This is a genomic window from Streptomyces sp. NBC_01012, from assembly GCF_045162755.1.
GTDB lineage: Bacteria > Actinomycetota > Actinomycetes > Streptomycetales > Streptomycetaceae > Streptomyces.
Genome location: NZ_CP108688.1, coordinates 6,970,141 through 7,025,833 on the forward strand (window position 1 = coordinate 6,970,141; position 55,693 = coordinate 7,025,833).

Annotated in this window: 57 protein-coding genes, 1 pseudogene and 1 riboswitch (3 of these 59 only partly in view); of the genes and pseudogenes, 25 read left to right on the plus strand and 33 right to left on the minus strand. The window is 71.1% G+C overall.

Going from position 1 to position 55,693, the window contains the following annotated elements:
• A protein-coding gene (locus OG623_RS31175) for an 8-amino-7-oxononanoate synthase (protein WP_406150930.1) crosses the window boundary here: on the plus strand, positions 1-279 show its 3' portion. 870 nt of this gene lie to the left of the window's left edge; 279 of the gene's 1,149 nt are visible here — the last part of the coding sequence; its start codon lies off the left edge, out of view; it ends in the stop codon at positions 277-279.
• Here the strand turns inward: OG623_RS31175 and OG623_RS31180 are convergent.
• Together OG623_RS31180 and OG623_RS31185 are read right to left on the minus strand one after the other, a co-directional pair.
• Positions 272-478: a DUF397 domain-containing protein gene (locus tag OG623_RS31180; protein WP_406150931.1), complete on the minus strand. Its 207-nt coding sequence runs from the start codon at positions 476-478 to the stop codon at positions 272-274. The genes OG623_RS31175 and OG623_RS31180 overlap by 8 nt on opposite strands.
• Before the next feature lie 31 nt (positions 479-509).
• Positions 510-1,367, minus strand: coding sequence for a helix-turn-helix domain-containing protein (locus tag OG623_RS31185; protein WP_406150932.1), 858 nt, complete (start codon positions 1,365-1,367; stop codon positions 510-512).
• A gap of 229 nt (positions 1,368-1,596) precedes the next feature.
• On the opposite strand from OG623_RS31185, the gene OG623_RS31190 reads away from it, so the two are divergent.
• Complete coding sequence (locus OG623_RS31190) at positions 1,597-2,028, plus strand: ATP-binding protein (RefSeq protein WP_406150933.1); 432 nt, start codon at positions 1,597-1,599, stop codon at positions 2,026-2,028.
• Positions 2,029-2,043: 15 nt separating this feature from the next.
• On the opposite strand, the gene OG623_RS31195 is transcribed toward OG623_RS31190, so the two are convergent.
• Positions 2,044-2,958, minus strand: a complete 915-nt coding sequence (locus OG623_RS31195; protein WP_406150934.1) for a LysR family transcriptional regulator — start codon at positions 2,956-2,958, stop codon at positions 2,044-2,046.
• A gap of 72 nt (positions 2,959-3,030) precedes the next feature.
• Between OG623_RS31195 and OG623_RS31200 the strand changes: the two genes are divergently transcribed.
• On the plus strand, positions 3,031-3,687 hold the full coding sequence (locus tag OG623_RS31200; protein WP_406150935.1) for a LysE family translocator: 657 nt from the start codon (positions 3,031-3,033) through the stop codon (positions 3,685-3,687).
• Positions 3,688-3,705: 18 nt separating this feature from the next.
• On the opposite strand, the gene OG623_RS31205 is transcribed toward OG623_RS31200, so the two are convergent.
• The 3 genes from OG623_RS31205 to OG623_RS31215 form a co-directional block, all read right to left on the minus strand.
• Positions 3,706-4,176, minus strand: a complete 471-nt coding sequence (locus OG623_RS31205; protein ID WP_406150936.1) for a C40 family peptidase — start codon at positions 4,174-4,176, stop codon at positions 3,706-3,708.
• Positions 4,177-4,179: 3 nt separating this feature from the next.
• A riboswitch (cyclic di-AMP (ydaO/yuaA leader) is annotated at positions 4,180-4,352 on the minus strand.
• Between the two features lie 362 nt (positions 4,353-4,714).
• Positions 4,715-5,023: a hypothetical protein gene (locus tag OG623_RS31210; protein ID WP_406150937.1), complete on the minus strand. Its 309-nt coding sequence runs from the start codon at positions 5,021-5,023 to the stop codon at positions 4,715-4,717.
• A 7-nt stretch (positions 5,024-5,030) separates the two neighbouring features.
• The gene (locus OG623_RS31215) at positions 5,031-5,666 is read right to left on the minus strand and encodes an ATP-dependent Clp protease proteolytic subunit (protein ID WP_406150938.1); all 636 of its coding nucleotides are present in this window, start codon (positions 5,664-5,666) and stop codon (positions 5,031-5,033) included.
• An 88-nt stretch (positions 5,667-5,754) separates the two neighbouring features.
• On the opposite strand from OG623_RS31215, the pseudogene OG623_RS31220 reads away from it, so the two are divergent.
• Positions 5,755-6,045: pseudogene (locus tag OG623_RS31220) on the plus strand (type II toxin-antitoxin system Phd/YefM family antitoxin); the annotation flags it as partial.
• A 174-nt stretch (positions 6,046-6,219) separates the two neighbouring features.
• Here OG623_RS31220 and OG623_RS31225 read toward each other — a convergent pair.
• Positions 6,220-7,215 (minus strand): ABC transporter permease, encoded by a 996-nt coding sequence (locus tag OG623_RS31225; RefSeq protein WP_406150939.1) that lies wholly within the window; start codon positions 7,213-7,215, stop codon positions 6,220-6,222.
• A gap of 109 nt (positions 7,216-7,324) precedes the next feature.
• On the opposite strand from OG623_RS31225, the gene OG623_RS31230 reads away from it, so the two are divergent.
• The 8 genes from OG623_RS31230 to OG623_RS31265 all read left to right on the plus strand — a co-directional run bounded on the left by OG623_RS31230 (position 7,325) and on the right by OG623_RS31265 (position 14,376).
• Positions 7,325-7,945 (plus strand): TetR/AcrR family transcriptional regulator, encoded by a 621-nt coding sequence (locus tag OG623_RS31230; RefSeq protein ID WP_406150940.1) that lies wholly within the window; start codon positions 7,325-7,327, stop codon positions 7,943-7,945.
• Between the two features lie 138 nt (positions 7,946-8,083).
• Complete coding sequence (locus OG623_RS31235; protein WP_406150941.1) at positions 8,084-8,386, plus strand: urease subunit gamma; 303 nt, start codon at positions 8,084-8,086, stop codon at positions 8,384-8,386.
• 14 nt (positions 8,387-8,400) lie between these two features.
• Complete coding sequence (locus OG623_RS31240) at positions 8,401-8,712, plus strand: urease subunit beta (protein ID WP_406150942.1); 312 nt, start codon at positions 8,401-8,403, stop codon at positions 8,710-8,712.
• Positions 8,705-10,426: an urease subunit alpha gene (locus OG623_RS31245; RefSeq protein WP_406150943.1), complete on the plus strand. Its 1,722-nt coding sequence runs from the start codon at positions 8,705-8,707 to the stop codon at positions 10,424-10,426. Before OG623_RS31240 ends, OG623_RS31245 begins: the two co-directional genes overlap by 8 nt.
• A gap of 15 nt (positions 10,427-10,441) precedes the next feature.
• On the plus strand, positions 10,442-11,110 hold the full coding sequence (locus OG623_RS31250) for an urease accessory protein UreF (protein WP_406150944.1): 669 nt from the start codon (positions 10,442-10,444) through the stop codon (positions 11,108-11,110).
• 74 nt (positions 11,111-11,184) lie between these two features.
• Complete coding sequence (ureG, locus tag OG623_RS31255) at positions 11,185-11,862, plus strand: urease accessory protein UreG (RefSeq protein ID WP_406150945.1); 678 nt, start codon at positions 11,185-11,187, stop codon at positions 11,860-11,862.
• Positions 11,859-12,647, plus strand: a complete 789-nt coding sequence (locus OG623_RS31260) for an urease accessory protein UreD (protein WP_406150946.1) — start codon at positions 11,859-11,861, stop codon at positions 12,645-12,647. The genes ureG and OG623_RS31260 overlap by 4 nt, the downstream gene beginning before the upstream one ends.
• Before the next feature lie 151 nt (positions 12,648-12,798).
• On the plus strand, positions 12,799-14,376 hold the full coding sequence (locus OG623_RS31265) for an alpha/beta hydrolase (protein ID WP_406150947.1): 1,578 nt from the start codon (positions 12,799-12,801) through the stop codon (positions 14,374-14,376).
• 84 nt (positions 14,377-14,460) lie between these two features.
• On the opposite strand, the gene OG623_RS31270 is transcribed toward OG623_RS31265, so the two are convergent.
• Positions 14,461-15,510, minus strand: coding sequence for an NAD-dependent epimerase/dehydratase family protein (locus tag OG623_RS31270; protein ID WP_406150948.1), 1,050 nt, complete (start codon positions 15,508-15,510; stop codon positions 14,461-14,463).
• 222 nt (positions 15,511-15,732) lie between these two features.
• Here OG623_RS31270 and OG623_RS31275 point away from each other — a divergent pair, with 222 nt between their 5' ends.
• Entirely contained in the window at positions 15,733-16,791 is a 1,059-nt protein-coding gene (locus OG623_RS31275) for a sodium:calcium antiporter (protein WP_406150949.1), read from the plus strand.
• A gap of 20 nt (positions 16,792-16,811) precedes the next feature.
• Here OG623_RS31275 and OG623_RS31280 read toward each other — a convergent pair whose 3' ends face one another.
• The 3 genes from OG623_RS31280 to OG623_RS31290 all read right to left on the minus strand — a co-directional run bounded on the left by OG623_RS31280 (position 16,812) and on the right by OG623_RS31290 (position 18,600).
• Positions 16,812-17,522 carry a lysophospholipid acyltransferase family protein gene (locus OG623_RS31280; RefSeq protein WP_406150950.1) on the minus strand — a complete coding sequence of 237 codons (711 nt, stop codon included), beginning with the start codon at positions 17,520-17,522 and terminating at the stop codon, positions 16,812-16,814.
• Positions 17,523-17,695: 173 nt separating this feature from the next.
• Entirely contained in the window at positions 17,696-18,034 is a 339-nt protein-coding gene (locus OG623_RS31285; RefSeq protein WP_406150951.1) for a hypothetical protein, read from the minus strand.
• Positions 18,031-18,600 (minus strand): DUF6232 family protein, encoded by a 570-nt coding sequence (locus OG623_RS31290; protein ID WP_406150952.1) that lies wholly within the window; start codon positions 18,598-18,600, stop codon positions 18,031-18,033. Before OG623_RS31290 ends, OG623_RS31285 begins: the two co-directional genes overlap by 4 nt.
• Before the next feature lie 263 nt (positions 18,601-18,863).
• Here OG623_RS31290 and OG623_RS31295 point away from each other — a divergent pair, with 263 nt between their 5' ends.
• Positions 18,864-19,634 (plus strand): FadR/GntR family transcriptional regulator, encoded by a 771-nt coding sequence (locus OG623_RS31295; RefSeq protein ID WP_406150953.1) that lies wholly within the window; start codon positions 18,864-18,866, stop codon positions 19,632-19,634.
• Complete coding sequence (locus OG623_RS31300) at positions 19,631-20,599, plus strand: DUF4862 family protein (RefSeq protein WP_406150954.1); 969 nt, start codon at positions 19,631-19,633, stop codon at positions 20,597-20,599. Before OG623_RS31295 ends, OG623_RS31300 begins: the two co-directional genes overlap by 4 nt.
• Before the next feature lie 11 nt (positions 20,600-20,610).
• Here the strand turns inward: OG623_RS31300 and OG623_RS31305 are convergent, their stop codons facing one another.
• Positions 20,611-22,965: an exo-alpha-sialidase gene (locus OG623_RS31305; protein WP_406150955.1), complete on the minus strand. Its 2,355-nt coding sequence runs from the start codon at positions 22,963-22,965 to the stop codon at positions 20,611-20,613.
• Between the two features lie 223 nt (positions 22,966-23,188).
• Here OG623_RS31305 and OG623_RS31310 point away from each other — a divergent pair, with 223 nt between their 5' ends.
• Positions 23,189-23,830: an SMI1/KNR4 family protein gene (locus tag OG623_RS31310; protein WP_406150956.1), complete on the plus strand. Its 642-nt coding sequence runs from the start codon at positions 23,189-23,191 to the stop codon at positions 23,828-23,830.
• Between the two features lie 27 nt (positions 23,831-23,857).
• Here OG623_RS31310 and OG623_RS31315 read toward each other — a convergent pair whose 3' ends face one another.
• The gene (locus tag OG623_RS31315) at positions 23,858-24,064 is read right to left on the minus strand and encodes a DUF397 domain-containing protein (protein ID WP_406150957.1); all 207 of its coding nucleotides are present in this window, start codon (positions 24,062-24,064) and stop codon (positions 23,858-23,860) included.
• Positions 24,061-24,912 (minus strand): helix-turn-helix domain-containing protein, encoded by an 852-nt coding sequence (locus OG623_RS31320; RefSeq protein ID WP_406150958.1) that lies wholly within the window; start codon positions 24,910-24,912, stop codon positions 24,061-24,063. Before OG623_RS31320 ends, OG623_RS31315 begins: the two co-directional genes overlap by 4 nt.
• 275 nt (positions 24,913-25,187) lie before the next feature.
• On the opposite strand from OG623_RS31320, the gene OG623_RS31325 reads away from it, so the two are divergent.
• Positions 25,188-25,511, plus strand: a complete 324-nt coding sequence (locus OG623_RS31325; protein ID WP_406150959.1) for an ATP-binding protein — start codon at positions 25,188-25,190, stop codon at positions 25,509-25,511.
• Here the strand turns inward: OG623_RS31325 and OG623_RS31330 are convergent.
• On the minus strand, positions 25,501-26,430 hold the full coding sequence (locus OG623_RS31330) for an NADP-dependent oxidoreductase (RefSeq protein ID WP_406150960.1): 930 nt from the start codon (positions 26,428-26,430) through the stop codon (positions 25,501-25,503). The genes OG623_RS31325 and OG623_RS31330 overlap by 11 nt on opposite strands.
• 83 nt (positions 26,431-26,513) lie before the next feature.
• Between OG623_RS31330 and OG623_RS31335 the strand changes: the two genes are divergently transcribed.
• The gene (locus tag OG623_RS31335) at positions 26,514-27,098 is read left to right on the plus strand and encodes a helix-turn-helix domain-containing protein (protein ID WP_406150961.1); all 585 of its coding nucleotides are present in this window, start codon (positions 26,514-26,516) and stop codon (positions 27,096-27,098) included.
• Positions 27,099-27,165: 67 nt separating this feature from the next.
• Positions 27,166-28,617: an amidase gene (locus OG623_RS31340; protein WP_406150962.1), complete on the plus strand. Its 1,452-nt coding sequence runs from the start codon at positions 27,166-27,168 to the stop codon at positions 28,615-28,617.
• Positions 28,618-28,673: 56 nt separating this feature from the next.
• On the opposite strand, the gene OG623_RS31345 is transcribed toward OG623_RS31340, so the two are convergent.
• Together OG623_RS31345 and OG623_RS31350 are read right to left on the minus strand one after the other, a co-directional pair.
• The gene (locus tag OG623_RS31345; RefSeq protein ID WP_406150963.1) at positions 28,674-29,750 is read right to left on the minus strand and encodes a protein kinase family protein; all 1,077 of its coding nucleotides are present in this window, start codon (positions 29,748-29,750) and stop codon (positions 28,674-28,676) included.
• Positions 29,751-29,841: 91 nt separating this feature from the next.
• Positions 29,842-30,939, minus strand: coding sequence for a hypothetical protein (locus OG623_RS31350; protein WP_406150964.1), 1,098 nt, complete (start codon positions 30,937-30,939; stop codon positions 29,842-29,844).
• A 127-nt stretch (positions 30,940-31,066) separates the two neighbouring features.
• Between OG623_RS31350 and OG623_RS31355 the strand changes: the two genes are divergently transcribed.
• Positions 31,067-31,735, plus strand: a complete 669-nt coding sequence (locus tag OG623_RS31355) for a HEAT repeat domain-containing protein (protein WP_406150965.1) — start codon at positions 31,067-31,069, stop codon at positions 31,733-31,735.
• 10 nt (positions 31,736-31,745) lie between these two features.
• The gene (locus OG623_RS31360) at positions 31,746-32,747 is read left to right on the plus strand and encodes a MerR family transcriptional regulator (RefSeq protein WP_406152088.1); all 1,002 of its coding nucleotides are present in this window, start codon (positions 31,746-31,748) and stop codon (positions 32,745-32,747) included.
• A gap of 29 nt (positions 32,748-32,776) precedes the next feature.
• On the opposite strand, the gene OG623_RS31365 is transcribed toward OG623_RS31360, so the two are convergent.
• From OG623_RS31365 to OG623_RS31385, 5 genes are all read right to left on the minus strand, one after another.
• The gene (locus OG623_RS31365) at positions 32,777-32,935 is read right to left on the minus strand and encodes a hypothetical protein (protein WP_362891540.1); all 159 of its coding nucleotides are present in this window, start codon (positions 32,933-32,935) and stop codon (positions 32,777-32,779) included.
• A 67-nt stretch (positions 32,936-33,002) separates the two neighbouring features.
• Entirely contained in the window at positions 33,003-33,953 is a 951-nt protein-coding gene (locus OG623_RS31370; protein ID WP_406150966.1) for a cytochrome c oxidase assembly protein, read from the minus strand.
• 112 nt (positions 33,954-34,065) lie between these two features.
• Positions 34,066-35,091, minus strand: a complete 1,026-nt coding sequence (locus tag OG623_RS31375; protein WP_362891536.1) for a 6-phosphofructokinase — start codon at positions 35,089-35,091, stop codon at positions 34,066-34,068.
• A 186-nt stretch (positions 35,092-35,277) separates the two neighbouring features.
• Positions 35,278-36,006: a type 1 glutamine amidotransferase gene (locus tag OG623_RS31380; RefSeq protein WP_406150967.1), complete on the minus strand. Its 729-nt coding sequence runs from the start codon at positions 36,004-36,006 to the stop codon at positions 35,278-35,280.
• A gap of 34 nt (positions 36,007-36,040) precedes the next feature.
• Positions 36,041-37,279 (minus strand): MurT ligase domain-containing protein, encoded by a 1,239-nt coding sequence (locus OG623_RS31385; RefSeq protein ID WP_406150968.1) that lies wholly within the window; start codon positions 37,277-37,279, stop codon positions 36,041-36,043.
• Between the two features lie 114 nt (positions 37,280-37,393).
• Here OG623_RS31385 and def point away from each other — a divergent pair, with 114 nt between their 5' ends.
• Positions 37,394-37,951, plus strand: a complete 558-nt coding sequence (gene def / locus OG623_RS31390) for a peptide deformylase (RefSeq protein ID WP_406150969.1) — start codon at positions 37,394-37,396, stop codon at positions 37,949-37,951.
• Positions 37,952-37,993: 42 nt separating this feature from the next.
• Here def and OG623_RS31395 read toward each other — a convergent pair whose 3' ends face one another.
• Entirely contained in the window at positions 37,994-38,644 is a 651-nt protein-coding gene (locus tag OG623_RS31395) for a TetR family transcriptional regulator (protein ID WP_406150970.1), read from the minus strand.
• 176 nt (positions 38,645-38,820) lie between these two features.
• On the opposite strand from OG623_RS31395, the gene OG623_RS31400 reads away from it, so the two are divergent.
• Positions 38,821-40,047 (plus strand): acyl-CoA dehydrogenase family protein, encoded by a 1,227-nt coding sequence (locus OG623_RS31400; RefSeq protein WP_406150971.1) that lies wholly within the window; start codon positions 38,821-38,823, stop codon positions 40,045-40,047.
• Between the two features lie 59 nt (positions 40,048-40,106).
• Here OG623_RS31400 and OG623_RS31405 read toward each other — a convergent pair whose 3' ends face one another.
• From OG623_RS31405 to OG623_RS31425, 5 genes are all read right to left on the minus strand, one after another.
• Positions 40,107-40,595, minus strand: a complete 489-nt coding sequence (locus OG623_RS31405; RefSeq protein ID WP_406150972.1) for a glutathione peroxidase — start codon at positions 40,593-40,595, stop codon at positions 40,107-40,109.
• Between the two features lie 44 nt (positions 40,596-40,639).
• Positions 40,640-41,191 carry a GNAT family N-acetyltransferase gene (locus OG623_RS31410; RefSeq protein WP_406150973.1) on the minus strand — a complete coding sequence of 184 codons (552 nt, stop codon included), beginning with the start codon at positions 41,189-41,191 and terminating at the stop codon, positions 40,640-40,642.
• Positions 41,188-42,543, minus strand: a complete 1,356-nt coding sequence (locus tag OG623_RS31415) for a chloride channel protein (RefSeq protein WP_406152090.1) — start codon at positions 42,541-42,543, stop codon at positions 41,188-41,190. The genes OG623_RS31410 and OG623_RS31415 overlap by 4 nt, the downstream gene beginning before the upstream one ends.
• Positions 42,544-42,660: 117 nt before the next feature.
• Positions 42,661-43,539 (minus strand): acyl-CoA thioesterase, encoded by an 879-nt coding sequence (locus tag OG623_RS31420; RefSeq protein ID WP_406150974.1) that lies wholly within the window; start codon positions 43,537-43,539, stop codon positions 42,661-42,663.
• 31 nt (positions 43,540-43,570) lie between these two features.
• Entirely contained in the window at positions 43,571-46,084 is a 2,514-nt protein-coding gene (locus OG623_RS31425) for a DEAD/DEAH box helicase (protein WP_406150975.1), read from the minus strand.
• A gap of 158 nt (positions 46,085-46,242) precedes the next feature.
• On the opposite strand from OG623_RS31425, the gene OG623_RS31430 reads away from it, so the two are divergent.
• Both OG623_RS31430 and OG623_RS31435 read left to right on the plus strand, forming a co-directional pair.
• Entirely contained in the window at positions 46,243-47,034 is a 792-nt protein-coding gene (locus OG623_RS31430; protein WP_406150976.1) for a metal-dependent hydrolase, read from the plus strand.
• An 83-nt stretch (positions 47,035-47,117) separates the two neighbouring features.
• Positions 47,118-48,653, plus strand: coding sequence for an ATP-dependent DNA ligase (locus OG623_RS31435; protein WP_406150977.1), 1,536 nt, complete (start codon positions 47,118-47,120; stop codon positions 48,651-48,653).
• A gap of 96 nt (positions 48,654-48,749) precedes the next feature.
• On the opposite strand, the gene OG623_RS31440 is transcribed toward OG623_RS31435, so the two are convergent.
• On the minus strand, positions 48,750-50,111 hold the full coding sequence (locus tag OG623_RS31440; RefSeq protein WP_406150978.1) for an NAD(P)/FAD-dependent oxidoreductase: 1,362 nt from the start codon (positions 50,109-50,111) through the stop codon (positions 48,750-48,752).
• A gap of 156 nt (positions 50,112-50,267) precedes the next feature.
• Positions 50,268-52,043, minus strand: coding sequence for an ABC transporter ATP-binding protein (locus OG623_RS31445; protein WP_406150979.1), 1,776 nt, complete (start codon positions 52,041-52,043; stop codon positions 50,268-50,270).
• Entirely contained in the window at positions 52,040-53,830 is a 1,791-nt protein-coding gene (locus OG623_RS31450) for an ABC transporter transmembrane domain-containing protein (RefSeq protein WP_406150980.1), read from the minus strand. Before OG623_RS31450 ends, OG623_RS31445 begins: the two co-directional genes overlap by 4 nt.
• Before the next feature lie 84 nt (positions 53,831-53,914).
• Positions 53,915-55,693, minus strand: the 3' portion of a protein-coding gene (locus tag OG623_RS31455; protein WP_406150981.1) for an ABC transporter ATP-binding protein. The gene runs 3 nt beyond the window's last position; the window shows 1,779 of its 1,782 coding nt (coding positions 4-1,782); its start codon lies beyond the right edge, outside the window; its stop codon occupies positions 53,915-53,917.
• Position 55,693, minus strand: partial view of an ABC transporter transmembrane domain-containing protein gene (locus OG623_RS31460; protein ID WP_406150982.1) — a 1-nt sliver only. 1,886 nt of this gene lie beyond the right edge of the window; only 1 of the gene's 1,887 nt is visible here; its start codon lies beyond the right edge, outside the window; its stop codon straddles the right edge of the window (only 1 of its three bases is visible, at position 55,693). Before OG623_RS31460 ends, OG623_RS31455 begins: the two co-directional genes overlap by 4 nt.

Genomic DNA, 55,693 nt, shown 5'->3' on the forward strand with positions numbered 1-55,693 from the left:
GTCGCCACCGAGCTGTACGGCCGGCTGACCGCTGCCGGGCTGAGGGCCGTACGCCCCGACGCCGCCGTGGTGTCGGTCCGCGCGCCCTCGCCGGATTCGGCCGTGCGCTGGGCCGCCGACTGCCGTACGGCGGGTCTCTCGGTGGGATGCTTCCGGCCGCCGTCGGTGCCGGACGGGATCTCGCGGCTGAGGCTGACGGCTCGGGCCGACCTCACTCCGGATCAGATCGGCAGGGCGGTGAACACGGTCGTGGCGACAGCGCCGGAGGCGGTCAGCTGACCGGCCGGCCGTGCAGCCCGGAGACGAAGGATGTCCACGCCCTCGCGGAGAAGCGTAGGGGTGGCAGGCCGACGTCCTTGGAGTCCCGTACGGCGAGCTGATCCTGACCCAGCGGCGCGGTTTCCACGCAGTTGTTCATCCCAGTGCTGCGGCTGCTGCGCCGCCACCGGTGCGCGGGGAGTAAGAGACGGTCGGACATCGTGCCCCCCTCGGGCAGTCTGAAGGTTCCGTCAACCACCGCGTCCTGCCGCGGCGATGAGGTCGAGCGAACGCGCGGGCGACAGCGCGTGAGCCTGCATCGTGCGGAAGGCCGAGCTGTACGCCTCGAGGTCTTCTCCCCGCTCCAGATAGAGGCTACTCGTCAAATGGTCAAGAACGACCACATCTAGATCAGAAGTGTTCGGAAAAGAGAGAATTACGAAAGGCCCTGTGAGGCCGATATAGCTCCCGGCCTCGAACGGGAGCAACTGCAGCGTCACATGCGGTAGTTCTGCCGCCCGAGCCAGATGGCGCAATTGTTCCCCCATCACCCGGGGGCCGCCGACCCCCCGCCGTAACACCGCCTCGTCCAGTACGGCGCTGAGCCGCAGCGGCCTGGGTGCGTGCAGGACGCTCTGCCGGGCGAGCCTGACCTCCACCAGGGAGTCGAGTTGTGCGGGCGGCAGGCCGTCCAGCGTGGACCGGGTCACGGCGCGCGCGTAGTCGGCGGTCTGCAGGAGGCCGGGGACCACCGAGGTCTCGAGTGTGCGGGCGGCGACGGCCTGGGACTCCAGGCTGATGAAGTCGCGGTACTGGGGCGGGATGAGGCCGCGATAGGCGTGCCACCAGCCGCTTCCGCCTCCACCGGCCGAGCCGGCGAGCGACTGGAGCAGCGAGCGCAACTGCCGGTCGTCCACGCCGTAGGCGTCGAGCAGCCGGGTCACATCACCGGGTGTCACCCCGGTCGCCCCCGTCTCGATCCGGCTCACCTTCGACTGGTGCCAGCCCAGCATCCCGGCTGCGTCCCGGCTCGTGAGTCCGGAGGTGTGGCGCAGACCGCGCAGTTCCTCCCCGAGCTTGCGACGGCGTACCGCTGGGCCGTTTCGCATGATGGCGTCCTCTCGTTGTACGAAGAGCCGCCCGCGCGGGTCCGGCTCGGAGAGGGGCCAGTGTTACGCCCGTAAAGGGCTCGGGGGGCATAGTTCACCGTAATGAGCGACAGATATATGCATATCTTCGTGGATCGCCGTCATGGAGGGCGGCACGGGTGGCAGTCTGACGCGAAGCACAACCCAGGCCGGCCACGGGGCGGTCGGGTCGGGAAGGGACGGCGTCGCCATGGCAGACCATCAGGAAGCAACCGTCACTCTGCCGAGCGATCCGGCATCGGTCTCGGCGGCCCGCAGATACGTGGGCCGGGTGCTCGCCGAATGGGGCCTCGCCGAGGACGGCGACACCGCCGACACCATCCGGCTGATCGTCTCGGAGCTCGCGACCAACGCCGTTCAGCACACCTTCGGGCAGTCACCGACCTTCACGGTGGACCTCCGCCTCGACCGGGACGTGGAGTTCTATCTCGGAGTGACGGACAGCCACCCGCGCTGGCCCCAGCGGCTGCCCGCCGCGGTCCGGCAGGACAACGGCCGCGGCATGGTGATCATCCGGGCCCTGGCCAAGGAGCACGGCGGCAGGCTCGGCGTCTGTTCCACCCCGGACGGCGGCAAGACCGTGTCGATCGCCCTGCCCTGGCCGGTTCCCGCGCAGACCTGACACCTCGCGGGGCTCTCAGGGGGCGGTGGCCCGGCCGAAGCCACTGCGCAGCAGTGCCATCAGCGTCGTCGCCGCAGGGGTGTTCCGCTCGCCACGGTGAGCGATGGAGATCGTCCGCCGGAAAGCGGCCGGCTCCAGGCGCCGCACGGCGAGCGGCGCCGGGGATGTCGCGGCCACCATCTCGGGCACCACCGCCATGCCGATCCCGGCGCTGACCAGGGCGCACACCAGTGCGTAGCCGGGCGACTCGCACACCACGGCGGGGGTGGCCCCCGCCTCGGCCAGCGCACGCTCCACCCCGCGCCGTGGCGGATGCCCGGGCGCGCTGCTGATCAGCGGCCGGCCCGCGAGCTCGGCCACGGGCAACGGCCAGCTGTCCTCGGACAACATCTGGCCGGGCGCGGTGACCAGCACCAGCTCCTCGACGAGCAGCGGCTCGGCGAACACCCCCGCGGGCAGCGGCTCGGTGGCCGCGGGCTCGTACGCATGGGTCAGCGCCAGGTCCGCGTCGCCCGCCGCCACGGCGGCGACCCCCGCGGGCGGTTCGTGGTCCGTGACGGCCAGCTCCACATCGGGGTGGGCGCGCCGGAACGCGGTGAGTACCGGCGGCAGCAGATGGATCCCGGCCGTCACGAACGTGCCGACCCGCAGCCGGCCGCCCGAGAGGCCCGCCAGCCCGGCCAGCTCGTGCCGCGCCCGGTCCATCTCGTCCAGCACACGTCTGGCCCTGCCCGCCAGCAGCTCGCCGGCCGCCGTCAGCCGCGCCCCGCGGTGGTGGCGGACCAGGAGCGCGGCTCCGGCCTCCTTCTCCAGCTTGGCCAGCTGCTGCGAGAGTGCGGGCGCGGTGTAACCCAGCCGCGCGGCGGCGCGGGTGATCGAGCCGGCCTCGGACACCGCCACCAGCGCGGCCAGCCGTGTCGGGTCGTACATTAAGCGTTCCTTTTGGCAGACCCACAAGATTGCAAGTACATGCTAGGGGGCCTGGGCAGGCAGGGTGGGCGCATGGACGCACAGCTGCTCGCCTTTGTCGCCGTGGCCGCCGGGATGGTGGCGCTTCCGGGCGCCGACTTCACCGTGGTCGTACGCAACGCGCTGGCGTCCCGAAGGGCCGGGCTCGCCACCGCGCTGGGAGTCGTCGGCGGACTCGTGGTGCATACCGCGCTGGCCGCAGCCGGCCTCGCCGCCGTACTCGTGACGGTGCCCGTCCTGTTCCGCTCCCTCCAACTGCTCGGTGGGACGTACGTCCTCTACCTCGGGATCAGCGGCCTGTGCGCCATGCGGCGACGGGCACGACGGGCGACCGCCGGAGCCGGCACCGAGGCCGAGGACGAGGCCGAGGACAGGACGCAGCCGGGGCTCGGACGTGCGCTGCGCCAGGGCTTCCTGACCAACGCCCTCAATCCGAAGGCGCCGGTGCTCTTCCTCAGCCTGCTGCCCCAGTTCGTCCCCGACGGGGAGCCGCCCCTGCCCAGGACCGTGCTGCTGGCCTCGGTGGTCGTCCTGCTCGGACTCCTCTGGTTCCCGGCCGTGGCCCTGCTGGTGGACCGGCTGGGCCGGTGGCTGCGCCGGCCGCGTACCACCCGTGCGATCGAGGGTGGCAGCGGCACGGCGCTCACCGCGCTGGGGCTTGTGCTGGTCACGGGGCCCCTGCTGCGCTGAACCGGACGAGGAGGGGCGTCAGGCGACCCTCCCGTACAGGACGCTGCTGGACCAGATCTTCTCCAGCCGCACCACGGCGCCGGTCTTCGGCGAGTGCCAGATCTTCCCGCCGCCGGCGTAGATGCCGACGTGGTACACACCGCTGCCGCCATGGAAAAAGACCAGGTCGCCGCGTTTCCGCTGCGACCTGGAGATATGGCGGGTCTTGTTGTACTGCTGCTGTGCGGTGCGGGGTAGTTGTTTGCCGGCCTTCTTGAACGCGTAGAGCGTGAGCCCGGAGCAGTCGAAACGGCTGGGGCCCGTGGCGCCCCATCTGTAGGGCGCGCCCTTCTTCGAAGCGGCGATCTTGAGTGCCTTCGTCGAATGGGCGGCGGCCTCGGCGTCGTTCACGAAACCGGGGGTCATCATGGTGGTGCCCACGGCGAGTGTCAGAACCGAGGCCGTACCCACCCGGGCGAACAGAGACGGGACATGAACCTGCGCAGTCATGCGCAACCCTTCGTCAGCCGCCTGTGAAGGATGACCTGTCGGGTTCGGGCTGGCGAAGTTGCCCGGCCGCGCGGTGCGGCTTCACCCCGAGGGCCGTCCGGATGACCGGGCGGCCCGATGTGCTCGGGTCCTCCACTCCTGCCGATCCACTTCTGTCGACCAGGCATCCGGACAGCGGCAGGACTCGGCGTCCGCCCGGACCGCCCCGCCGCGGTGGCGGGGGCTTGTCGTCCCAGGGATCTTTACGCATGAACTGTCAGATTTCCTCGCTGAACTGGCCATAAGTGAGAGTCGTCACGACTGATCCGATCGGGTGGACGCGGGCGTTCCCGATCCGTGACGGACATGCCTGACCAGCCGCGCACCAGCAGCGGAGCGACAGATTCCGCTCAGTGTCCGCACCAGTCGCGCAAGTTGGGCCGTCCCTCGGCCGGGGGAGCACCTACGCCGATCGAGCGAGGGAAACTCATCGGCCGACCGGGCGTGTCGAAAAGGCGCCGAAACGCGGGTCAGGTGGCCGATTCGGTCGGCGAAGCGCTCAACTCGACGGGGTGGGTGGCACGGCGACCCGCCCGGCGCGACGCTCGCCGTCCAGCGCCCGCAGCGCCCTTGCCAGCGTGTCCGCGTGGATCCGCGACTCACCCCGCTCATGCATCAACACGAGTGCCTCCCGCAGGGCGGTGGCCCGGGACGCGAGGGCCTGGGCCGCCCGGAGCGCCCCGTAGGTGTCGCTGCCTCGGGCCGGGTTGATGCGGCCGAGCTGGTCGAGCACCTCCAGATAGCAGTCGATGAACTCGGCCTCGGCACGGGTCAGCGCGGGGAGCGGCGGGAACTGGGGTGAGAGCATCGGGCGTTCACCTCGCGGGGTGCGGCGGCTGGGACAGTGTGCGGTTCTGCGTGATGTGATCCACCATTCCGAACGCCAGGGCGGCCGGGGCGTCGAGGATGGTGTCCCGTTCGATGGCTGCGCCGATCTCCTGTGCGGCACGCCCCGTGTGGTGCGCCAGCATCGTGACGAGCAGCTCCCGCTCCCGCTCCAACTCGCGTGCCTGGATGTCGAGATCGGACGGCTGGCCCTGCATCGGCTCGTCCAGGGCGGGTTGCTGGATGACTACCCGGGCGCCGGGCAGGGCATGTCGGCGTCCGGGCGCGCCTGCCGCGAGCAGCACCGCCGCACTTGAGCTCGCCTGGCCGAGGCAGAAGGTCTCCACGTCGCAGGTGAGGAAACGCATCGTGTCGTAGACCGCCGTCATCGCCCTGAAGGTGCCGCCCGGTGAGTTGATGTAGAGGGACAGGGGCCGGTCGGGCTCCGCGTGCTCCAGGTACATGAACTGCGCGATCAGGTCGCTCGCCGCGGTGTCGTCGACGGGTGTGCCGAGAAAGACGATCCGCTCGGACAGCAGCTTCGAATACGGATCCACGCTCCGGGACCCGTAGGCGGTGCGCTCGGTGAACTCGGGCAGGACGTAGCGGGCGGCGGGACGGAACATGGCGGTGCCTCTCCTCGGATCGCAGCGAATCGGCGTACGTACAAAATGTACAGGACGTACAGGACGTACAGGAGGTTAAGATGGGTCCATGGCTTACGAGATTCCGGTGACGCAGGCCCGGGCCGACCTCGCCGAACTGATCAACCGTGTCGTCTACGGGGGTGAACGTGTGGTGGTGACGCGGCACGGAAAGCCTTTGGTCGCCCTGGTATCCGCCGCTGACCTGCAACGACTTGAGGATGACGAGGCGGCGGCGCGGGAGGCGGCGGCCGAGGAGCAGGCGATCAGTTCGGTGTCCTCCTTCGGCTCCGTGTCGTCCGCTCCGGGCGAACGGCACCGCTTCGGGATCGCCGCCGAGCACCATGGCTCCGGGCACGGCGGCTCCGAGTACCGCGGCCCAGAGCACCACGTTTCCGGGCACGGCGGCCCCGAGCGCCGTCGCCCGGAGGACCGGGGGCGCTGACCCCGTCCGGGTGCGCGGCGGTGCGGGAGCGCGAGAAGCCGCACCCCGGCCAGTCCTGGCGGGGGCGCGGCTCGTCCGGGAGGTGTCCCGTCAGCGGGTGAGGGCCGGTTCGGGGCGGTCGGCCGTTTCCGCGGGGCCGGCCTCGGCAGCCCCGCGCGGGCGGCCGCCGAGCAGTACGGCGGCCAGGCCCACTGCGGCCCACACCGCCAGGGTCAGCACGGGCCCGCCGACGGCGGCGCCGTCGAAGAACGCGACCGACCTCAGCAGGGTGCCGCCCGCGCCCGGCGGGAGCCACTGACCGATCGCCCCGACCGGCTCGGGCAGCAGCTCGGGGGCGCTCGTGACACCCGAGAAGGAGTTGCCGAGCAGCACCATCAGCAGGGCGCCCACGCCGATGCCCTTCGGGCCGAGCAGTGCGGCGAGGCCCGCGACGCCCGAGGCGATGGCCAGCACGGTGAGGCCGATGGCGCCCGCTTCCGTCCACCAGTCACCCGTCACCACGCCCAGCCAGCTGTGGGCCACCGCCGTGGCGGCGACACCCACCAGGGCCCCCGCACCGACGAGTGCCACGACCGCCCGGGTGCCGCGCAGCCTCATGACGATCACCAGCGCCCCGGCGGCGACGCCCGCGAGGGCCAGCGGGAGGAGGCTCGCACCGAGCGCGGCGCCGCGCGGATCGGCCTCGGGTGCCGCGACGACATCGGTGACCGGTATGGAGGTCCCCTCGGGGGCGGCTCCCTCGGCCGCGGCGGTCAGCAGCTGGGTGACGACGGGGCTCGCCGCCGATGCGGTGAGCAGCCGCGGGCCCTTCTCGGTGATGACCAGGGCGCCGTATACGGTCCGGTCCTCGATCGCCCCGCGGGCCGTGGCCTCGTCGGCGTAACGGTGGACCTCGAAGGCGCCCTCGCGCTGCTCGAACTGCCGCTGGAGCTGGTCGGCCGCCGGTGCCGCACCCGCGACGCCCACCGGCAGATCGCGTGGGGCGATCCGGGCGGCGGGCCAGGCGAACGCCCAGAGACTGAGCGTCACGATCAGCGGGACGAGGAGGATGACCGCGAGCGCGCGGCGGTTCGGCGCAGCAGACATGGTGACTGCCTCAATTCAAAGAGAAGGATCGTTCGTTTTAGGGTTCCCGTCACTGTCCCCGCCGTTCCGGACCCTTGTCAAGAAGGAACGTTCGTTTTACATTGGTTCCATGGCACGCGTATCCCAGGAGCACCTCGACGCCCGCCGCCGGCAGATCCTCGCCGGTGCCGCGCGCTGCTTCGCCCGAAACGGCTTCCACGGCACCTCCATGCAGGACGTGCTGAAGGAGGTCGGGCTGTCGGCAGGTGCCGTCTACCGCTACTTCTCGGGCAAGGACGATCTGATCGCGGCCATCGCGGACGAGGCGTTCGGCAGTATCCGGCGCGCCTTCGAGGAGGCCGCCGAGCTCACCCCGCCGCCCACCCCGGACCGGCTGCTCGGCAGGGTGCTGCGCGGGGTGTTCGACCGGCAGGTGTACGGGATGGAGCGCCGGGTGTGTGCCGCGCTCGTCCTCCAGGTCTGGGCCGAGACCATGGGCAACGAGCGCCTCGCGAAGACGCTCGACGACGGTTACGCCGGCATGCGCGCCGCCTGGGGGAAGCTGGTGGACGCCTACCGGGCGGCCGGGCTGATGCGTGCGGATGTGCCGTCCGACGATGTCGCCCGCACCCTGATCGCCGCGGCCCAGGGGTTCATCGCGCAGGAGGCGCTCTTCGGCGGGGTCCGGCCGGAGGTCCTGGAGAACGGTCTGCGGGCGCTGATGTCCATGGATCCACCCAAGAGCAGTTAACGCGCCGGAAAAACTTCCGCCTTAACGTGCCCTACCTGGTCGCGGAATCCTCCTCCTGTTCAACAGAATGTTGAAGGAAGGGCAGGGTCCCGCCGCGCCCGGGGCAGGTACCGGGCGGAAGACGAAGAGGGTGGAAGCGTGCAACTGACTCCGCACGAACAGGAGCGCCTGCTCATCCATGTGGCCGCCGATGTCGCCGAGAAGCGCAGGGCACGCGGACTGCGGCTGAACCACCCCGAGGCGATCGCGCTGATCACCTCGCACCTTCTCGAAGGTGCCCGCGACGGACGGACCGTGGCCGAACTGATGGCCTCCGGCAGGAGGATCCTCACCCGCGACGACGTGATGGACGGCATCCCGGAGATGATCCACGACGTCCAGGTCGAGGCCACCTTCCCGGACGGCACCAAGCTGGTCACCGTCCACGAACCGATCGTCTGACGGGGGAGGGACCGATGATTCCCGGAGAGATCCTGTTCGCGGAGGATCGGGTCGCGCTCAACGTGGGGCGCCCCGTCACCCGTCTCACCGTACTCAACGCGGCGGACCGGCCCGTCCAGGTCGGCTCGCACTACCACTTCGCCGAGGCCAACCCCGGTCTGCACTTCGACCGTCGGGCGGCCCGCGGGCTGCGGCTGAACATCGCCGCCGGAACCGCCGTGCGCTTCGAGCCCGGCATCCCCGTCGACGTCGAACTCGTCCCGCTCGCAGGTCTGCGCACCGTCCCCGGACTGCGTGGCGACACCGGAGGTCCCCTCGATGCCTGAGCTCAGCCGCCCCGTGTACGCCGATCTGTTCGGGCCCACCACCGGCGACCGCATCCGGCTCGCCGACACCTGTCTCCTCGTCGAGATCGAGGAGGACCGCTCGGGCGGCCCCGGACACGCAGGGGACGAAGCCGTGTTCGGCGGCGGCAAGGTGATCCGTGAATCGATGGGCCAGGCGCGGACCACGCGCGCCGAAGGCGCCCCGGACACCGTCGTCACCGGCGCCGTCATCATCGACCACTGGGGTGTCGTCAAGGCCGACATCGGCATCCGTGACGGCCGGATCACCGGGATCGGCAAGGCCGGGAACCCGGACACCATGGACGGTGTCCACCCCGAGCTGGTCATCGGACCCGAGACCGAGATCATCGCGGGCAACGGCAAGTTCATCACCGCGGGGGCCATCGACGCACACGTCCACTTCATCTCGCCGACCCTCGTCGACCAGGCGCTCTCCTCCGGGATCACCACGCTGGTCGGCGGAGGCACGGGCCCGGCCGAGGGGACCAAGGCCACGACGATCACCCCGGGCCCCTGGCACCTTGCCCGGATGTTCGAGGCGCTCGACGGCAGTCCCGTCAACATCGGTCTGCTCGGCAAGGGCAACACGATGTCCCGGGACGCCATGCACTCCCAACTGCGGGCCGGAGCACTGGGGTTCAAGATTCATGAGGACTGGGGCGCCACCCCCGCCGTCATCGACGCCTGCCTGGGCGTGTGCGAGGAGACCGGGGCCCAGCTGGCCATCCACACGGACACGCTCAACGAGGCCGGGTTCGTCGCGGACACGCTGGCCGCCGTCGCGGGGCGCACCATCCACGCCTACCACACCGAAGGCGCGGGTGGTGGGCACGCTCCCGACATCATCAGTGTGGTCTCGGAGCCCCACGTCCTGCCCAGCTCGACCAATCCGACGCGGCCGCACACCGTCAACACCATCGAGGAACACCTCGACATGCTGATGGTGTGTCATCACCTCAACCCCACGGTGCCGGAGGACCTCGCCTTCGCCGAGTCCCGGATCCGGCCTTCGACCATCGCGGCCGAGGACATCCTCCATGACCTCGGAGCCATCTCGATCATCTCCTCGGACTCCCAGGCCATGGGCCGTATCGGCGAGGTGATCCTGCGTACCTGGCAGACCGCCCATGTGATGAAGCGACGGCGCGGTGCCCTCCCGGGCGACGGTCCCGCCGACAACCATCGCGCACGTCGCTATGTCGCCAAATACACCATCAACCCTGCCGTGGCCCAGGGTCTCGACCAGGAGATCGGCTCCGTCGAGACCGGCAAGCTCGCCGATCTCGTGCTGTGGGATCCGGCGTTCTTCGGCGTCAAGCCGCAGACCGTCATCAAGGGCGGCCAGATCGCCTACGCACAGATGGGCGACGCCAACGCCTCGATCCCCACGCCCCAACCGGTCATGCCCCGACCGATGTTCGGTGCCATGGGCCGGGCTCCCGCGGCCAACTCCCGTAACTTCGTGTCCTCGGCAGCCGTCGAGGACGGACTGGCGGAGCGGCTGGGGCTCGGCAAGGAGTTCGTGCCGATCACCAGCACGCGCGGCGTCACCAAGGCGGACATGCGGGAGAACGACGCCCTGCCCCGGGTCCAGGTCGACCCCGACAGCTTCGCCGTCACCATCGACGGTGACCCGGTCGAACCCGCTCCGGCCGCCGAACTCCCCATGGCCCAGCGTTACTTCCTCTTCTGAGGGCGGGACGGTTACGTGACGACCACGCGCGCGGCCCTGCTCGTCCTCGCCGACGGCCGGTTCCCCGCCGGCGGGCACGCCCACTCCGGTGGCGCCGAAGCGGCCGTCAAGGCGGGACACCTGCGGAACGCCCAGGACCTTGAGGCGTTCTGTCTGGGGCGGCTCCACACCACAGGACTGACCTCCGCGGCCCTGGCCGCCGCAGCGGCCCAGGGCATCGACCCGCTCGCCCTCGACGAGGCGGCCGACGCCCGGACACCGTCGCCCGCGCTCAGGAACGTCGCCCGGAGACTCGGCCGGCAGCTCATGAGGGCGGCGCGGGCCACCTGGCCGAGCCCCGCACTGGCCGCGCTCGCCGAGGCCAGGCCACGCGGCGCCCACCAGCCCGTCGTCCTCGGGCTCACGGCGCACGCCGCAGGCCTGGGAGCCGCCGACGCCGCACACTGCGTGGCCTACGAAACGGTCAGCGGGCCCGCCACGGCGGTGGTGCGCCTGCTGTCACTCGACCCCTTCGAGGCCACCGCGGTCCTCGCCCGGCTCGCGCCCGCCCTCGACCGGGTCGCCGAGCAGGCCGCCGAGGCCGCAGGCCAGGGCATCGAGGCACTGCCGGCCGCCTCCGCCCCGCTGCTCGACATCGCGGCCGAGGCCCACGCGGCCTGGCCCGTCCGCCTGTTCGCATCCTGAGGCCGCGAACCACCCCCGCCCCGAACCACCCCCGCCGCCCCGAACCACCCCGTCCTCACCAAGGAGTCGCACCCATGCATCTCGACCACGCGCACCAGGCCCCGGCCGCCGTCAGCGCCGACTCCACGCGCCCCGACGGCAGCCGTCGCGCGCTGCGGATCGGCCTGGGAGGGCCGGTCGGATCGGGCAAGACGGCGACCGTCGCCGCCCTCTGCCGCGCGCTGCGTGACCGGGTGTCCATCGCCGTCGTCACCAACGACATCTACACCCGAGAGGACGCCGCCTTCCTGCTCCGCAACGCGGTGCTGCCGCCCGAGCGCATCCAGGCCGTCGAGACCGGCGCCTGCCCGCACACCGCGATCCGGGACGACATCTCCGCCAACCTCGAAGCCGTCGAGGACCTGGAGGACGCCGTGGGGCCCCTCGATCTGATCCTCGTCGAATCGGGCGGCGACAACCTCACCGCGACCTTCTCCAAGGGGCTCGTCGACGCCCAGGTCTTCGTCATCGATGTCGCGGGTGGCGACGACATCCCGCGTAAGGGCGGTCCCGGTGTCACCACCGCCGACCTGCTCGTCGTCAACAAGACCGACCTCGCCCCCTACGTCGGCTCCGACCTGGACCGGATGGCCGACGACGCCGCGGCACAACGCGGAGACCTGCCGGTGGTGTTCACCTCCCTGACCGGGGCCGACGGCGTCGCACCCGTCGCCGACTGGGTGCGGGCGCGGCTCGCGGACTGGACCGCATGAGCGTCACGGCCACCGCCCGGATCACGGCCGCCGCCGACGGCCGTGGATCCACCGCGCTTCCCGTGCTGGAGAGCGAGGGACCGCTCGCCCTGCGCCGGACCAGGTCCCCGGATCCCGCGTACGCGCGCGTCACCGTGGTCGGCGCGATGAGTGCACCGCTCGGCGGCGACCGGCTCGCCGTCGATGCCCTGGCCGGTGACGGCGCGAGGGTGACGGTGGACTCCGCCGCCGCGACCGTGGCACTGCCCGGGGCAGGCCCGGACGCGGGCCGCCCCGCCTCGTACGACGTGCGGCTCGGCGTGGGGGAGGGGGCAGAACTCCACTGGCTCCCCGAACAGGTCGTCTCGGCGCAGGGCAGTGCGCTCGACATGACCACCCGGGCCGAACTCGCCGTTACCGCACGCCTGGTACTGCGCGAGGAACAGGTGCTGGGCCGGCACGGCGAACACACAGGGCGGCTCTCCACGCGCCTGACCGTCCGGAGAGCCGGGCGGGCCCTCCTCGACCAGCAGCTGGCGTACGGGCCGGGAGCGCCCGGCGGCTGGGACGGCGCCGCCGTCCTGGGCGGCCACCGAGCCGTCGGGCAACTGCTCGTCGTCGACCCCACGTTCGGCCACGCGCCGCCCACGCCGCGACTGCTCGGGCCCACTGCTGTGCTCACCCCGCTGGCCGGGCCCGCGGTCCTGGTGACAGCGCTCGCGGCCGACGCGCGGCTGCTGCGCGCGGTGCTGGACGAGGCGCTCGAAGGTCTGCTGAAGGAGACGAACGCGCGCCGAGGAGCGTGAGTTCGCTCAGCGGGACAGGGTGCACCGGTTATTGGTTCGGTAAAGAAACATGCGTACGCCCTGTTCCCGGTGGCCTCACAGACGAAAGGATCGGCCTGGACATGACCAACGCGCCGCCACCGGCGGCGCGGCACACAGGGGGAGGTTCCACGTGAGACGCACTGCGGTGCTCGGTTCGGCCGGCACACTGATCGCGGGCACGCTCATAGCGGGGGCGACAGTCGTGCCCGCCGCAGGCGCCGAGGGCCCGCACCACGGCGGCCAGGAGGCGCGCGGGGTCCAGATCGCCGCCGCGCGGGCCGCGAAGACGGGCATCGACTGGGCGGACTGCCCCGAGGACTGGGCGATATCCGCGCCCATCCAGTGCGGCTGGGTGAGTGTTCCGGTCGACTACACCAAGCCGCGCGGCAAGCAGATCAAGCTCGCGGTCGACCGCCACGTCAGCACGGGCACGAAGAAGGAACGCCAGGGCGCGCTCCTCTACAACCCCGGCGGCCCCGGCGGCTCGGGCATGGCGTTCCCGAACCGCGTCGTCACCGAGAACCCTCTCTGGAAGAAGACCGCGAAGGCGTACGACTTCGTCGGCTTCGACCCGCGCGGGGTCGGCCACTCCGCGCCGATCTCCTGCGTCGACCCCCAGGAGTTCGTGAAGGCCCCGAAGGCCGACCCGGTGCCCGGCAGCGAGGCCGACAAGCGGGCCCAGCGCAAGCTGGCGGCCGAGTATGCCGAGGGCTGCGCCGAGCGCAGCGGCGACATGCTGGCGCACATGACCACGCCCGACACCGCACGCGACCTGGACGTCATCCGCGCCGCGCTCGGTGAGAAGAAGCTCAACTTCCTGGGCGTGTCCTACGGCACCTACCTGGGCGCGGTCTACGGCACGCTCTTCCCGACGCACGTACGCCGCATGGTCGTCGACAGCGTGGTCAACCCCGCGAAGCAGAACATCTGGTACGAGGCCAACCTCAACCAGGACATCGCCTTCCAGACGCGCTGGAACGACTGGAAGGAGTGGGTGGTCGAGAACGACGCGGCCTACCACATCGGTGACACGCCCGAGAAGGTCGAGCAGGCGTGGCAGACCCTGCGCGCCGCGTCCGCGAAGAGCCCGATCGGCGGCGTACTCGGCCCCGCCGAACTCATCGGATTCTTCCAGAGCGCGCCGTACTACGACTCCGCCTGGGCACCCACCGCCCAGGTCTGGAGCGACTACCTGGGCGGCGACACCCAGGCGCTGATCGACGCCGCGGCACCCGACCTGTCGGACACCGCGGGCAACATCAGCGCGGAGAACGGCAACGCCGTGTACACGGCCGTCGAGTGCGCGGACGCCAAGTGGCCCACCAGCTGGAAGAAGTGGGACCGCGACAGCACCCGGCTGCACCAGGACAACCCGTTCATGACGTGGGCCAACACCTGGATGAACCTGCCGTGCGCGACCTGGCCGTCCGAGCAGCGGACCCCGCTGGACGTCCACACCGGCAAGGGCCTGCCCCCGGTGCTGCTCGTGCAGTCCACGCGCGACGCCGCCACCCCCTACGCCGGCGCCGTCGAGCTGCACAAGCGGTTCAAGGGCTCCCGCCTCATCACCGAGGAGGGCGCCGGTTCGCACGGTGTCACCGGCCTGGTCAACCCCTGTGTCAACGAGCGGGTGGACACCTACCTGCTCACGGGGAAGACCGACCGGCGCGATGTGACGTGCGCCCCGCACGCCACACCGACGCCGTGATCACCACCTGACGTGAGCGGGCGGCCGATGAAGTCCGGCGGCCGCCCGTTCACCCCCCCCCGGCGTCCGTGCGGCGCCGCTCGCTCACGCCCTCCTGTCGTACCGCTCGAGCCAGGCGTCCTCCGCCGCGTAGTCGAAGAGCCCCTCGCCGTAGCTGCTCAGCATCTTCGGGAACGCCTGCCGCCAGTCGCGCCCTTCGAGCTGTGCGACGAGCCATTCGACGGTCCGCGGCAGTGACTCGACATACCCCGTCACCGGGCGGTAGCCCAACTCCCGTGCGGCGGCCGACATGTCGTGGACGACGGGGTGGGCGACGCTCCACGGGGTGCCCCCGACGTCCCCTTCGGGCGGCGCGCCCGCCACCAGCACCGTCTCGGTCTCCCGGCCCAGCACACCGTCGACGGCCGCGCCGATCTCGGCGACGGTCGGGGCCTGGGGGTCCGCGGCGTTGAGCACCCGGGAGGCGGGGCGCAGCGCCGCGAGGCGGATCAGCTCGGCGATGTTGGACACATGGACCGGGTGAAAGCGGCTCTCCCCGCCGTACGCGAGGACCCTTCGTTCGCGCCCGTCCAGCAGCCGTTTGACGAAGTACAGCTCGCGCGGCGTCCGGCAGTGCGGTCCGTGTACCGCGCTCGCCCGGAGCAGCGTCACCGGCAGCGCGTCGCCCAGGGCCAGCAGCTCCTGCTCCAGCGCGGCCTTCCGCGTGCCGTAGGTCGCGTCCCCCGGCGCCACCGTGGGCTGGGACTCCCGGACTGGTACCGGATACTCCGGGAAGCCGTCGGGCTCCTCCTGTGTGTCGAAGCTGCGGCCCTTGTCGTCCTCGTAGACCGCGCCGCTGGACAGGACGACGGCGGAACCCGCACGGCCGGCGAGCCCGGCGAGCTGTGCGGCGTGGCCCTGGCCGAAGGCGACCATGTCGACGAGGAGGTCACAGCCGTCGCCCAGCGCGGCCTCCAGTGCACCTTCCTCCTCGCGGTCGAGGGCGACGGCGCGGACCGTGTCGTCCCAGCCGTCGTCCCGGCCGCCGCCCCGCGAGGCGGCGGTCACCTCCCAGCCGTCCTCGGCCAGGGCCCGGACCGCGGGTCGGCCGATCTGCCCCGTGGCTCCCAGTACGAATGCTCGTCCTCTGCTCATGCGGGAGACGCTACGGCGGGCCCGGCGGCAGGACCAGAGGTCTCGGCCCACAGCAGATTCCGCACATGCAGCGCGGGGGAGCAGCCCCGGGAACCGGTCGTCGACATGCGGGAGTCCTTACGGCTCCCGGTGCCCGGACCCGTGCAGAATCGGCCGGGTGGGCGAGAGGCCCGGCTCCTTGTCGGCGCTGTACGCACGTCGCGGGAGGACCGGGCGGTCGGTGTGATCCATTTCGTGTCGCTCATCGTGTGCGCGGTGGCGATCTATCTCTCGTGCGAGTGGTTCGTCAACGCGGTGGAGTGGCTGGGGCAGCGCCTCGACGTCGGGAGGATGGCGGTCGGCACGATCCTCGCCGCGTTCGGCACCGCGCTGCCGGAATCGGTGGTGACGCTGGTCGCGGTCACGACGGGCGCCGACGACGAGGCCAAGAACATCGGCGTGGGGGCGGCGATGGGCGGCCCGCTCGCGCTGGCCACGGTCGCCTACGGCGTGACCGGCGTGATGCTCCACATCGAACGCCGCAAGGACGACGCTCCGACCCCCGCGGCGGGCAGTACACAGGCCGGCGCGGGGGCCGGCGACACCGACGGAGTCGATGCGCTGGGTGCCGCGAAGGACATGAGGCGGCTGGCCAAGGACCAGAAGTGGTTCCTGCCCGTCTTCGTCGTCAAGGTCGCTCTCGGCCTGGTCACCTTCGCCTTCAAGCCCGTGCTCGGCCTGCTGTTCTTCGGTGCCTACGCCGTCTACTTCTGGCACGAGATCCGCCGCGGCGACGACGGCGACGAGCACGAGGAGCTTGAGCCCCTCAAGCTCCAGCCCCGGGCCGACGCCCCGGCGACCTGGGCCGTCGTCGTCCAGACCCTGGCCGCACTGGCCGTCATCTTCCTCGCGTCCCAGCTGTTCGTGAGGCAGCTCGACACGATCGGCCCGATGCTCGGACTCCCGGCCGCGGTCACCGCACTGCTGCTCTCACCGATCGCGACGGAGCTGCCCGAGGTCATGAACGCGATCATCTGGGTCCGTCAGGGCAAGACCCGGCTCGCCCTGGCGAACATCTCCGGCGCCATGATGATCCAGGCGACCGTCCCCAGCGGCCTGGGGCTGCTCTTCACCACCTGGAAGTTCGACGGCCCCCTGCTCTGGTCCGGACTGATCACCATGGCCGCGATCGTCTACCTCCTGCTGACGATGCGCGCCCACAGGCTCACTCCGGGACGGCTGGCCGTGGCGGCGCTCTTCTACGTCGTCTTCGGGCTGGGGCTCATCCCCATCCTGGACTGACGGTGCCCCAGCCCACCGTCTCAGCGTGACCTGCGGGGGAGCTTCTTGGACTCCTCGGCCTGGGCCGCCTTCGCCTTGGCCGCGTACTCATCGACGTACTCCTGTCCCGAGAGCCCGAGGACGGCGTACATGATCTCGTCCGTGACCGCGCGGATCGCCGCCTTCTGGTCCTCCAGACCGGCGTACCGGGAGAAGTCCAGCGGCTCCCCGAAGCGGATCGTGACCCGCTTGATGCTGGGCACCTTCTGTCCGGGCGGCTGGATCTCGAACGTGCCGACCATCGCACAGGGGATGACCGGAACCCCCGCCTTGATCGCCATCACCGCGACGCCGACCTTGCCCTTGTACAGCCGTCCGTCGTGCGAGCGGGTGCCCTCCGGGTAGATGCCCAGCAGCTCACCCTTGCTCAGGACGCCCAGCCCCTCGCGGATCGCCGCCTGCCCCGCCTCCTTGCCCGAGCGGTCCACGGGGATCTGCCCGATGCTGTGGAAGAAGGCCGCGGTCAGCCTGCCCTTGATGCCGGGGCCGGTGAAGTACTCGGCCTTCGCGAGGAAGGTGATGCGGCGCTTGAGGATCGCCGGCATCAGGAAGTGGTCCGAGAAGGAGAGATGGTTGCCCGCGACGATCGCGGCGCCCTCGTCGGGGATGTGCTCGAGCCCCTCGATACGGGGCCGGAACGCGAGCCGGAGCAGGGGCCCCAGCACCGCATATTTCAGAACGTAATAGAACACAGCTTCTCTCCTAGTCTTCCGGACCGGGCTGTTGGCCGCGTTCTGCCAGTCCACACACGGTGTGACGAACTCGTAGTCCCTTGTGGCGACTGATCGTAGCTGTGTTACGCGTACGACCTGCCGGGCCTGATCGTCGCCGAACCCGGCGACGTCGCCGAGGGGCGACCGCGCGATCAGCGGCCCAGGAGTTCGAGTGCGGACTTTACGGTGTCCAGAAGTGGCTGGCCGATCGCCCCGACGCCGGAGGCGACGGCCGCGATGGCCGCCAGCGAGCGGCGTCGCGCGAGGGGTCCTGCGGACCCGCCGGCCGCGAGGGCGGGCAACGCGCCGTCGATGGAGGCCCTGCCCTCGTCGGAGACATCGCCGCGCAGCGCCCGCGCCATCTCGATCACGGCCCGAAGCGTCTCGTCGAGGTTCGGCTGCGGGGCATGATGATGGTGGGCGATGCCCGTGTGGCCGTCACCGCCGTGGATGTTGACCGAGTCCCCGAAGTGGTAGTTGTCGCCCGTCACTTCACGACCCCCGTGTGCCCGGAACCACCGTAGATGTTCGCCGTGTCGCCGAAATGGTAGTCGCCGTAGTTGGTGATGGACAGTGAGGTCACCGTGGCGTGGAACTCCGCGTCCGGCAGGTCGATCGCCTCGGCGATCGCGTACACCAGCCCGTTCAGGTAGCCGATCTCTCCCGTCACCAGAGCCGTGGACCGGCCGTTCGTCTCGACGGCGAGGACAGGGTGGCTCCTGGCGAAGACCACACTCGCCATCTCACCGGCGAAGTAGGTGAGCACGACCACACCGACAGCCAGCAGGAAGTCAGCCAGACCGTCGGAATCGGAAGATCCGTACGATGACCTGGACGTGTCCGAGAACCACGTCAGAAGAAGCAGGAAGATCAGGGTGGCCCCGCCCCGCTTCAGGAACCGTGTGAACGCCGCTCCACGGCGAGGCGTCAGCTCGAAGGTGTAGACGCGGACGATGTTCTCCAGCGGGTAGGCGGCCCCCCGTACCCAGAGCAGCCGCTTGCTGATGACGAGGGTGCCCTGGGGCGGGATGCGCGGCGCTGCCGCGGCGGGCGTCACGCCGGCCCGCGCGCGTGCCCCCTTCCACGGACGCGACGCAGGGGGGTGCGTCGGCTTCGGTGGCGGTGGTGGTGGCGCTTCAGGCGTTCCCATCTGTTCCCCCCGAGACGCGGTCGCTCAACCTCGCGCCCTATTAGGCAGCCGAATCACTTGCCCCACAAGTCAGGTTCAGGACAGCGCGACCGGCACGTAGCGCCGCTCAGAACATCTGACGTCTGATCTTAGGTAGGATCCCCCTCAGGACGGCGAACCGAGGGGGAACGATGGCCGCAGCACAGCGGAGCTTCAGGGAGCTCGCGCCCGAGGCGCCGCGCGGAGCGAGCGCCTCGCGGCGGGCTACCACCACCGGCCAGATCAAGGACTTCATCCTGGTCGAGGGCCTGCGCCCCGGCGACCTGCTGCCCACGGAGGCCGAACTCTGCGAGCGCCTCAACGTCTCGCGCTCCAGCGTGCGGGAAGCGGTTCGTACGCTGTCGACGCTCGGCATCGTCGATGTCCGCCACGGCCACGGCACATATGTGGGCGCCATGTCGCTCGACGCCCTGGTCGAGATGCTCGTCTTCCGCGGTGTGCTGAGCCCGGGCGACGACCTGCGCGCACTGCGTGACGTCGTCGAGATCCGCCAGGCACTCGACCACGGCATGGCCGACCGCATCGTGGCGAGCCTGGCCGGCACGTCCAACCCCGACCTGCACGCGCTGGTGGACGAGATGGTCGCCGTGGCCGGGGAAGGGCGCACCTTCCCCCAGCAGGACCGCGCCTTCCACACCGGACTGCTGGCACGGCTGGACAACGCCCTGATCGGACAGCTCGTCAGCGCGTTCTGGGAGGTGCACACCGTCGTGGTGCCCACCCTGGGGCTCTCCGTCGCGGCCGACATGGACCAGACGGCGCGGGCGCACGGGCTCATGCTCGACGCGGCCGAGGCGGGCGACGTCCTCGCCTTCCACGCGGCGCTCACGTCTCACTACGACCCCATCGGCAAGGCGCTCGGCGTGACGGAGCCCATGACCACCGGAGACTCGACACCATGACCACAGCACGGCCCGCCGCCCTGGTGGGCGCGTACGCGGCACTGCCCTCCCCGCGCACCGACCAGGAGCGCTTCTACGAGGAGCTCGCCGGCCGGGGGATCGCCGACGGCCTGGAGATCCCGTTCCTCCGCGACGGCCTCGGGGACGACCTGCCCTGGCTGGCCGCACGGACGCGCGGCCGTTTCACCCGCTCGGTGATCACCCTGATTCCCGGCACGATGGCGCGCGTGGGGATCTCGGGCACCTTCGGGCTGGCATCGGGAGACCCCGACGGCCGCCGGGCAGCACTCGCCTTCCTTCGCGAAGCCCGTGTCGCCGCCGAGGAGTTGAACCAGCTCACCGGCGAGCAGTCGGTCTCCGCCGTCCACATCCACACCGCGCCTTCGACGACCGCCACGGGGGAGATGTTCGCCCGTTCTCTCGGAGAGATCGCGGCGGGCGCATCCGCCGACGGCGCCTGGTCCACCCGGCTCGTCCTGGAGCACTGCGACGCGTACGCGCCGGACGTCCCCGGCGAGAAGCGGTTCCTGGCGCTGGAGGACGAAATCCCCCTCGCGCGCGACGCGGGGATCGGCATCACCGTCAACTGGGGCCGCTCCGCGATCGAGGCACAGGACCGGGCCAGGCCACTCGCCCAGATCGAACGCCTCGTCTCCGAAGGACTGTTGGAGGGCGTCATGTTCTCCGGCGCCGGCCCGACAGCGAACAGGTACGGGGGCCCCTGGGCTGACGCGCACCTGCCCCTCACCGAGGACGAGCCCGCCTCCCTCATGGACGCCGACGAGGTACGCCGCTGTCTCCGGGCGGCCCAAGGCGCGTACTCCTACGCGGGGGCGAAGATCCAGGTGCCGGGCGACGCCACGGTCGACGAGCGGCTCACCGCCGTGGGCCATGTCATGGGGCTCCTGCCCGGGCGCACGGTGGCCCCGGCGGGCGCGGAAGCCGGGGCCACCGTACGGCGCTGAGGCCGACGGTCTCAGCTGTCGGTACTCCGGGACGCCGTGAGCCACGTGAGTGGCAGGACCGTCAGGAACAGGCCCTGCCACTCACGCTCCCACAGCACGGCCAGCCGTCCGTCGGGAAGCTGCGCCATCGACTGGTAGACGTGGTGACGGGGGTTGAGCACCCGGTTGTGCGGCCACGTCCGGCCGTCGTCGAAGGACATCCGCAGCACGCCACGCCCGCGGAACGGCAACAGCTGCGAGGCGTTGGCGAACACCGTCGCCCCGCGCCCGTCGTCGAGGGTCACGGTGATCGCGTTGGGCTGCGAGAAGATCTCGGGAAGCTGCGAATCGAACCCGACCTCGCCCCAGCTCTCACCACCGTCCGTGCTCGACGCGTGTGCGACCCGACCCGAAGGATGCTGGTTGCGCGCATAGACGTGCACCGATCCGTCGCCACCCTCGACGAGGACGGACTCGTACAGCGAAGCCCGGCCGTCATCAAGGTCACGGGACGACAGCTCGACGCCGTCCAGCACCCGACCGTCGTTCGGTGACCGGCCGCGCCGCCAGCTCCTGCCCCCGTCATCGCTGAGCACGGCGGCGCAGGAGAACGTCCGGCCCTCCTCGTGGTTGAAGTAGACCGGCATGAGGACGCGGCCCCGGTGCTCGCCGCGCGTCAGCTGGATCCCGTTGCCCGGGGAAGCTCCGAAGAACCGCATCCAGCCCTCCTTCACCTGCGGCGTGAGGTCTTCCGGGCCGCTCCAGGTCGCCCCGTCGTCGTCGCTCCAGATCATCTGGACGTACGAGGTGCGCACGCTCAGCAGCGACTCGTCGGGGTCCACACCCGCGGCGAGGTGGATGTTCCCCGCGGCCTTCCCTCCGGCCTTCCCCCCGGTCTTTCCCGTGGCCTTCCCCGTCCGGGTGACCGTCCCGTCGTCCGCGACCCGGTACGGCGACTCCTCCCCGTCGGCCGTGACGACACTGCCGTCCGCCTCGCGCAGGTGCACGGCGCCGTCCCGGTCGGTGAGGATCATCCGCCCGCCCTCGTCGTACCCGGTGCCCACCTCCGCGTTGGGCTGCCCGTACCCACCGGGGAACTGGTCGATCAGCACCGTCACCCGGCCGCTCTCGCGGTCCTGGACGATCACCGGGTCGCTCACGGACGTCCCGAGACGACCGCTGCCCGGATAGCGGAGGACCGTGCGGACGGGCTCCCAGCTGCCGCCGCCGTCCAGGCTGCGCCGTACGACGAAGTTGATGTCGTTGGGGCAGTCGTTCGCGATACTGACACGCTGGTCGGCACAGGCGATGACCACACCCGATCCGAGGGTCAGCAGCGCCGGGATGCGATAACTGATCGAGCCCTCCAGGCCCGTGTCGAACAGGGCCCGGGTCTCCAGCGGCTCGACCGAGGCGAGCCGTTTGACCTGGTGGTCGGAGAGCACCGCTTCATGGATCGCCGCGGTCTGCGCCTCACCGAACAGACGGGTGCCCACGAGGTCGGCCCCCACGACCACACGCTCCACCTGGCCGATGTCCTGGAAGAAGGCGGTGCCGGCCGCGTGCAGCACCTGGAAGCCGTCGACGTACAGGTCGAGGGCGCCGCGCCCGCTGACCAGCACGATGTCGTGCCAGTGGCCGTCGTCCCAGTGCCCCGGGGCGCGGACGCCGGCGACCTCGGCGCCGTCGGCGGTCACGGCGAAGGTGAGGTCGCCGTCGTCGATGGCGAGGGTCAGGGTGCCGGCCGTACCGCCGCCCTGGAGGATGACGCCTCCCTGGCCCAGGCCGCGGGTACGGCAGCGTGCGCGGATCGAGCCCTCGTCGAGTGAGCCGAGGCGCCGGGCGTCGCGGGGGGACAGCTCGGCCGCCGAGAACTCCACAAGTGGCTTCTCCACGACGGACTGTGCGACCACGGCGTTCGCCGTGAGGGGCGCGTCCCAGACGGTCAGGCGCGACGGCGTCATGATGCCCTGCGCGTCCACCTCGATCGAAGTCGGCCCGAGAGCGGCGAACCACGCTGTCGTCGTGGCCGAAAATGCCTCATAGCCGTCCACGAACAGATGGGTTCCGGTCGCGTCGACCGTGACCGCGACGCTGTGCACCCGCCCGTCGTCGATCCCCACGGTGTCCTCGGCGTCCAGATGGCGCACCTCTCCCTGGCACCTGATCGATCCGTCCACGCGGCCGTCGGTCACCGTGAGGGTGAGGGACCCGCGCTCACCGCGGATCGCGAGCAGCGGACCGTCGATCGTCGTCGCCACATCGACCTGGACCGTTCCCGTCGCGTCGCCCGCCGCGAGGGCGAGTGTCCGGGCGTCGACGACGAGTTCGGCCGCGCCACCACGGGCGTCGATCCGGATCTGGGGTGCGGCAGCGTCGGTACGCATACGTTCCTCTCGGTCGGCCGGCGCCGATCTCCGGAACCAGCCGGATCCGGCGCCCGGAACCCCCACGGGCCCATGCGTGACCGTACATAAGACGTCAGATGTCCGTCAATGAAGTGCGGGTTCAGGCGCTGGGCGGGGCACCGCCACGTGCCTAAACTCTCATTCGGGCTCCATAGCCCCATATGTCGTGCGACCACTCCCCTTCGTCCGCCACACTGGGCCGATGGCTGGAATGACCGCTCTCACCAAGCTCTGCCCGCCTCCGGGCCGCGCCACGAAACCTCGCTGGGAGACCATCGAGGCGAACCTCGGCACGCCGCTGCCGCAGGACTACAAGCAGCTGGCCGAGCGATACGGGCCCGGAGCGTTCAACGACTACGTCCACGTCTACCAGCCGCACGGGGCGACGGAGTACGTCGACCTCACGGGCCCCATGCCCGGCAGACTCCGTGCGCGGCTGAGCAAGGACCACGAACAGGGCACGCATCCCGTTCCGTACGATCCGGAGACGCTCTTCGCGTGCGCCGTGACCGGCAACGGGGAGTACCTCTTCTGGATCACGGACCCCTCAGGAGACCCCGACCGCTGGCGCATCGCGGTCAACGAGGCCCGTGGCCCGGGCTGGTTCACCTACGACGGAACCCTGACAGCCTTCCTCGCCGCGGTCCTCGACGGCAGCGAGGAGGTCCCTCTCTTCCCGGACGACCTCGCCGAGAAGCCCGCCCGCTTCGCACCCGCACGCCCCGCAGACACCGGGTCGATCCGCTCCTGGGCACGGGCCCGCGGCTACGACGTACGGCCCCGGGGGCGGATCTCCCTGGAGGTCCGGGACGCCTGGGAACAGCACCGGAAGTCGAAGGGCTGACGCCCACCGACCGTCCGTACCGCCGCGCTACGCGCCCGCGTGCGAGACGAACGCCGCCCATCCGTCGCGGCCGATGCGCAGGGCGGGGCCGTTGCCCGCGGCCTTGGAGTCGCGTACGTGGACCGAGCCGCGGCTCACGGCGACCTCGACGCAGTCACCGCCGTCGGATCCGCTGTAGCTGCTCTTGAACCAGCGCAGCCCGTCCGCGTTTCCGGTCATTCGCTCCACGCTCATGTCTCTCCCACCAGCCGTTCGATGAGCCGCGCAGACTCCTCGACATTCAGCGCCTGCGATCGCAGCTTGCCATATCGCAGCCCGAACGCGCTGATCTCCGATGGCTTGCTCACCGTGCACCCGACACCCTGTGACTCGAAATACCCGAGGTGCTCGTGCTCATTCGTCTGGACCGTCACGAACGGCCCGTTCTTACCGGGATGGAACCCCTGGCCGGTGGGCATCACCTGCACTTCCACATTCCGCAACGCACCTGCCTGGAGCAGGCGTACCCACTGTCCCCGCATGATCTCCGGGCCACCCACCGGGTCACGCAACGCCTCCTCGCCGATGATGAACGACAGCTCGGCCATCGGGTCCCGTGTCAGCAACTTCTGTCGGCCCAGCCGCGCTTCGGTGTGCCGGTCCACGATCTCCTCGCTGAACGGCGGGCAGTGGCCCGCGAACACCGCGCGCGCGTACGCCTCGGTCTGCAACAGGCCCGGCACCAGCAGCGGATCGTACGAGAACCGGCTCAGCACCTCCGCCTCGATGGTCGCGAAGCCGCGGAAGAACCGGGGCAACTTCGCCCGGTCCACACCGGGCTGGCGCACCTCCAGCACTCCCCGGGCGTCCAGCACCCTGTCCGCCGCCTCGGTGAACGCTTCCTTCGCCGGGCGGCGGCCCTGCTCGACCGAGGCGACCTGCTCCAGCGAGTAGCCGATGGCCTCGCCCAGGGCCTGCTGGTTCAACTCGGCCCGCTTGCGCAGATGTTGCAGGAGCGTCCCGTAGGCCACCCACGCGCCGGGCAGGTCGCTGTCCGCCTCCGCCTTCGCGCTCGTCGCGCGGTCCTTCCTGGTCTCCCGCACAGCCCTCACGTCCCCTCGGCCACCGGTGCGTACGCCCCTCCACACATCAACGTGAGTGACATCACCCGGGGCACGGCCGCCTACCCGTACAGAGCCCGTACAAGACCCGTACAACCGTGCCGGGTGCGGTCGGACGAGCCGCGTACGACCCTGCCTCGTACGGCCTTCTGCCCTGGTCGGGGCAGGTTTTGGCGGTCGACCATGGCGTCGTGAAACCACAGGAATTGCGTCTTCGGTTCAGCAGTACACCGCGCGGTGCGCGCCTGGCGCGGACCTTGGCCGTTCAGCAGTTCACCGAGTGGTCCGGGCGGCCGTACGACTCCGACGGCGCCCGTGCGGTCGCGCATGTCACGGCTGAACTCGCCTCGAACGCGATCACGCACGGACGCCTGCCGGGCCGCGACTTCCGGCTGACCATGCGGCTCCTGGAGGAAGCGGTCCGTATCGAGGTCACCGACACCCGCCCCGAACGCACTCTGCCCGCCACCGCCTCCGGCAGGGGCCTGCTCCTCGTCGAGGCCCACGCGACCCGGTGGGGGAGCGCGGTCTGCGACGCGTACACCAAGTGCGTCTGGGCGGATGTGCGGCTCAGAGGGTGATGACGACCTTGCCGTGGACGTGGCGTCCGGCCTGTAGCGCCACTGCTTCGCGGGTCCGCTCGATGGGGAAGGTCGCGGCGATCGGCACGGTGAGGGTGCCGGCCAGGATCGCGTCGGTGATGCGCCGCAGGGCGTCCGGCTCCGCCTCGCTGCCGCCCGTCGCCCGCACGCCGCCGGGAGGGTTGGCTCCCGCGGCGATCGTGGAGATCCGCTCGGGCGGTACGCCGAGTGCGAGCGCGGTCTCGGCGGTCTCGGTGCCGAACAGGTCGGTCGCCGCTGTCACACCCTCGGGGACCAGGGCCTTCACCCGGTCGCCGAGCCCGGGACCGTATGCCACGGGTTCGGCGCCCAGCTCCCGCAGGAAGTCGAAGGTGCGCTCCGATGCGGTCCCGATCACCCGGGCACCGGCGAGCTTCGCGAGCTGTACGGCGAACACGCCCACGCCGCCGGCGGCGCCGCCGATCAGGACGGTGTCGCCGGAGCGCAGACCGATCGCGGCGAGAGCGGCGGCCGCGGTCATTCCGGCCACCGGAAGGGTGCTCGCCACCTCGTCGCTGATGCCGTCCGGTGTGCGGGCGAGCAGATCGGGCGCCTGTGTGGGCACCTTGGCCACCAGGAAATCGGCGGCGGCCCTGCCCAGTGCGCCTCCCAGCACCCGGTCACCCACGGTGAAACCCTGGGCGCCCGGGCCGACCTCGTCCACCACGCCGGCGAAGTCGTGTCCGAAGCCGGAGGGCAGGGTGACGCCGAACCGTTCGGCCGCCTCGGGCGTCGAGGCAAGGATCCAGTCCATGGGATTCAGCCCGGCGGCCGTCACCCGGACGCGGACCTCACCGGGGCCGGCGTGCGGCTCCGGGACCTCCCGCAGCTCCAGGACCTCGGGGCCTCCGAAGGATTCGTAGATGACGGCTCGGCTCATGGCGGACCTCCAGCAGGCAAGTGATGGGACTTGGTCCTATCACCGTACATGAGTGACGGGACCAAGTGCCGTAAGCTGGATCCATGGCCCGCTGGCAACCCAACGCACCCGAGCGACTCGTGGTCGCCGCCCTCGACCTGTTCTCGGAGCGGGGCTACGAGAACACGACGGTGATCGACATCGCGGAGCGCGCGGGACTCACGAAGAGCACCTTCTTCCGGCACTTCCCGGACAAGAGGGAGGTCCTCTTCGGCGGGGACACGATGTCCGCACTGCTCGCCGAGGGGGTCGCGGCGGCCCCGGCGGCGGCCACGCCGCTCGAAGCGGTGGCTCATGCCCTGGAGGTGGTCGGGAGGGACGTCTTCGTGTCCTCGCGCCGTGCGTTCACCGCCCGGAGGCAGGCGGTGATCGCGGCCAATCCGGAACTGCGGGAACGCGAGGCGCTGAAGGGGCTGCGCCTCACCGCCTCGATGGCCGAAGCGCTCAGGCGACGCGGCGTTCCCGACCTGACCTCACGCGTGGCCGCCGAAGTGGGTGCGCTCGTCATGAAGATCGCCTACGAACGCTGGAGCGACGCGGCCTGCGCCGAGGAGTTCGCCGAGGTGGCACGGCGGACGCTCGGCGAGGTGCGAGCGGCCGGCGCCTCAACCCTGGGTGACGACACCTGAGTCGGCCGACCCGTTGCGCGAAACAACATTTTATGACCTGCCCCCGGGGTCACTACGGTCCGGTTCCATGGAATGGAATCTTCAGTCGGCCGAAAGACTCGTGGCTGCCCTGCGTGCCGGTGAAGTGACCTCGGCGGAGCTGACCGACGAGGCGATCACCCGTATCGAGCACGACGACAAGGAGATCAACGCGGTCTGTGTGCGGGACTTCGACCGTGCGCGGGCCGCCGCGCGCGAAGCGGACCTGGCACGCGCCCGCGGTGAGGACCGGCCGCTGCTCGGCATCCCGGTCACGGTCAAGGAGAGCTACGACGTCGCCGGGCTGCCCACGAACTGGGGCATGCCGCTCCACCGGGACCACATGCCTGCCGAGGACGCGGTGCAGGTGTCACGTCTCAAGGACGCTGGCGCGGTGATCCTCGGCAAGACCAACGTGCCCCTGGGCCTTCAGGACCTCCAGAGCTTCAACGAGATCTACGGCACCACCAACAACCCGTGGGACCACGGTCGTACCTCGGGCGGATCCTCCGGTGGATCGGCGGCGGCCCTGGCGTCCGGGTTCGGCGCGCTGTCCATCGGCTCCGACATCGGCGGTTCGCTGCGTACCCCCGCGCACTTCTGCGGTGTCTACGCGCACAAGCCGACCCTCGGGCTGGCCGCGAACCGCGGTATGGTCCCGCCGTCCGACCCTGCCCTGCCGGTCGACCTCGACCTGGCCGTCGTCGGCCCGATGGCGCGTACCGCCCGCGACCTCACGCTCCTGCTCGACGTGATGGCGGGACCCGACCCGCTGACGCACGGCGTGGCGTACGACGTGAGGCTGCCGCCCGCGCGCTACGAGCGGCTCGGTGACTTCCGGGTCCTGGTCCTCGACAGCCATCCGCTGATTCCGACCGGGGCCGCCGTGCGGGCGGGCGTGAACCGGGTGGCCGACGCGCTCGACGACGGCGGCGCCCGCGTCGTCCGGCACAGCGCGCTGCTGCCGGACCTGGCCGAAGCCGGTCTGCTCTACACGGAGTTGATGTTCTCGGGATCCACCGCGCGCTTCCCCGTGGAGGCCTACGAGCAGTTGCGGACCCGCGCCGCCGGGCTGAGCGCGCAGGACCGGAGCCTCTCCGCGGCCCGGCTGCGCGGCATGGTGTTCAGCCACCGCGACTGGATGGAGGCGAACAACCGCCGCGAGCTCCACCGCCAGGGCTGGCGGCGGCTGTTCGCGGAGTTCGACGCCGTGGTGTGTCCCATCACGCCCACTCCCGCGTTCCCGCACGACCACAACCCTGATCTGCTGGAACGCCGGATCGACATCGACGGCGTCGAGTACCCCTTCTTCGACCAGCTGGTCTGGGCCGGCCTGGCCACCATGCCCGGCCTGCCCGCCACCGCCGTACCCACGGGCCGGACCCCCGAAGGACTGCCGGTGGGGGTGCAGCTCATCGGCCCGATGTACGAGGACCGCACCCCTCTGCGGCTGGCGGAACTGCTGGAGCAGCGGCTCGGCGGCTTCCAGGCACCGGAGTAAGGCTCCGGTGCGGTGACTCTCGGCATTCCTGCCGCGGCATTCCTGTCGCGGTACTCCTACATGCCCGACGTGCCGACGAGGGCCTGGCGAACTTCCTCTGCGGGGAAAGGAGTTCGTTTGCTTTCCGTGATCAGTCGACGATGAAATCCGTCCAGGACGACGGCGTGCGGGGCGTGGCGGTCAATGATCGCCCCGATTCCGGGGGGCACGCCGTCGGGGCGGCGCCCGGCCATCCACTCGCGCAGGAACACTTCGTGTTCTGCGCCACCGCGCACGGCCTCGGGCAGGTGGTGGCGCAGCAGGTGGCCGGGTGCGTAGCAGCGGTCGTACAGGAGGTGGTCGGTGAGGAAGGCGGCCTCCGGCGAAGAGAGTTCGAAGTCGCGGCTGGAGGCGAGCCCGAAGTCCGCGAAGTACACCAGTTGACCGTCCGTGAGCAGATTGTCGAAGTGGGTGTCGAAGTGGACCAGCCCGCGTGAGCTCATGAACTCCGTCCCCTTCAGCAGCGCGTCTTCCGCCCACAGGTAGGGGGAGTCGCCTCCTGGCTCCGTCCAGCCCGCATCACGGGTACGGGCGAGCCAGGCCCCGAGTGTCCGAGGTACATGCTCCAGGAAGAGCACCAGGCTGAAGGAGGACCTGCCGATGGCCTCCAGCCGGCGACGCACGGCAGACGACCCCTCCCAGTGCGCGACGGCTCCCGCGATGCCTCCGAACTCATCGGCGAAGTCGGCCGGGGCTCGATCCGGCAGGACCCGCCAGTGGTACAGCAGGGGGAAACCCGCGTACTCGTTCCTCAGAACCCAGGCCGTGGTCATGAGGTGCGCGGCCAGTTCACGCCAGGCCCCGAACCCCGCCGACCCCACTCCGTACTGGTAGAAGAGAGGGAGCTCGAACAGGTTGGCGGTCGAGCGCACATGCTCGGGACGCAACTCGATGTCGGTCAGCGGGACCCGCTTGACGAAGACGGGCACTCCCGCGACCTCCATCTCGGCCCGTCTGCCGCCGATGCCGGACCCGAGTGCCGGCCCGGCAGCCACCGCGTCGCCGAGCCGGCGGTCGCTGAGCAGGGAGAGCCGCGCCCCCACGGCCGCCAGAGCGGACACCCGTGCGGCGGGTTGTGGCCGGGGCCGTTCCATTGGCAACTCCTGGATAAGGCAGGGTCGTTGATGCCGCGTGCGAGTTCGACGATCATCGCCGACTTCCGTCATTTCTCACAGGGAGGGGCCCTCAGTACGCGTCCGGGTGGACGGTGTGGTCGGGGAGTTGGAGGCCGGTGCAGTCCCGGCGCTCGGCCTGGTCCGTCGCGAACGCGTTGAGGAGCCGGCGCACATCACTCATCGGCAGCGCGGACTGGGCAGGGTCCTGCGCATAGCTGTTGGCGAGGAAGTTCGCGGACTCCCCGGCGCAGCGGGCCCAGGCGCGCCCGAGGTCGGTGCCGAGCAGTGCGTCGTGGGCGCTGAACGCCTTCGGAAGCTGCACGTTGGACTGGAGCAGTCGCTCGAAGGGCTTGTCCGCCCAATCGCCGTACCAGCCGGTGAGGTTCACGGCGGGTTCGCCGGTCCCGGAGTCGATGAGTGAGCAGCTGGTGATCGTCGCCCGCTCATCCGTGGGCGCGACCACCTGCCATTTCTTGCCGGATGGGCTCCGGGGCAGCGTGGCCCGGGCCAGCCAGCCGCACATCGTGCCCTCCGCCTGGCGCACGGACAGTTTCCGCTGGGGTGCGACGCGGTCCGGCAGTGGCAAGGACGCGGCCCCGCAGCCGGTCTCGGCGTTGGCGCCGTTGGCTATCCGCACGCCGGTGCGCAGGGACTGGGGTGAGGGGGCGCTCTCCACGCCATGGGTGTACACCATGGTGACGAGACGCTGTTTGCGGCCCTCGGTGTCGCGGCCGAGCTTCGGGCACTCCTGAATGATCACCGGGCCGAACCGGCCGTAGAAGCCCGGGACCGAGCCGGGATAGGCGTACTCAAGGTCGCGGGGGATGGCGAACTCCATGTCCAGCAGTCCCAGCCGCTCGCCCGTGTCGATCCGCGCCTCCACATCGAGGACGTAGTGCCTGCCGTCGTTCTCGTCCACGCCACATCTGAGCCGGCTGTCCCCGGAGCCGAAGGTGTCCTTGGCGGCCCGCAGCCGTTCGTTCGGCAGAAGGTCGGCGAGTTCGCCGCCCGACAGATTGCCTCCGCACAGCGTCGCGGCGTACCACCACGGTTGCCACACCGGCTTGGCCAGCCAGCCGGCGCCCGCGACGACGGCGAGCACCACCGCCACGATTCCGAGCGTCCGTCCGCCGGGCAGCCACCGGCGCCCCCGTATCCCCGCAGCCATGATCCGCCGTCTCCCCCTGAGTGCTCCCCCGACCCGGGCAGCCTACGCGGCCGGGTGCACGCGTCGGCGCCCGGCTTGACCCTGTCACCGTGGCAAGGTCTTCAGTGGGGCCGAGGAGGTGGTAGCGATGACCCTGCCGATGCAGGACACCGATGTGACCCGTGCCCTTCAAGGGCTGGAGGCCGACCGCGCGGCGGTGCGGCTGCGGGCGGCGATGGCGGTCGGTACGACGCCCGACCCCAGGTTCGTGGGAGCGCTGCTGCGACGCTGCGCGGTCGAGCCCGACTTCCAGGTGCGTGAGATGCTCACCTGGGCGCTGACCCGCCACTCGGCTTCGGTGACCGTCCCCGGGCTTCTCGCCGAGGTCCGCTCGGAGTGTGCCCAGGCACGAAGCCAGGCCCTGCACACGCTGTCCAAGATCGGGGACCGGGGCGCATGGCCGGTGATCACGCGGGATCTGCTGTCCGACGCCGACGACGAGGTGGCGCGGAGCGCCTGGAGGGCGGCTGTCGTCCTGGTGCCGTCCGGGGAAGAGGGAGAGCTTGCGGCCACGCTGGCGACGCAACTCGGGCGGGGCGCACGGGAGATGCGGCTGAGCCTCAGCCGGGCCCTGGTCGCACTCGGCGAGGTGATCCTGCCGGCCCTGCGCACGGCGGCTGCGGACCCGGACCCCGGCGTACGCACGCACGCGCTGGCCACGGAACGGCTGTTGCGGGACCCGGAGGCCGGGTTCGAGTTCGCCGTCGAGGAGGCGAAGCGCATGGTCGCCCTCGGTGGTACGGATGAAGAAGGGTGACAGCAGGCTCGTGTTGATCGGTGAGGTGGCCCGGCGGTCGGGGGTGAGCGCCCGCATGCTCCGGCATTACGAGTCGCTCGGTCTCGTGCGGCCGACGGAACGCACCGGAGGCGGCTACCGGGAGTACGCGGAGGACGACATTCGGCGGATCTTCCATATCGAGAGCCTGCGCTCGCTCGGGCTGTCCCTCAGGGACGTCGGCCGCGCGCTGGACGATCCCGGCTTCCGGCCCTCCGCGCTCGTCGACGACCTGATCCAGCAGACCCGGGAGCGCATCGCACGGGAGACGGAACTGCTCACACGGCTGGGCAGGATCGGTGCCGCGCGGCCCGGCGACTGGGAGGACGTCCTGCGGACGGTGGCACTCCTCCAGGGCCTGACCTCGGAGAGCGCCGGGCGGCGTCAGCGGGCGGCCCTGTCCTCGGTCGACGAAGCGGTGCCGGTGGAAGCACTGGTCGAAGGGGTGTTGAGCGAGGCGGACCCACATGTGGCCGGCGCATTGCGCTGGGCCCTGACGCAGGCGGGCGCCGGCGGGCCCGAGCTGCTGGCTGAGGGTCTCGCCTCACCCGTCGCCGAGGTACGCAAGCGCGCGGTGCAGAGCCTCGTCGAGATCCCGGGGGAGGACGTGACCCCGCTGCTGCGGAGGGCGCTGGCGAGCGACGACCCCGCCGTCCGTGGTTACGCGGCCCTGGAGCTCGGGGCGCGCGGGGCCGCCGAGGTGGTGCCGACGCTCCTCGACATGATCGTCGAGGAGATGCGGGACGTCGACGCGGCCGACGCGCTGAGCGCGCTGGCCGACAGTCCGGAGCTCGCGGACCGTATCGCGGACGGCCTGGTCAGCCGTCTCGCCCGCCCGGACGCGGGGGCGGCCGTACGCCGGCGGCTGACCCAGGCACTCGCCGACATCCCGGGCGCCACGACGGCTCGCGCACTGGAGGAGCTGTCGCACGACGAGGACCGCGGGGTCGCGGTGACCGCGGAGTACCTGCTCACCAGACGCGCCGCGGAGTGACGGCCGCGCCGGTAGCCGCTGCCCGGGGCTCAGGTGTCCCGGGCGGCGACCATGCCCAGGGTGGCCAGCCCGAGCACCACCCAGCCGAACCAGAGCCAGCCGTTGCTCCCCAGTGCCACCGTGTACGCCGTCACCGCGACCAGCGCGCCGACCGTGAGCACTCCCATGGTTTTCGTGGATCCAGGCATGAGCACACGCTCCTCACCCGGCCGCACGGCCGGTGAAGCCATGGTCACCCCTTCGGGGTGCCCAGCGCTACTGCCCGCGCGCCTGCAATGAGGCGAGATAGGCGTTGTACGCCTTCAGCTCCTGGTCGCCGTCCCGGTCCGCGGCACGGTCGGAACGCTTGGCCGTCCGCTGCTCGGAGCCGTACCACTGGAAGACCAGCGCGATCAGCACCAGCACCGACGGGATCTCGCTAAAGGCCCACGCGATGCCGCCCGCCGCCGACTGGTCGCCCAGGGCATCGATACCCAGCGAGGCGGACGGGTTCTCGTACGCCTTCACCATCGGCTGGCTCGCCATCATCAGCGCGATCCCGAAGAACGCGTGGAACGGCATCCCCGCGAAGAGCTCCAGCATCCGCATCACATAACCGGGCCGGTGCGGGCCGGGGTCGACCCCCATGATCGGCCAGAAGAACACCAGGCCGACCGCCAGGAAGTGCACCATCATCGCGATGTGGCCCGTCTTCGACCCCATGAGGAAGTCGAAGAGCGGGGTGAAGTAGAGCCCGTACAGACTCGCGATGAAGAGCGGGATCGTGAAGACGGGATGCGTGACGATCTTCATGTAGCGGCTCTGGAGCAGCTTCAGCAGCAGCTCACGCGGACCCGTACGCCCACGCCCCGCCACGGGCAGCGCCCGCAGCGCCAGCGTCACCGGGGCGCCCAGCAGCAGCAGGATCGGCGACACCATGCTGATCATCATGTGCTGCACCATGTGCACGCTGAACATGACCATGCCGTAGTCGTTGAGCCCCGTGCACATCACCAGGGCGATGGACAGCACGCCGATGACGAAGAACACGATCCGGTTCACCGGCCAGCCGTCGCCCCTGCCGCGCAGCCGTGCGACCCCGTAGCCGTACAGCAGGAGCGCGAGGACGCAGCCGATCAGGAAGAAGGGGTCCGCGGAGAATTCGAGGCCGCGTCCCAGCGTGAACGGCGGCAGATCCATGTTCATGCCGTGCCCGCCGTGATCCATCTGTTCACTCCCGCCGGGGACACCCCCCGATTCGTGCCGGTTGTCCGGTCCAGACTAGAACCGCCCCCGGCCGCGGGTGCGGCCGGGGGCGGTCCAGGGTGTGTCGGGACGGTCAGAGCACGACCTGTGCCTCGGCGTAGCGCTCGGCGGGCACCGTCTTCAGGGTCTCCACAGCGGCCCCCAGCGGAACCATCGTGATGTCCGTGCCGCGCAGCGCCGTCATCATGCCGAACTCACCGCGGTGGGCGGCCTCCACCGCGTGCCAGCCGAAGCGGGTGGCCAGCACACGGTCGTACGCGGTCGGGGTTCCGCCACGCTGCACATGGCCGAGGATCACCGGGCGGGCCTCCTTGCCGAGACGCTGCTCCAGCTCACCGGAGAGCTGCGTCGCCACACCGGCGAAGCGCTCATGGCCGTAGATGTCCGTCTTGCCCTGGTTGAACTCCATCGAGCCCTCCCGGGGCTTGGCGCCCTCCGCCACGACGACGATCGCGAACTTCTTGCCGTCCGAGAAGCGCTTGCCGACCAGTGCGGTCAACTCGTCGATGTCGAAGGGCCGCTCGGGTACGACGATGGCGTGCGCACCGGCCGCCATGCCCGAGTGCAGTGCGATCCAGCCGGTGTGCCGGCCCATGACCTCGACGATCAGCACCCGCTGGTGGGACTCGGCGGTCGTCTTCAGCCGGTCCAGCGCCTCGGTCGCCACGCCGACGGCCGTGTCGAAGCCGAAGGTCACATCGGTGGAGGCGATGTCGTTGTCGATGGTCTTGGGCACACCGACGATGGGCAGGCCCGACTCGGACAGCAGGTTGGCCGCCTTCAGCGTGCCCTCGCCGCCGATCGGGATGATCGCGTCGAGGCCGAGGTCGGCGACATGGCCCTTCGCGCGCTCCACACCGTCACGCAGATGCGCGGGCTGGACACGGGACGAGCCGAGGATCGTGCCACCACGGGCGAGGATGCCGCCGACCGCGTCGAGGTCGAGCTTGCGGTAGTCGCACTCGAGGAGGCCCTTCCAGCCGTCGTGGAAGCCGATGACCTCGTCGCCGTGGTCGACGACCGCGCGGTGCACGACGGAGCGGATGACGGCGTTGAGGCCGGGGCAATCGCCACCGGAGGTGAGCACACCAATTCGCATTGCCCGGGAAACCTTTGCAACGTGGGCCGACGCCGGACCACGTCGTCCGGTTTGGATCCCCGCCACCCTACCGGCGCGAGGTGCCCGTACCGAACCCACTGTCCGACTGCTGGACGTACACCGGATGTACACGCGACGCGCACGTACGGACCGGCCCGCCGAAGGGGCCGGTCCGCGGGTGGCGCCTCAGGCCGGCTGGGTCGCCGCGGCGATCCGCTCGGCGCGCAGCGCCTCGTACCACCGGTCGTCGCTCGGCGGCAGGGCGTTCACATCCAGGGCCAGCTTCAGCAGCAGGTCCGCGATCTGCGGATTGCGTGCCAGGACCGGGCCGTGCATGTACGTACCGAACACGGTGTCGTTGTACGCGCCCTCCGTGCCGTCACCCGTGCCGTTGCCCCGGCCGAGACGCACCTGGGCGAACGGACGGGCCGAGGGGCCGAGGTGGGTGACGCCCTGGTGGTTCTCGAAACCGGTCAGCGGCGGCAGCCCCAGATTCGGGTCGATGTCGCCGAGCACATCGCCGACGCACCGGGCGCCCTCGCCCCGCGTCGAGACGACGTCGAGCAGCCCGAGACCCGCCTCGCGCTCGCCGAGGTCGTTGACGAACTCGTGGCCGAGGATCTGGTAGCCCGCGCAGACGGAGAAGATGATCGCGCCGTTCGACGCGGCCCTGTTCAGTCCGCCGTCACGGCGCAGCCGCTCCGAGGCGAGCCGCTGCGGCCGGTCCTCGCCGCCACCGATCAGATAGATGTCGCCCGACGTCGGGACGGGCTGGTCGCTGCGCACGTCCACGCGCGCCACGTCGAGGCCGCGCTGCCGCGCCCGGCGCTCCACCACCAGGGCGTTGCCCTGGTCGCCGTAGGTGCTGAGGAGGTCGGGGTAGACCCACACCAGCCGCAGGCTGTTGTTGCTCATGCTTCGTCCTCTCCGGGGGTTGCCCGCGCGGGGGTCAGTTGCCGACACGACGGCGCAGATCCTGGAAGGCGGTGTAGTTGGCGATGACCTCGATGCGGCCTGGCGGGGCCATCTGGACGGCCTCGTCCAGGGTCTCGCAGACACGGAAGTCCAGTCCGGCCACTTCCAGCCGGACCGCGAGGTCCAGCTTGCGGTCGCCGAGCACGAAGATCGGGTGACCGTAGAGCTGGGTGTAGTCGACGTCCCACAGCCAGGAGGTGTCCGTGCCGTCCGCGCCGCGGGCGTTGACCGAGAGGATCACCGGGGTGGGCGGCGGGTCGATCAGGGAGAACGTCTCCAGCCAGCCCGCCGGGTTCTTCGCCAGCAGGAGCCGGAGCTCACGGCCGAGGAAGTTGACGACGTCGTAACGGCCCGCCACCGCCTGCACCTGATACATGCGCTCCAGGGCGACCTGCGGCGGCACGCCGAAGACCGCGGCCACCGCGGCCGAGCTCGTGGCGTTGGCCTTGTTGGCCCGGCCCGGCAGCTGGAGGTGGATCGGCCACGCGGAACCGTGCGGGTCCAGGACGTAGTCGCCGTTCAGCGCCCAGCTGGGCGCGGGCCGGCGGAAACCGCACTCGCCGCAGAACCAGTCGTCACCGGGGCGCTGCATCACACCGCCGCAGGACGGGCAGGACCAGGCGTCGTCCTTCCACGCCTGTCCGGCCGCCACCCACACCACGTTGGGCGAGGAGGAGGCGGCCCAGACGATCAGCGGGTCGTCGGCGTTGGCCACGATCACGGCCTTGGAGCCCGACAGGCCCTCCCGCCACTTCTCGGCCAGCATCCGGGTCTCCGCCGCGCGGTCCAGCTGGTCGCGGGAGAGGTTGAGCAGCGCGATCACCTTCGGCGTCGTGTCGCGTGCCACACCCGCGAGGTACTTCTCGTCGACCTCGATCACGCCGTACCGCGCGTCCGAGCCCCCGGCCAGCGCGGAGGTGATACCCGCCGGCATGTTGGCTCCCAGCGCGTTCGACACGACGGGTCCCGCGGCCGTCAGCGCCTCCGCGATCAGCCGGGTCGTCGTCGTCTTGCCGTTCGTCGCGGACACGAGGATCACGTCCAGGTGCTGCGCCAGCCGCCCGAGCAGGTCGGGGTCGAGCTTGAGCGCCACCCGGCCGCCGATCACCGATCCGCTGCCGCGCCCCGCAGCGCGCGACACCGCCGCCGCCGCCTTGCCCGCCGTCACGGCGAGCTTGGCCCGCGGCGACAACGGTTCCGTGTTGCCTGCCATCGTCCTAGATCCTCCTTGCGTAAGTCCGCGCCCAGCCTATCGATGTCCGGCACGCCGACCGCACCTCGGCACCACGGGGATCGTGGAGGTCACGTGGAACGTACGCTTCTCCCCATGCGAAACCGCCCGATCCCCGGCAGTTCCGGACGCGTTCGTGCCATGAGTCTGCTCGGCGCCCCGGTGCTCCACAGGCCGTGCGACGACGTCACCGACTTCGGCCCGTCGCTCGCCCGGCTCGTGCAGGACATGTTCGCCACGATGTACGCCGCGAACGGTGTGGGGCTCGCCGCCAACCAGATCGGTTTCCCCCTCAGGGTGTTCGTCTTCGACTGTCCGGACGACGACGAGGTCCGGCACCTGGGCCATGTCGTCAATCCGGTGCTCGTCGAGGCGGACGGCATCACCGTACGTGGAGCCGAGGGCTGCCTCTCGCTGCCGGGCCTCGAAGCGAGCACGCCGCGTTTCGACCACGCGGTGGTCGAGGGCCACAGGGTGACGGGCGAGCCCGTACGGATCGCCGGCACCGGCTGGTTCGCCCGCTGCCTCCAGCACGAGTGCGACCACCTCGACGGCCGCGTCTACACCGACCGGCTGACCGGACTGCGCCGCGCCAGGGCGCTGCGCGCGGCCCGGCGGGCGCCCTGGGGGCGTACCGCCACAGCCGAAGGCTGACCCCTCGGCCCCACGGCCCCTCGGTTCTCAGAACCCCGGGTCTCAGAACCCCGGGCCGCCGGGCAGGTCACCGGCGTCGGCGAGCCTGCCCCAGAGCAGATCGGCGAGGCTGCGTACGAGCTGTTCGCGCGAGCACGGCCGGTCGCCCAGCCACCAGTCGCCGGCCGCGTGCATCATGCCGACGATGCCATGTCCCCAGATGCGGGCCATCTGCTCGCTGTCGGGTCCGAGGTCGACCCGCTCCGAGATCACCTTCCCCAGCTCCTCGCCGAGGCGGCGCAGCAGCGGCGCGGAGTGCCGGCCGACGTCGAAGCCCTGCTCGGGGGCGGGGGCGGCATCGTCGGACGGGTGCATCAGGAAGCGGTAGACCTGGGGGCGTGCCTCGATCGCCGCGAGATAGGTGTCCAGCGTCGACTCGACCCGTCGGCGGCGCTCGGAGGGCGCGTCGAGTGCGGCCCGCAGGGCGCTCAGCAGCGCGTCGGTGTGGCGTTTGGCGAGCGCCCGGTAGAGGCCGCCCTTGTCGCCGAAGTGCCGGTAGAGGATGGGCTTGGTGATCCCGGCCTCCGCCGCGATCGCGTTCATCGACGCTTTCGGGCCGTCTCTGAGTACCACTCGGTCCGCGGCTTCGAGCAGCTCGCGGCGGCGTCTTTCCGCCGCTGTCCGCTGCCGTTCGGCCCCTCTTGCGGTCTCCATGTCGTGTTCTCCCGCCCCACCCGGCTGTCCTGCGATCTCGTCACGCTCGGGCAACGTAACACCCTGCTCAGCCGTGTGCGGATCCGCAGCTCAGCGGTTGACAGAGGCTACTTGCTGGTAACAGACTGTTGTTACCGCTAGTAACGGGTTTAGCCGGAAGTGCATGGAGGGGAACCATGGCCGAGTTCACGCTCGAGCTCAACGACGACCAGAAGCAGGTCCGTGACTGGCTGCACGGATTCGCCGCCGAGGTGATCAGGCCGGCCGCCTCGGAGTGGGACGAGCGTGAGGAGACGCCGTGGCCCGTCATCCAGGAGGCGGCCAAGGTGGGCATCTACAGCCTCGACTTCTACGCCCAGCAGTTCTTCGACCCCACGGGCCTCGGCATCCCCATGGCCATGGAGGAGCTCTTCTGGGGTGACGCGGGCATCGCCCTGTCGATCGTCGGCACGGGCCTCGCGGCCGTCGGCGTCCTCGCCAACGGCACCGAGGAGCAGATCGGCACCTGGATACCCCAGATGTACGGGGACGCGGCCGATGTGAAGCTCGCCGCCTTCTGCTCGTCCGAGCCGGACGCGGGCTCGGACGTGGCCTCCATGCGCACCCGCGCGGTGTACGACGAGGCCAAGGACGAGTGGGTGCTCAACGGCACCAAGACCTGGGCGACCAACGGCGGTATCGCCAACGTCCACGTCGTCGTCGCCGTCGTCGACCCGGATCTGGGCTCCAAGGGCCATGCCTCCTTCATCATCCCGCCGGCCACCCCCGGCCTCTCGCAGGGCCAGAAGTTCAAGAAGCACGGCATCCGCGCCTCGCACACCGCCGAGGTCGTCCTCGAGGACGTCCGTATCCCCGGCCACTGCCTGCTCGGCAGCAAGGAGAAGCTCGACGAGCGCCTGGCGCGTGCCCGTGAGCGTGCCAGGGCGGGCGGCGAGCGGGTGAAGAACGCGGCCATGGCGACCTTCGAGGCCTCCCGCCCGGCCGTCGGGGCCATGGCGGTCGGCACCGCCCGCGCCGCCTACGAGGTCGCCCTCGACTACGCCAAGACGCGCACCCAGTTCGGCCGCCCGATCATCGACAACCAGGGCATCGCCTTCCAGCTGGCCGACATGCGTACGCAGATCGACGCCGCGCGCCTCCTCGTCTGGCGCGCCTCCTGGATGGCGAGCGCAGGCAAGCAGTTCACCGCGGCCGAGGGCTCCATGTCGAAGCTCTACGCGAGCGAGACGGCGAAGAAGGTCACCGCACAGGCCGTGCAGATCCTCGGCGGCAACGGCTTCACCCGCGAGTACCCGGTCGAGCGCATGCACCGGGACGCCGCGATCTACACCATCTTCGAGGGCACGAGCGAGATCCAGCGCCTGGTGATCGCCCGCACCCTGTCAGGGATGCCGATCCGCTAGGAACGCGTCATGGGGCCGGACCGCTGTGCGGTCCGGCCCTGCGTGCTGTGTGCGGCCCGTCAGCGCGGCAGCTGCGCCTCGATGGCCGCGACGACCTCGGGTGCGTCCGGCTCGGTGCGGGGGCGGATCCGGGCGACCGGCTCGCCCGTGGGGGAGATCAGGTACTTCTCGAAGTTCCACTGGACGTCGCCGGCCGCGCCGTCGGCGTCGGCGAGCTTCGTCAGCTCCGCGTAGAGCGGGTGCCGGCTCTCACCGTTGACGTCGGTCTTCTCCAGCAGCGGGAAGCTGACCCCGTACGTCGTCGAGCAGAAGGTCTCGATCTCCTCCGCGGTGCCCGGCTCCTGGCCCGCGAACTGGTTGCAGGGCACGCCCACCACGGTGAACCCGCGCTCCCCGTACTCCTTCTGGAGCTTCTCCAGACCGGCGTACTGCGGGGTGAGCCCGCACTTGGAGGCGACGTTCACAAGGAGGACGGCGGAGCCCTCGTAGGCCCCCAGGGTCGTCGGCTCGCCGGTGAGCGTACGGAGCGGGATGTCGTGCAGCGTCATGGGATGTCTCCTCGGTGGCGATCGCTGAGGCGGTGGCGTCCCTCTCATTGTGACGGCCCCTGTGAGGCGGCTTCACCCGGGCCGAGTGTCCGGTAGTAGAAGGTCGTTCCCCTGAGCGTGCCGAGCGGGTCCGCCGCGTACCCGGGGACGGAGCCGCAGGGGATCCAGCCCGCCGACGCGTAGAGACGCTCGGCGTCGCTCCCCGTCTCGGTGTCGAGCACCAGCAGCGTCAGCCCCTCGTCGGCCGCCGACCGTTCGACAGCGGTGAGCAGGTCCCGGCCGACCCCCCGGCCCCTGGCCGACGGCCTGACCATGAGCTTGGAGACCTCCGCGCGATGACGGGCGTTGGGCATGGCCGCCCTGACCAGGCTGATCGTGCCCGTCGGCCGCTCGTCGTCCCGGGCGATCCAGATCCGGTGGCTCCCCGACTCGACCTCGGCAGCCCGCTCCCGCCACCAGACGGCCGCCGCCTCCCGGTCCAGCGGGGTGAGGAACCCGACCGACGCCCCGCCCTCCACGGCCTCGATCAGCAGGGCCGCCAGCTCATCGGCGTACGTGACCAGTTCGGGGCCGGACACGGGGACGATCTGGGTCATGAATCGGGTCCTTTCACAGGCGCGGCAGGGGAGTCACCGGTGCCCGGCGGGCGTTCGAGCCTGAGCATGAGCACGTACGAGACCACCACCGCCACGATGACCAGCGGCATCACCGTGATGCCCGCCGATCCCAGCAGCAGGGTGGCCAGCAGCACCGATGTCATCGGGAGCCTCAGCATCGCCACGCACATGGCCCCGATGCCCATGGCGAAGCCCGAAGTGGCGTCCAGGCCCGGCAGCTCGGACAGTGCGAGGCCGCCCGTCGCGCCGATGAACATGGACGGGAAGATCGGCCCGCCCCTGAAGCTGCTCAGCGACACACAGTACGCGAGCCCCTTGCACACCAGGAGGGTCAGAAGGGTGGCGAGTGACAGGCCCGTGCCCGTGGCGAGCAGCGGCCCGAGGGCGTCCTGGCCCGAGTAGAGCACCTGGGACGCGTCCTGGCCCGTGCTCTCCGCGTACAGGAGCGCCAGCACCCCGACGGCCAGGCCCATCACGACGGTCGAGGGCACGGTCCGCCGCCCGGTCCGCTCCCGGAGCGCCAGGGACAGCCGCTTGATCCCGGTGCCGGCGAAGGCCGCGGCGGCCCCCAGGACGATCGCCCAGCCGAACCCGGCCAGGGTCGGGTCCGAAGGGTGCGGCACTCCGGGCAGCGCCAGGGAGTACGTTCCGAGGCCGGTCCACGACCCGAGACCGATGAAGATCAGCGAGCCGACACCGGACGCCAGCAGCCCGGGTACGAGCACCAGGCCGAGCGTCATACCGGCGAGCCCCGACGCCTCCATCAGCAGGAAAGCGCCGAGGAGCGGCGAACCCAGCAGGGTGCTGACGGCGGCGAAGCTCCCCGCCGCCGCCACCATGGCGCCCGCGCTCGGCGCGATGCCCGGCCTGACCAGACGCACCGCGTACACGGCCAGCCCGCCGCCCAGGGCGATCAGCGGCGCCTCGGGTCCGAGCACCGCGCCGAGCCCGAGCGAGGTCAGCGCGGCGAGCGCGATGCCCGGGAGCTCCGCCGCGGCCGGCGCGCCCGAGTGCGCCATGCCGTCGGCCGGGCTGCTCCCGCCGCTGCCCGGGAGGTGGCGGATGGTCAGCCCGGTCAGCAGACCGGCCAGGGCGAGCAGCGGCACAGGCCACCACAGGGGCGTGCCGTCGAACCCCAGGGCCCGGGGCAGATCGTCGTAGGTCAGCGACTCGATCTTGTGCACGAGGGCCAGGAAGCCGAACGCGGCCGCGGAGACGGGGACTCCGAGGAACGCCACGACGACCAGCAGGACCACGTACCTCCGGCTGCGTACGACGACGAGAGGATCCGGGTGCTCGGTCCCGGCTGCTGCCCCGGGTTCGGCCGACATCGTCATGGTCACGGTGATACCACGATGTGGTGTTTCGTCCGGGATATGACCACTGTCGGACCACGTGCCGTCGCTACGCGCGGCCGGGCTACGCGCCGCCGACCGCGCGCGGCAGCGCTACGCGCCGTCGAGACGGCGGAACAGCCCCTCCTGCACCACGGACACCAGCAACTGCCCCTGACGGTCGTAGATCCGCCCCCTGGCCAGCCCACGGCCGCCCGTGGCGATCGGCGACTCCTGGTCGTACAGGAACCACTCGTCGGCCCGGAACGGCCGGTGGAACCACATCGCGTGGTCCAGCGAGGCCATGTCGAAGCCGCGCGGACCCCACAGCGGCTCGACCGGGATGCGCACCGCGTCCAGCAGCGTCATGTCACTCGCGTACGTCAGCGCGCAGGTGTGCACCAGCGGGTCGTCGCCCAGCGGGCCGACCGCGCGCATCCACACCGCGCTGCGCGGGTCCGCGTCCTGGATCTCGTCGCGCGTCCAGCGCAGCCGGTCGACATAGCGGATGTCGAACGGCTGGCGCCGCGCCATCCGCTCCAGGGCCTCGGGCAGCCCACCCAGGTGCTCGCGCACCTCGTCGGCGACCGTCGGCAGCTCCTCGGGGCCCGGCACCACGCGGGCGGGCGGCAGCTGGTGCTCGAAGCCGGCCTCCTCGGGGCGGTGGAAGGACGCCGTCAGATTGAAGATGGTCCGGCCCTGCTGCACGGCCGTGACCCGCCGCGTGGTGAACGACCGGCCGTCCCGCACCCGCTCCACGTCGTAGACGATCGGCACACCGGGGCGGCCAGGACGCAGGAAGTAGGCGTGCAGCGAGTGGACAGGGCGGTCCCCGTCGGTCGTCCGGCCCGCGGCGACCAGCGCCTGACCCGCGACCTGCCCGCCGAAGACCCGTTGAAGGGACTCGTCGGGGCTGCGGCCACGGAAGATGTTGACCTCGATCCGCTCCAGGTCGAGCAGGTCGACCAGGCCGTCGGCGGGGTTCGTCGTCATGCGGTTGTTCTCCACTCTCCGGGACGCGCCGTCACAGCTGTCCCACCTGCGTGACCCGGACGACTGCCCGGCCCTCCTCGTCGGAGGCCGCGAGATCGACCTCCGCGCTGATTCCCCAGTCGTGGTCGCCCGCGGGGTCGGCGAACGCCTGCCACACCCGCCACAGACCGCGCTCCGGCTCCTCGTCGATCTTCAGCAGCTTCGGGCCGCGCGCGTCCGGACCCGTGCCCAGGTCCTCGTGCGCGTCCCAGTAGGCGTCCATCGCCTCGCCCCAGGCGTCCTCGTCCCAGCCGGATTCGGCGTCCAGCTCGCCCAGGTCACGGACGCGGTCCAGAGCGGCCAGCTCCACCCGGCGGAACATGGCGTTGCGCACCAGGACCCGGAAGGCACGGGAGTTGGCCGTGACCGGCTTGACCTCGTCGGCCCGCTCCTGCGCCTGCTCGGCCGTCTCCACCTCCGGGTTGGCCAGCTGCTCCCATTCGTCGAGCAGACTGGAGTCCACCTGACGCACCATCTCGCCGAGCCAGGCGATCAGGTCCTCCAGGTCCTCGGACTTCAGATCGTCCGGGATGGTGTGCTCCAGGGCCTTGTACGCACTGGCCAGATAGCGCAGCACGATGCCCTCGGTTCGGGCCAGCTCGTAGTTCGACGTGAACTCCGTGAAGGTCATGGCGCGTTCGTACATGTCCCGGATCACCGACTTCGGCGACACCGGGTGGTCACCGACCCACGGGTGGCTCGTGCGGTACACGTCGTACGCGTGCCAGAGCAGCTCGCTCAGCGGCTTGGGGTACGTGACCTCCTGGAGCCGCTCCATCCGCTCCTCGTACTCGACACCGTCCGCCTTCATCTGCCCGATGGCCTCGCCCCGCGCCTTGTTCTGCTGGGCGGCCAGGATCTGCCGCGGGTCGTCGAGCGTCGACTCGACGACGGAGACCATGTCCAGGGCGTACGAAGGGGATTCGGCGTCCAGCAGGTCGAAGGCGGCCAGCGCGAAGGTGGAGAGCGGCTGGTTGAGCGCGAAGTCCTGCTGGAGGTCGACGGTCAGCCGCACGATCCTGCCCTCCGCGTCGGGCGTCTCCAGCTGCTCCACGACATCACCGTCGAGCAGCGAACGGTAGATCGCGACGGCCCGGCGGATGTGCCTCAGCTGCGCCTTGCGCGGCTCGTGGTTGTCCTCCAGCAGATGGCGCATCGCGTCGAAGGCATTGCCCGGGCGGGCGATCACCGCGAGCAGCATCGTGTGGGTGACACGGAAGCGGGAGGTCAGCGGCTCGGGCTCGGACTGGATCAGCTTGTCGAAGGTGGTCTCCGACCAGGCGACGAAGCCCTCGGGAGCCTTCTTGCGGACCACCTTGCGCTTCTTCTTGGGGTCGTCGCCCGCCTTCTTGACGGCCTTCTCGTTCTCGATGACATGCTCGGGTGCCTGCGCGACGACGAAGCCCGCCGTGTCGAAACCGGCGCGGCCCGCACGGCCGGCGATCTGGTGGAACTCACGGGCGCGCAGGGTGCGCACGCGGGTGCCGTCGTACTTGGTGAGGGCGGTGAACAGCACCGTACGGATGGGGACGTTGACACCGACGCCCAGCGTGTCCGTGCCGCAGATGACCTTCAGCAGGCCCGCCTGCGCCAGCTTCTCGACGAGGCGGCGGTACTTGGGGAGCATGCCCGCGTGGTGCACCCCGATCCCGTGCCGCACGTAGCGGGAGAGGTTCTGGCCGAACTTGGTGGTGAAGCGGAAGTCGCCGATCAGGGCGGCGATCCTCTCCTTCTCCTCCTTCGTGCACATGTTGATGCTCATCAGCGACTGGGCCCGCTCCACCGCGGCGGCCTGCGTGAAGTGCACGATGTAGACGGGCGACTGCCGGGTGTCGAGCAGCTCGGTGAGCGTCTCCGTGATCGGCGTCAGCCGGTACTCGTAGCTGAGCGGCACAGGACGGGTCGCGGAGCGCACCACGGACGTCGGGCGTCCGGTGCGGCGGGTCAGGTCCTCCTCGAACATCCTGACGTCGCCGAGCGTGGCCGACATCAGGACGAACTGGGCCTGCGGGAGCTCCAGGATCGGGATCTGCCAGGCCCAGCCGCGGTCGGGCTCCGCATAGAAGTGGAACTCGTCCATCACGACCTGGCCGATGTCGGCGTACCTGCCGTCCCGCAGCGCGATCGAGGCGAGCACCTCGGCGGTGCAGCAGATGACGGGCGCGTCGGCGTTGACCGAGGCGTCGCCGGTCAGCATGCCGACGTTCTCCGTGCCGAAGAGCTTGCACAGGTCGAAGAACTTCTCCGAGACCAGCGCCTTGATCGGCGCGGTGTAGAAGGTGACCTTGTCCTGGGCCAGCGCGGTGAAGTGCGCACCCGCCGCGACCAGGCTCTTCCCGGAGCCCGTGGGCGTGGAAAGGATCACGTTCGCCCCCGAGACCACCTCGATCAGCGCCTCCTCCTGAGCCGGATAGAGGGTGATGCCCTGCGATTCGGTCCATGACGAGAAGGCCTCGAAGAGGGCGTCCGGGTCGGCGGTCGGGGGCAGCTGATCGATAAGGGTCACGCCCCCATCTTGCATGCCCCCGGCCCGGATGAGGGAACCGGCGGACCCGGCGAAGATCACGGACGATACGCTTCCCACTCAACTCGGCTGCCTCACACAGGCAATGGCGGCCCGGCCTGGACACACGGCCGAGATCACGATGGGGGCGGGAAACAGCCATGATGGGACCGGCACACTCTCTGTCAGGAGCGGCGGCCTGGCTGGGGGTGGGTGCGGCGGCCAAGGCCGCGGGCCACACGATGCCCTGGCCCGTGCTGGTCGTGGGGGCTCTGATCACCGCGGGCGCCGCGCTCGCCCCGGACCTCGACCACAAGTCGGCGACGATCTCCCGGGCCTTCGGACCGGTCTCCAAGGCGGTCTGCGAGATAGTCGACAAGCTCTCGTACGCCGTCTACAAGGCCACCCGGAGCGCCGGTGACCCACGCAGGACCGGCGGTCACCGCACGCTCACCCACACCTGGCTCTGGGCGGTGCTGATCGGCGCCGGATGCTCCGCCGCCGCCATCTTCGGCGGCCGGTGGGCGGTTCTGGCCATCCTCTTCGTCCACCTCGTGCTCGCCGTGGAAGGCCTGCTGTGGCGGGCGGCCAGGGTCTCCAGCGACGTCCTCGTGTGGCTGCTGGGCGCCACCAGCGCCTGGATCCTCGCCGGGGTACTCGACCAGCCGGGCAACGGCTCCGACTGGCTGTTCAGCGGGGCCGGCCAGGAGTATCTCTGGCTCGGGCTCCCGATCGTGCTCGGCGCCCTCGTGCACGACATCGGCGACGCCCTGACGGTCTCGGGCTGCCCGATCCTGTGGCCCATCCCGCTGGGCCGCAAGCGCTGGTACCCCATCGGACCGCCGAAGGCCATGCGGTTCAGGGCCGGCAGCTGGGTCGAGATCAAGGTGCTGATGCCGGTCTTCATGATCCTCGGCGCGATCGGCGGCATCGCCGCGCTCAACGTCGTCTGACACCGCGGCGTTCCACGGCGGGCGCACCGCCCCCGGCCTCCTCCGGCGGGCGGTGCGCCCGCCGTCGTAGCACCATGGGCGGCATGCTGCTCGCCCGGCTCGCCCACGTGTCCCTCGAGGTCGCCGCGACGTCGGCCCGTAGCCGGAAGACCGCGCTGCTGGCCGGTCTCTTCCGGGAGACGGGGCCCGACGACGTCCCGGTCGTCATCCCCTATCTCGCGGGACGCCTCCCGCAGGGCAGGCTCGGGATCGGCTGGAGCGCCCTGCGCCACGAGGTGACGCCCGCCGACGCCCCCACCCTGACCGTGACGGAGACCGACGCGGAGCTGACGGCGATCGGAGCCCTCAACGGTCCCGGCTCGCAAGCGGCCCGCAAGGAGCGGCTGGCACGGCTGCTCGGCGCCGCCACCGCAGGTGAGCAGCGCTTCCTGCGCGCACTGCTCACCGGCGAGGTGCGGCAGGGCGCGCTGGACGCCGTCGCCGTCGACGCCCTGGCCGACGCCGCCGGAGCACCGGCCGCGGAGGTACGGCGCGCCGTCATGCTCGCCGGATCGCTCGGCCCCGTCGCCCGTGGGCTCCTCGCGGACGGCCCCGGGGTCCTCGCCTCCTTCCGGCTCACCGTCGGCCGTCCGGTCCAGCCGATGCTGGCGCACACCGCCCGCTCGGTGACCGAGGCGATCGACCGGCTGGGGCCCTGCGCCGTCGAGGAGAAGCTGGACGGCATTCGCGTACAGGTGCACCGGGACGGGGACCGGGTGCGCGTCCACACCCGCACGCTCGACGACATCACCGACCGGCTCCCCGAACTCGCCGCCGCGGTGACCGGCTTCCCCGCCGACCGGTTCATCCTCGACGGAGAGGTGATCGCGCTCGGTGCCGACGGGAGGCCCCGCCCCTTCCAGGAGACCGCGGGCCGGGTGGGATCCCGGCGCGACGTCGCCACGGCGGCCGGTGCCGTTCCCGTGGTGCCCGTCTTCTTCGACGTGCTCCTCGTCGAAGACCGTGAACTCCTCGACCTGCCCTACTCCGCGCGCCACCAGGAGCTGGCCGCACTGGTGCCCGAACCCATGCGCGTACGACGTGTCGTCGTGGACGACCCCACCGACGCGCCGCAGCGTGAGGCCGCGGTGGCGTTCTCCGACGCGACGCTGGCACGGGGCCACGAGGGCGTCGTCGTCAAGGGCGGCACGGCGGCGTACAGCGCGGGCCGCAGGGGAGCCTCCTGGCTGAAGGTGAAACCCGTGCACACCCTGGACCTCGTGGTGCTCGCCGCCGAGTGGGGCCACGGCAGACGCACCGGCAAGCTCTCCAACCTGCACCTGGGAGCACGGCGGGACGACGGTACGTTCGCGATGCTGGGCAAGACCTTCAAGGGGCTCACGGACGCGCTGCTCACCTGGCAGACCGAACGCCTGCGGGAGCTGGCCACCGGCGACGACGGGCACGTGGTCACGGTGCGCCCCGAACTCGTCGTGGAGATCGCATACGACGGACTCCAGAGCTCCACCCGCTACCCGGCAGGCGTCACCCTGCGCTTCGCCCGTGTGCTGCGCTATCGCGAGGACAAGCGGGCCGAGGACGCGGACACCGTCGACACGGTCCTCGCACGGCGGACCTGACCCGCCGGGACCTTCCCCGGACCTTCGCCGGCCGGACCTTCCCCGGCCGGGACCGGGCCCGCCCGGACCTGGCCCGGCCCGGGCGGGCCACCCGGATCAACCGCGGGCCTGTGCGCCCGCGGTGTGCGCGCGGATCTCCTCCTGCGTGAGATAGGCGTCGGTGTACTCGAAGTCGCGCAGGGTGGCCGCCTTGCGCGACTGGAACCCCGTACGCACGAAGTCGTCACCGGCGACCGCGTTGAGCAGCCAGTTGGTCATGACCCTGGTCTTCGCGACGTTCGTCCGCAGGGCCGCCCAGTGGTAGCCCCGTGCCGCCGCCTGCGCCGGCATGCCCCTCAGCTCGACGCCCAGCGGCCTGGACACCGCGTCCCCGCCACCGAGGTCCACCACGAGACCCAGGTCCTTGTGGACGTACGGCTGGAGCGGACGGCCGCGCAGGGACGCGATGATGTTGTCCGCGAGCCGGCGGCCCTGGCGCATGGCGTGCTGCGCCGTGGGCGGGCAGACCGCCCCCTCGCCCTTGGCCAGGTCCGGCACCGCCGCCGCGTCACCGAGCGCGAACACCCCGTCGTTCCCGGGCAGGGTCATCTCCGGAGTCACGGCGAGCCGGCCGCGTACCGTCTCGGCGTCCAGCGTCGCGATGAGCGGACTCGCCGCGACGCCCGCGGTCCAGATCAGCGTGCGGCAGGGCAGCACCCGGCCGTCCGTGAAGGTCACCTTGTCCGGCGTGGCCTCCGCCACGGACACACCGAGCGAGACTTCGATACCCCGCTTGCGCAGGATCTCCAGGGCGCTGAGACCGAGCTTGTCGCCGAGCTCAGGCATGAGCTTGGGCGCGATGTCGATCAGATGCCACTTGATCAGCTTCGGATCCAGCCTCGGGTAGTGCTTGACCGCGTTGCTGGTGAGCAGCTGAAGGCTCGCCGCGGTCTCCGTACCGGCGTACCCGCCGCCCACCACCACGAACTGCAGCCGGGACGCACGCTCCGCCTCGTCGTGACTGGCGTCGGCCAGATCCAGCTGGGAGATGACGTGGTCGCGGATGTAGGCGGCCTCGGCCAGCGTCTTCATGCCCCGGGCGTTCTCGACAAGCCCCGGGATGTCGAAGGTCCTGGTGACGCTGCCTGCGGACAGCACGATGTAGTCGTACGGCTCGTTCACGATCTCGTCCGTGATCTTGCGGACGACACAGACCTTCGCCTTCGTGTCCACCCCGATGGCCCCGCCCGGCACGATCCGGGTGCGATGGCGCCGGCTGCGGCGCAGGGACACGGCGACCGACTGGGGGGTCAGCACCCCGGAGGCGACCTGAGGGAGCAACGGCAGGTAGAGCTGGTACGAGAACGGAGCGACGAGCGCGATGTCCGCCTCGCCGGGCGCGAGGGTGCGCTCCAGCCGGCGCACACACTCGACCCCGGCAAAGCCGGCGCCGACAACGAGAATCCTGGGTCGTGCCACGGTGTGCGTCCCTTCTCGGGTTTACGCGGTCATCGCTCGCCTGCCCCGTATCCGGAGCCAGTCACTCCCTCATCCTCACCGCAGGGGACCGAGTTCGCCTCTTGTGTGTCGTCCTGTGCGCCGGGCGCGGAAGGCGGGGTGGGCGAGCGGCGCGGCTCAGGAGGAGGCGGGCAGCCGCTCACCGTGCCAGGAGCGCCAGAGCGCCGCGTAGGCGCCGTCGGCCGCCACGAGCTCGTCGTGCGTGCCGAGCTCCGTGACCCGGCCGTCCTCCATCACGGCCACCCGGTCGGCGTCGTGCGCCGTCTGCAGCCGGTGCGCGATGGCGACCACGGTCCGGCCCTCCAGGACGGCGGCCAGTGCCCGCTCCGTGTGCCGGGCGGTCCTCGGGTCCAGCAGCGCGGTGGCCTCGTCGAGTACCAGCGTGTGCGGATCGGCCAGCACCACACGGGCCAGGGCGAGCTGCTGCGCCTCGGCGCCGTCCGGGCGGTACCCTCCGGGGCCCAGGTCGGTGTCCAGACCGTCGGGCAGCTCGTCGGCCCATCCGGCGCCGACGACGTCCAGCGCCGCGCGCAGCCCGGCGTCGGTCGCTTCGGCGGAGGCGATCCGCAGGTTGTCCCGGACCGTGCCCTGGAACACGTGGTGCTCCTGGGTGACCAGGATGACGTGCCGGCGCAGCTGGTCGGCGTCGAGACCGGCGACCGGCACCTGCCCCACGGTCACAGAGCCGGTGCGCGGAGCGTCCATGCCCGCCAGCAGCCGGCCCAGCGTGGACTTGCCCGCGCCCGATGGGCCGACGATCACCAGCCGCTCGCCGGGCCGGACCGTCAGGTCGACCCCGTGCAGGACGTCGCCCCCGTCGCCGTAGGCATAGCGCACATCGGCCACCTCGATCCGGTCGTCGGCCGGTGCGGGGGACGAGGCCGACGGGGCGGGCGCCGCAAGGCCGACGCCCTCGACCCTGGCGAACGAGGCGCTGCTGTTCTGCACCTGCTCCATCTGCTGAAGGACGGTGTCCAGGGGCTGGGAGAGCTGCCGCAGATACAGGGCCGACGCGACCACGGCGCCGAGGCTCATCGCGCCGTGGGCGTGCAGCACCCCGCCGATCAGCAGGACACCTGCCACCGGAAGGACATAGGAGACGTCCACCGCGGGGAAGAGCACACTGCGCAGGAACAGCGTCCGCATCCGGGTCCTGCGGCACGTCTCGATCGCCTCCTGGCTCGCCGCGATACGGCGCTGCTGCAACCCGAGTGCCTCGACCGTGCGGGCGCCGGCGGCGGTGGCCGCGAGCTGCTCGGCGAGAGCGGAGTTGGCGGCTCCCTCAGCGAGGTAGGCGTCGAGCGCCCGGCGCAGGTACCAGCGCGAGGCGAACCAGATGCCGAGCAGGCCCAGCACGCCGCACGCACCGAGCAGCGGGTCGAGCGCGAAGACTGCTCCGAGGATGAACAGCGCCTGGGTGGCGGCGATCAGGATCGCGGGACCGGCGTCCCTGAGGGTGGCGCCGACCGCGTTGACGTCGGTGGTGCCCCGCGTCAGTAGATCGCCCGTGCCGGCTCGCTCGACCACCGCGTCGGGCAGCGCGAGTGCCCGGTCGGCGAACTGCTCGCGGATGCGCGCCAGCGTCCGCTCGCCGAAGCGGTGACCGACGTAGCCGGCGTAACGGACCAGGAGCAGCTGCACCAGCGCGAAGACCAGGATGGTGAGCGCGAGACGGTCCACCGACGACACCGCGGCCCCGTCCCTGACCTCGTCGATGATGCGGCCGAGCAGCCACGGGCCGACGAGCCCGGCAGCGGCGGCCAGCGCGTTGAGGGCGATCACGCCGGCGAACGCGCGGCCGTCCACGCGGATCAGGCGCAGCGCCGCCCGGCGTACCTCGAAGGGGCGTGCGATGGGCAGGGACCGGGCTTCGGTTGCGGAGTCGACGGTCACCGCACGGCCTCCCGGAGCGGCGGAACGGTTCCTTCGTCCGGTCCCTCACTGCCGCTGTAGCCGTCGCCGCCGCGTGACACCAGGAGGCGGTAGCCCCGCTGTCCGTCCAGGAGTTCACGGTGGCTGCCGACGGCGGCGACGGAGCCGTCGACGAGGTAGTACACGGTGTCCGCCTGGTCCAGCAGGAGCGGTGAGGTGCTCGTGACGACCGTCGTACGGCCCGACCGTGCGGCCCGCAGCCGGGCCGAGACCGCAGCCTCGGTGTGCGCGTCGACCGCCGATGTGGGCTCGACCGCCAGCAGCACCTCGGGATCCGCGAGCAGGGCCCGGACCAGACGGATGCGCTGGCGCTGGCCTCCGGAGAGGTTGCGGCCCTGCGCGTCGATGTGTGAGTCGAGTCCGTCCGGCAGGCCCCGGACGACGTCCTGCGCCATGGCGGCCTCGACCCCTCGGGCGATGGCCTCCTCGTCCCGGTCCCCGGCGCCGCTGATCACCTCGCGGAGCGGGCCGGCGAAGAGATCGGCCTCGTTGTCCGCGACGAGGACACGGCTGCGGATCTGCGTCAGGTCGATCGCGTCGAGGCGTATCCGGCCCCAGGTGGCGGCGGACGGGGTGAACCGGCCGATGCGGTCGATCACCGCCGCGGACTCCGACGGTCTGGCGCTGACCAGGGCGGTCAGCTGTCCAGGCGCCACCTCGACGCCGGACTCCGGGTCGCACAGCGTGGCCGGCGCCCCGCCGGACGCGGCTTCGGGTTCGGCTTCGGGCTCGGGCTCGGACTCGGACTCGGATTCGAACTCGGGCTCAAGGTCCAGGAACCGTACGACTCTTCGGGCGGCGACGAGCCCGCGGCTGAGGTCGTAGCCCGCCTCGATGAAGGCCTCCACCGGCACCACGAGCACCGCGGCGTATCCGTAGACCGCGACCAGCTCGCCGACGCTGATGGTCCCCTGAGCGGCCATACGGGCCGCCAGCCAGGTCACCAGCCCGAGGAACAGGGTGGGAAGACCGACCCCGAGCGCCTGGATCCAACTGGTCACCGTGCCGACGCGGTAGCCCTCCGCGCGGAGCGCCTGCGAACCGTTCCGGTAGCGCTCGGCGTACACGTCCTTGCCACCGATGCCGTTGAGGACGCGCAGGCCCCCGACGATGTCCGCGAAGCGGGCCGCGAGCCCGCCCTGCCGCTCCCGGTACGTCGCCTCGGCGCCCTGGAGCCGCCCGAGCAGGGGGCCGACCACCACGGCGAGCAGCGGCACACCGAGCAGCACCACCACGGCCAGCAGCGGTGACACCGTCAGCATCAGACAGGCCACGACGGCGTAGGCGAGTACCCCGCCGATCCCGGGGCCGGTCATGGTCAGCGTGTTCGCGATGACGGCGACGTCACCGAAGCCGATCGTGACGACCTCGCCGGCCGTGACCCGGCGCGGCAGCGCACCGCCCAGCCGCGTGGCGTGCCCGACCACGACCCGCACGGAGCGGAAGACGGCGTCCAGGCGCACCCTGGTCATCGTGCGATGGCGCATGATGGCCAGCCACGCGTTCAGCACCCCCACACCCAGCAGAGCCGCCACCCAGCCCACCAGAGCGCCACCTCGCCCCGGCTCAAGACCGTCGTCGATGGCGCGCGAGAGCAGATACGGCGGCAGCGTCAGACAGACCATCCAGGCGCTGCCGAGCAGTGCTCCGGCGGCGATACGGCGGCGCTGACTCGTCACGAGCCACCAGAGATACCGCAGCGGGCCACGACGGTCCGGGATCCCCGGGTCCACGCTCGGATGCGTCATACATCGAACTCTAGACCGGCCGGTGTCCCGCGCTCCGGGCCGACCTGTCTCCGGCGAACTCGGCCGCGCCAGGAGCGCCGCCGCTCAGCCGTGCCAGGAGCGCCACAGGGACGCGTACGCGCCGTCCGCGGCCACCAGCGTCTCGTGGCTGCCCAGTTCGGTGATCCGGCCGTTCTCCACGACCGCGATCACGTCCGCGTCGTGCGCCGTGTGCAGCCGGTGGGCGATGGCGATCACCGTACGGCCGTCCAGCACCCGCGCCAGGGACCGCTCCAGGTGCCGCGCCGCCCGCGGGTCGAGCAGCGACGTCGCCTCGTCCAGCACCAGCGTGTGCGGATCCGCCAGGACGAGGCGGGCCAGGGCGATCTGCTGGGCCTGGGCCGGGGTGAGGGCCTGACCGCCCGAGCCGACCTCCGTGTCCAGCCCCTCGTCGAGAGCCTTCGCCCAGCTGTCCGCGTCCACCGCGGCGAGCGAGGCCCACAGCTCCGCGTCCTCGGCATCCGTACGGGCCAGCAGGAGATTGTCCCGGAGCGAGCCCACGAACACATGGTGCTCCTGATTGACGAGAGCCACCTGGGTCCGTACTCGCTCCGCCGTCATCAGCGAGAGTTCGGCGCCGCCCAGTGAGACCGAGCCCTTCCGGGGCGCGTAGATCCCCGCCAACAGCCGCCCCAGCGTGGACTTGCCCGCCCCCGACGGCCCGACCAGCGCGAGCCGGGTGCCGGGGGCGACATCGAGTGACACCTCGTGCAGGACGTCGACGCCCGCGCGATAGCCGAAGCTCACCTCCTCGGCCCGCACCTCCCGGCCGTCAGGACCGATGAGACCGTCGCCCGCTTCGGGTTCGATCTCCCGTACGCCGACGAGCCTGGCCAGCGACACCTGGGCGACCTGCAACTCGTCGTACCAGCGAAGGATCAGACCGATCGGGTCCACCATCATCTGTGCCAGCAGCGCACCCGTCGTCAGCTGTCCCACGGTGAGCCAGCCCTCGATCACGAACCAGCCGCCGAGCATCAGCACCGCGCCGAGAATCGTCACGTACGTGGTGTTGATGACCGGGAAGAGCACCGAGCGCAGGAACAGGGTGTAGCGCTCCCAGGCCGTCCACTCCTTGACCCGCCGGTCCGACAGCGCGATCCTCCGGGCCCCCAGCCGGTGGGACTCGACGGTCCGCCCGGCGTCCACGGTCTCGGCGAGCACGGCCGCGACCGCCGCGTAACCTGCCGCTTCCGAGCGGTACGCGGACGGCGCGCGCCGGAAGTACCAGCGGCAGCCGACGACCAGCACCGGCAGCGCGACCACCACGGCGACCGCCAGCGGCGGGGCGGTGACGGTCAGCGCGCCGAGCAGCAGCCCCGCCCACACCACACCGATCGCGAGTTGGGGCACGGCCTCGCGCATCGCGTTGGCCAGCCGGTCGATGTCCGTGGTGATCCTGGACAGCAGATCACCGGTACCGGCCCGCTCCAGTACGCCGGGCGGCAGCGCCACCGAACGTACGAGGAAGTCCTCGCGCAGATCGGCGAGCATCTCCTCACCGAGCACCGCACCCCGCAGCCGCATCGCGCGTGTGAACACGGTCTGCACGACCAGCGCCAGGGCGAACACGGCGGCGGTGCGCTCCAGATGGAGGTCGGTGACCCCGTTCGACAGATCCTCGACAAGTCCGCCGAGCAGATAGGGGCCGGTGATCGACGCGATCACCGCGACCGCGTTGGCCGCGATCAGGACCGCGAACGGCCTGCGGTGGCGCCGCAGCAGGGCGCGTACGTAGGTCCGTACGGTCGTCGACGTACCGACCGGGAGGGTCGTCGCCGACTGCGGTGCGGCCGGGTCGTACTCCGGCGGGGCCAGGCCGAT

Coding starts and splice junctions, on each gene's coding strand:
- OG623_RS31415 (WP_406152090.1), bottom strand. CDS start 42,543: ATGTCGGCCGAACCCGGGGCAGCAGCCGGGACCGAGCACCCGGATCCT.
- OG623_RS31210 (WP_406150937.1), bottom strand. CDS start 5,023: ATGCTCTCACCCCAGTTCCCGCCGCTCCCCGCGCTGACCCGTGCCGAG.
- OG623_RS31195 (WP_406150934.1), bottom strand. CDS start 2,958: ATGTACGACCCGACACGGCTGGCCGCGCTGGTGGCGGTGTCCGAGGCC.
- def (WP_406150969.1), top strand. CDS start 37,394: ATGCGAAACCGCCCGATCCCCGGCAGTTCCGGACGCGTTCGTGCCATG.
- OG623_RS31215 (WP_406150938.1), bottom strand. CDS start 5,666: ATGTTCCGTCCCGCCGCCCGCTACGTCCTGCCCGAGTTCACCGAGCGC.
- OG623_RS31345 (WP_406150963.1), bottom strand. CDS start 29,750: ATGGAACGGCCCCGGCCACAACCCGCCGCACGGGTGTCCGCTCTGGCG.
- OG623_RS31330 (WP_406150960.1), bottom strand. CDS start 26,430: ATGAGCCGAGCCGTCATCTACGAATCCTTCGGAGGCCCCGAGGTCCTG.
- OG623_RS31305 (WP_406150955.1), bottom strand. CDS start 22,965: ATGCGTACCGACGCTGCCGCACCCCAGATCCGGATCGACGCCCGTGGT.
- OG623_RS31230 (WP_406150940.1), top strand. CDS start 7,325: ATGGCACGCGTATCCCAGGAGCACCTCGACGCCCGCCGCCGGCAGATC.
- OG623_RS31245 (WP_406150943.1), top strand. CDS start 8,705: ATGCCTGAGCTCAGCCGCCCCGTGTACGCCGATCTGTTCGGGCCCACC.
- OG623_RS31270 (WP_406150948.1), bottom strand. CDS start 15,510: ATGAGCAGAGGACGAGCATTCGTACTGGGAGCCACGGGGCAGATCGGC.
- OG623_RS31300 (WP_406150954.1), top strand. CDS start 19,631: ATGACCACAGCACGGCCCGCCGCCCTGGTGGGCGCGTACGCGGCACTG.
- OG623_RS31365 (WP_362891540.1), bottom strand. CDS start 32,935: ATGCCTGGATCCACGAAAACCATGGGAGTGCTCACGGTCGGCGCGCTG.
- OG623_RS31200 (WP_406150935.1), top strand. CDS start 3,031: ATGGACGCACAGCTGCTCGCCTTTGTCGCCGTGGCCGCCGGGATGGTG.
- OG623_RS31225 (WP_406150939.1), bottom strand. CDS start 7,215: ATGTCTGCTGCGCCGAACCGCCGCGCGCTCGCGGTCATCCTCCTCGTC.
- OG623_RS31370 (WP_406150966.1), bottom strand. CDS start 33,953: ATGGATCACGGCGGGCACGGCATGAACATGGATCTGCCGCCGTTCACG.
- OG623_RS31375 (WP_362891536.1), bottom strand. CDS start 35,091: ATGCGAATTGGTGTGCTCACCTCCGGTGGCGATTGCCCCGGCCTCAAC.
- OG623_RS31380 (WP_406150967.1), bottom strand. CDS start 36,006: ATGAGCAACAACAGCCTGCGGCTGGTGTGGGTCTACCCCGACCTCCTC.
- OG623_RS31295 (WP_406150953.1), top strand. CDS start 18,864: ATGGCCGCAGCACAGCGGAGCTTCAGGGAGCTCGCGCCCGAGGCGCCG.
- OG623_RS31190 (WP_406150933.1), top strand. CDS start 1,597: ATGGCAGACCATCAGGAAGCAACCGTCACTCTGCCGAGCGATCCGGCA.
- OG623_RS31430 (WP_406150976.1), top strand. CDS start 46,243: ATGATGGGACCGGCACACTCTCTGTCAGGAGCGGCGGCCTGGCTGGGG.
- OG623_RS31400 (WP_406150971.1), top strand. CDS start 38,821: ATGGCCGAGTTCACGCTCGAGCTCAACGACGACCAGAAGCAGGTCCGT.
- OG623_RS31310 (WP_406150956.1), top strand. CDS start 23,189: ATGGCTGGAATGACCGCTCTCACCAAGCTCTGCCCGCCTCCGGGCCGC.
- OG623_RS31420 (WP_406150974.1), bottom strand. CDS start 43,539: ATGACGACGAACCCCGCCGACGGCCTGGTCGACCTGCTCGACCTGGAG.
- OG623_RS31340 (WP_406150962.1), top strand. CDS start 27,166: ATGGAATGGAATCTTCAGTCGGCCGAAAGACTCGTGGCTGCCCTGCGT.
- OG623_RS31315 (WP_406150957.1), bottom strand. CDS start 24,064: ATGAGCGTGGAGCGAATGACCGGAAACGCGGACGGGCTGCGCTGGTTC.
- OG623_RS31205 (WP_406150936.1), bottom strand. CDS start 4,176: ATGACTGCGCAGGTTCATGTCCCGTCTCTGTTCGCCCGGGTGGGTACG.
- OG623_RS31260 (WP_406150946.1), top strand. CDS start 11,859: ATGAGCGTCACGGCCACCGCCCGGATCACGGCCGCCGCCGACGGCCGT.
- OG623_RS31355 (WP_406150965.1), top strand. CDS start 31,067: ATGACCCTGCCGATGCAGGACACCGATGTGACCCGTGCCCTTCAAGGG.
- OG623_RS31435 (WP_406150977.1), top strand. CDS start 47,118: ATGCTGCTCGCCCGGCTCGCCCACGTGTCCCTCGAGGTCGCCGCGACG.
- OG623_RS31350 (WP_406150964.1), bottom strand. CDS start 30,939: ATGGCTGCGGGGATACGGGGGCGCCGGTGGCTGCCCGGCGGACGGACG.
- OG623_RS31395 (WP_406150970.1), bottom strand. CDS start 38,644: ATGGAGACCGCAAGAGGGGCCGAACGGCAGCGGACAGCGGCGGAAAGA.
- OG623_RS31410 (WP_406150973.1), bottom strand. CDS start 41,191: ATGACCCAGATCGTCCCCGTGTCCGGCCCCGAACTGGTCACGTACGCC.
- OG623_RS31335 (WP_406150961.1), top strand. CDS start 26,514: ATGGCCCGCTGGCAACCCAACGCACCCGAGCGACTCGTGGTCGCCGCC.
- OG623_RS31185 (WP_406150932.1), bottom strand. CDS start 1,367: ATGCGAAACGGCCCAGCGGTACGCCGTCGCAAGCTCGGGGAGGAACTG.
- OG623_RS31405 (WP_406150972.1), bottom strand. CDS start 40,595: ATGACGCTGCACGACATCCCGCTCCGTACGCTCACCGGCGAGCCGACG.
- ureG (WP_406150945.1), top strand. CDS start 11,185: ATGCATCTCGACCACGCGCACCAGGCCCCGGCCGCCGTCAGCGCCGAC.
- OG623_RS31240 (WP_406150942.1), top strand. CDS start 8,401: ATGATTCCCGGAGAGATCCTGTTCGCGGAGGATCGGGTCGCGCTCAAC.
- OG623_RS31450 (WP_406150980.1), bottom strand. CDS start 53,830: ATGACGCATCCGAGCGTGGACCCGGGGATCCCGGACCGTCGTGGCCCG.
- OG623_RS31180 (WP_406150931.1), bottom strand. CDS start 478: ATGTCCGACCGTCTCTTACTCCCCGCGCACCGGTGGCGGCGCAGCAGC.
- OG623_RS31385 (WP_406150968.1), bottom strand. CDS start 37,279: ATGGCAGGCAACACGGAACCGTTGTCGCCGCGGGCCAAGCTCGCCGTG.